This is a genomic window from Aureimonas sp. D3 (genome assembly GCF_001463805.1).
GTDB lineage: Bacteria > Pseudomonadota > Alphaproteobacteria > Rhizobiales > Rhizobiaceae > Aureimonas > Aureimonas ureilytica_A.
Genome location: NZ_BBWM01000069.1, coordinates 1 through 52,481, shown reverse-complemented (window position 1 = coordinate 52,481; position 52,481 = coordinate 1). Strand labels below are relative to the sequence as shown.

The 52,481-nt window shown below is 64.8% G+C and carries 47 protein-coding genes, 6 pseudogenes and 1 other annotated feature; of the genes and pseudogenes, 24 read left to right on the top strand and 29 right to left on the bottom strand.

Translation table 11 applies throughout. From position 1 onward, the window contains the following. A partial coding sequence (locus AUL36_RS24340; protein ID WP_192843882.1) for a hypothetical protein occupies nucleotides 1-1,938 on the top strand: 1,938 nt, incomplete at its 5' end. A 327-nt stretch (nucleotides 1,939-2,265) separates the two neighbouring features. On the opposite strand, the gene AUL36_RS21065 is transcribed toward AUL36_RS24340, so the two are convergent. Continuing rightward, the gene (locus AUL36_RS21065) at nucleotides 2,266-2,892 is read right to left on the bottom strand and encodes a recombinase family protein (RefSeq protein ID WP_062223955.1); all 627 of its coding nucleotides are present in this window, start codon (nucleotides 2,890-2,892) and stop codon (nucleotides 2,266-2,268) included. Between the two features lie 209 nt (nucleotides 2,893-3,101). Here AUL36_RS21065 and AUL36_RS21060 point away from each other — a divergent pair, with 209 nt between their 5' ends. Both AUL36_RS21060 and AUL36_RS21055 read left to right on the top strand, forming a co-directional pair. Beyond that, nucleotides 3,102-3,416 (top strand): AbrB/MazE/SpoVT family DNA-binding domain-containing protein, encoded by a 315-nt coding sequence (locus AUL36_RS21060; protein ID WP_082655991.1) that lies wholly within the window; start codon nucleotides 3,102-3,104, stop codon nucleotides 3,414-3,416. Continuing rightward, on the top strand, nucleotides 3,413-3,805 hold the full coding sequence (locus AUL36_RS21055) for a type II toxin-antitoxin system VapC family toxin (RefSeq protein WP_062223951.1): 393 nt from the start codon (nucleotides 3,413-3,415) through the stop codon (nucleotides 3,803-3,805). Before AUL36_RS21060 ends, AUL36_RS21055 begins: the two co-directional genes overlap by 4 nt. A 411-nt stretch (nucleotides 3,806-4,216) precedes the next feature. Here the strand turns inward: AUL36_RS21055 and AUL36_RS24010 are convergent. Further along, nucleotides 4,217-4,342 (bottom strand): annotated as a pseudogene (locus AUL36_RS24010) (IS3 family transposase); the annotation flags it as partial. A 1-nt stretch (nucleotide 4,343) separates the two neighbouring features. On the opposite strand from AUL36_RS24010, the pseudogene AUL36_RS21050 reads away from it, so the two are divergent. Then, a pseudogene (locus AUL36_RS21050) lies at nucleotides 4,344-4,511 on the top strand (IS3 family transposase); the annotation flags it as partial. Between the two features lie 232 nt (nucleotides 4,512-4,743). Here AUL36_RS21050 and AUL36_RS21045 read toward each other — a convergent pair. From AUL36_RS21045 to AUL36_RS24475, 3 genes are all read right to left on the bottom strand, one after another. Beyond that, nucleotides 4,744-5,508 carry a YfdX family protein gene (locus tag AUL36_RS21045; protein ID WP_062223949.1) on the bottom strand — a complete coding sequence of 255 codons (765 nt, stop codon included), beginning with the start codon at nucleotides 5,506-5,508 and terminating at the stop codon, nucleotides 4,744-4,746. A gap of 336 nt (nucleotides 5,509-5,844) precedes the next feature. Next, nucleotides 5,845-5,988 carry a DUF1127 domain-containing protein gene (locus AUL36_RS23490; protein WP_082655989.1) on the bottom strand — a complete coding sequence of 48 codons (144 nt, stop codon included), beginning with the start codon at nucleotides 5,986-5,988 and terminating at the stop codon, nucleotides 5,845-5,847. A 259-nt stretch (nucleotides 5,989-6,247) separates the two neighbouring features. Then, complete coding sequence (locus tag AUL36_RS24475) at nucleotides 6,248-6,481, bottom strand: hypothetical protein (protein ID WP_062223948.1); 234 nt, start codon at nucleotides 6,479-6,481, stop codon at nucleotides 6,248-6,250. Between the two features lie 345 nt (nucleotides 6,482-6,826). On the opposite strand from AUL36_RS24475, the gene AUL36_RS21035 reads away from it, so the two are divergent. The 6 genes and pseudogenes from AUL36_RS21035 to AUL36_RS24750 form a co-directional block, all read left to right on the top strand. After that, the gene (locus tag AUL36_RS21035) at nucleotides 6,827-7,738 is read left to right on the top strand and encodes an ABC transporter permease (protein ID WP_082655992.1); all 912 of its coding nucleotides are present in this window, start codon (nucleotides 6,827-6,829) and stop codon (nucleotides 7,736-7,738) included. An 83-nt stretch (nucleotides 7,739-7,821) separates the two neighbouring features. Then, the gene (locus AUL36_RS21030; RefSeq protein WP_062223944.1) at nucleotides 7,822-8,820 is read left to right on the top strand and encodes a substrate-binding domain-containing protein; all 999 of its coding nucleotides are present in this window, start codon (nucleotides 7,822-7,824) and stop codon (nucleotides 8,818-8,820) included. Between the two features lie 80 nt (nucleotides 8,821-8,900). After that, the gene (locus AUL36_RS21025) at nucleotides 8,901-10,472 is read left to right on the top strand and encodes a sugar ABC transporter ATP-binding protein (protein WP_062223942.1); all 1,572 of its coding nucleotides are present in this window, start codon (nucleotides 8,901-8,903) and stop codon (nucleotides 10,470-10,472) included. After that, nucleotides 10,469-11,494, top strand: a complete 1,026-nt coding sequence (locus AUL36_RS21020) for an ABC transporter permease (protein ID WP_058633956.1) — start codon at nucleotides 10,469-10,471, stop codon at nucleotides 11,492-11,494. Before AUL36_RS21025 ends, AUL36_RS21020 begins: the two co-directional genes overlap by 4 nt. A 42-nt stretch (nucleotides 11,495-11,536) precedes the next feature. After that, nucleotides 11,537-12,496, top strand: coding sequence for a carbohydrate kinase family protein (locus AUL36_RS21015; RefSeq protein ID WP_058633955.1), 960 nt, complete (start codon nucleotides 11,537-11,539; stop codon nucleotides 12,494-12,496). Nucleotides 12,497-12,614: 118 nt separating this feature from the next. After that, nucleotides 12,615-12,956 (top strand): annotated as a pseudogene (locus AUL36_RS24750) (IS481 family transposase); the annotation flags it as partial. Nucleotides 12,957-13,306: 350 nt separating this feature from the next. Here the strand turns inward: AUL36_RS24750 and AUL36_RS21010 are convergent. The 7 genes and pseudogenes from AUL36_RS21010 to AUL36_RS20975 all read right to left on the bottom strand — a co-directional run bounded on the left by AUL36_RS21010 (nucleotide 13,307) and on the right by AUL36_RS20975 (nucleotide 21,326). Further along, complete coding sequence (locus AUL36_RS21010; RefSeq protein WP_062223940.1) at nucleotides 13,307-14,653, bottom strand: glycoside hydrolase family 28 protein; 1,347 nt, start codon at nucleotides 14,651-14,653, stop codon at nucleotides 13,307-13,309. Nucleotides 14,654-14,799: 146 nt separating this feature from the next. Further along, nucleotides 14,800-15,237, bottom strand: a pseudogene (locus AUL36_RS21005) (DDE-type integrase/transposase/recombinase); the annotation flags it as partial. Between the two features lie 306 nt (nucleotides 15,238-15,543). Then, on the bottom strand, nucleotides 15,544-16,653 hold the full coding sequence (locus tag AUL36_RS20995) for a glycerol dehydrogenase (protein WP_062223934.1): 1,110 nt from the start codon (nucleotides 16,651-16,653) through the stop codon (nucleotides 15,544-15,546). A 23-nt stretch (nucleotides 16,654-16,676) separates the two neighbouring features. Beyond that, the gene (locus AUL36_RS20990; protein ID WP_058633951.1) at nucleotides 16,677-17,471 is read right to left on the bottom strand and encodes an SDR family NAD(P)-dependent oxidoreductase; all 795 of its coding nucleotides are present in this window, start codon (nucleotides 17,469-17,471) and stop codon (nucleotides 16,677-16,679) included. Between the two features lie 211 nt (nucleotides 17,472-17,682). Next, nucleotides 17,683-19,257 carry a GMC family oxidoreductase gene (locus tag AUL36_RS20985; protein WP_062223932.1) on the bottom strand — a complete coding sequence of 525 codons (1,575 nt, stop codon included), beginning with the start codon at nucleotides 19,255-19,257 and terminating at the stop codon, nucleotides 17,683-17,685. A 111-nt stretch (nucleotides 19,258-19,368) separates the two neighbouring features. Then, nucleotides 19,369-20,613: a UxaA family hydrolase gene (locus tag AUL36_RS20980; RefSeq protein WP_062223930.1), complete on the bottom strand. Its 1,245-nt coding sequence runs from the start codon at nucleotides 20,611-20,613 to the stop codon at nucleotides 19,369-19,371. After that, nucleotides 20,613-21,326, bottom strand: a complete 714-nt coding sequence (locus AUL36_RS20975; protein ID WP_058601972.1) for a GntR family transcriptional regulator — start codon at nucleotides 21,324-21,326, stop codon at nucleotides 20,613-20,615. The genes AUL36_RS20980 and AUL36_RS20975 overlap by 1 nt, the downstream gene beginning before the upstream one ends. A gap of 457 nt (nucleotides 21,327-21,783) precedes the next feature. Between AUL36_RS20975 and AUL36_RS20970 the strand changes: the two genes are divergently transcribed. The 7 genes from AUL36_RS20970 to AUL36_RS20940 all read left to right on the top strand — a co-directional run bounded on the left by AUL36_RS20970 (nucleotide 21,784) and on the right by AUL36_RS20940 (nucleotide 29,092). Then, nucleotides 21,784-22,896: an iron-containing alcohol dehydrogenase gene (locus AUL36_RS20970; protein WP_058601971.1), complete on the top strand. Its 1,113-nt coding sequence runs from the start codon at nucleotides 21,784-21,786 to the stop codon at nucleotides 22,894-22,896. 69 nt (nucleotides 22,897-22,965) lie between these two features. Beyond that, nucleotides 22,966-23,991, top strand: a complete 1,026-nt coding sequence (locus AUL36_RS20965; protein ID WP_058601970.1) for a sugar ABC transporter substrate-binding protein — start codon at nucleotides 22,966-22,968, stop codon at nucleotides 23,989-23,991. A gap of 94 nt (nucleotides 23,992-24,085) precedes the next feature. Continuing rightward, nucleotides 24,086-25,609 (top strand): sugar ABC transporter ATP-binding protein, encoded by a 1,524-nt coding sequence (locus tag AUL36_RS20960; RefSeq protein WP_062223928.1) that lies wholly within the window; start codon nucleotides 24,086-24,088, stop codon nucleotides 25,607-25,609. After that, complete coding sequence (locus AUL36_RS20955) at nucleotides 25,609-26,601, top strand: ABC transporter permease (RefSeq protein ID WP_058601968.1); 993 nt, start codon at nucleotides 25,609-25,611, stop codon at nucleotides 26,599-26,601. The genes AUL36_RS20960 and AUL36_RS20955 overlap by 1 nt, the downstream gene beginning before the upstream one ends. After that, entirely contained in the window at nucleotides 26,598-27,593 is a 996-nt protein-coding gene (locus tag AUL36_RS20950; RefSeq protein WP_058633945.1) for an ABC transporter permease, read from the top strand. The genes AUL36_RS20955 and AUL36_RS20950 overlap by 4 nt, the downstream gene beginning before the upstream one ends. 17 nt (nucleotides 27,594-27,610) lie before the next feature. Next, a complete protein-coding gene (locus AUL36_RS20945) occupies nucleotides 27,611-28,645 on the top strand; it encodes an aldo/keto reductase (protein WP_062223926.1) in 1,035 nt (344 codons plus the stop codon). 24 nt (nucleotides 28,646-28,669) lie between these two features. Then, entirely contained in the window at nucleotides 28,670-29,092 is a 423-nt protein-coding gene (locus AUL36_RS20940; RefSeq protein ID WP_058633943.1) for an RbsD/FucU family protein, read from the top strand. Nucleotides 29,093-29,177: 85 nt separating this feature from the next. Here the strand turns inward: AUL36_RS20940 and AUL36_RS24745 are convergent. Next, nucleotides 29,178-29,543: pseudogene (locus AUL36_RS24745) on the bottom strand (hypothetical protein); the annotation flags it as partial. Then, nucleotides 29,181-29,291 (bottom strand) — a sequence feature (AL1L pseudoknot). Its footprint overlaps the pseudogene before it by 111 nt. A 103-nt stretch (nucleotides 29,544-29,646) precedes the next feature. After that, the gene (locus AUL36_RS20935; RefSeq protein ID WP_062223924.1) at nucleotides 29,647-30,690 is read right to left on the bottom strand and encodes a LysR family transcriptional regulator; all 1,044 of its coding nucleotides are present in this window, start codon (nucleotides 30,688-30,690) and stop codon (nucleotides 29,647-29,649) included. An 89-nt stretch (nucleotides 30,691-30,779) separates the two neighbouring features. Here AUL36_RS20935 and AUL36_RS20930 point away from each other — a divergent pair, with 89 nt between their 5' ends. Together AUL36_RS20930 and AUL36_RS20925 are read left to right on the top strand one after the other, a co-directional pair. Next, nucleotides 30,780-31,418 (top strand): GNAT family N-acetyltransferase, encoded by a 639-nt coding sequence (locus AUL36_RS20930; RefSeq protein WP_082655987.1) that lies wholly within the window; start codon nucleotides 30,780-30,782, stop codon nucleotides 31,416-31,418. Nucleotides 31,419-31,708: 290 nt separating this feature from the next. After that, nucleotides 31,709-32,044: a hypothetical protein gene (locus tag AUL36_RS20925; protein WP_156418514.1), complete on the top strand. Its 336-nt coding sequence runs from the start codon at nucleotides 31,709-31,711 to the stop codon at nucleotides 32,042-32,044. Between the two features lie 26 nt (nucleotides 32,045-32,070). Here AUL36_RS20925 and AUL36_RS20920 read toward each other — a convergent pair whose 3' ends face one another. The 3 genes from AUL36_RS20920 to repA all read right to left on the bottom strand — a co-directional run bounded on the left by AUL36_RS20920 (nucleotide 32,071) and on the right by repA (nucleotide 35,156). Then, entirely contained in the window at nucleotides 32,071-32,439 is a 369-nt protein-coding gene (locus AUL36_RS20920; RefSeq protein WP_062223920.1) for a helix-turn-helix domain-containing protein, read from the bottom strand. Nucleotides 32,440-32,874: 435 nt separating this feature from the next. Further along, nucleotides 32,875-33,870 (bottom strand): plasmid partitioning protein RepB, encoded by a 996-nt coding sequence (gene repB, locus AUL36_RS20915; protein ID WP_062223918.1) that lies wholly within the window; start codon nucleotides 33,868-33,870, stop codon nucleotides 32,875-32,877. 77 nt (nucleotides 33,871-33,947) lie between these two features. Beyond that, nucleotides 33,948-35,156, bottom strand: a complete 1,209-nt coding sequence (repA, locus tag AUL36_RS20910; RefSeq protein WP_058598522.1) for a plasmid partitioning protein RepA — start codon at nucleotides 35,154-35,156, stop codon at nucleotides 33,948-33,950. A gap of 250 nt (nucleotides 35,157-35,406) precedes the next feature. Here repA and AUL36_RS24005 point away from each other — a divergent pair, with 250 nt between their 5' ends. After that, a complete protein-coding gene (locus AUL36_RS24005) occupies nucleotides 35,407-35,757 on the top strand; it encodes a hypothetical protein (RefSeq protein WP_156418513.1) in 351 nt (116 codons plus the stop codon). Between the two features lie 604 nt (nucleotides 35,758-36,361). Next, on the top strand, nucleotides 36,362-37,195 hold the full coding sequence (locus AUL36_RS20900; RefSeq protein WP_082655986.1) for a transporter substrate-binding domain-containing protein: 834 nt from the start codon (nucleotides 36,362-36,364) through the stop codon (nucleotides 37,193-37,195). Between the two features lie 131 nt (nucleotides 37,196-37,326). Here AUL36_RS20900 and AUL36_RS20895 read toward each other — a convergent pair whose 3' ends face one another. After that, entirely contained in the window at nucleotides 37,327-38,316 is a 990-nt protein-coding gene (locus AUL36_RS20895; RefSeq protein WP_062223914.1) for a C-terminal binding protein, read from the bottom strand. Further along, nucleotides 38,313-39,179: an isocitrate lyase/PEP mutase family protein gene (locus AUL36_RS20890; protein WP_062223912.1), complete on the bottom strand. Its 867-nt coding sequence runs from the start codon at nucleotides 39,177-39,179 to the stop codon at nucleotides 38,313-38,315. Before AUL36_RS20890 ends, AUL36_RS20895 begins: the two co-directional genes overlap by 4 nt. Before the next feature lie 325 nt (nucleotides 39,180-39,504). On the opposite strand from AUL36_RS20890, the gene AUL36_RS20885 reads away from it, so the two are divergent. After that, entirely contained in the window at nucleotides 39,505-40,206 is a 702-nt protein-coding gene (locus AUL36_RS20885) for a GntR family transcriptional regulator (RefSeq protein ID WP_210168879.1), read from the top strand. Between the two features lie 273 nt (nucleotides 40,207-40,479). Here AUL36_RS20885 and AUL36_RS20880 read toward each other — a convergent pair whose 3' ends face one another. From AUL36_RS20880 to AUL36_RS20855, 6 genes are all read right to left on the bottom strand, one after another. Beyond that, nucleotides 40,480-41,355, bottom strand: a complete 876-nt coding sequence (locus tag AUL36_RS20880; protein WP_062223908.1) for a ribokinase — start codon at nucleotides 41,353-41,355, stop codon at nucleotides 40,480-40,482. Next, nucleotides 41,352-42,221, bottom strand: a complete 870-nt coding sequence (locus AUL36_RS20875) for a MurR/RpiR family transcriptional regulator (RefSeq protein ID WP_058598529.1) — start codon at nucleotides 42,219-42,221, stop codon at nucleotides 41,352-41,354. Before AUL36_RS20875 ends, AUL36_RS20880 begins: the two co-directional genes overlap by 4 nt. Beyond that, nucleotides 42,218-43,192, bottom strand: coding sequence for an ABC transporter permease (locus AUL36_RS20870; RefSeq protein ID WP_058635030.1), 975 nt, complete (start codon nucleotides 43,190-43,192; stop codon nucleotides 42,218-42,220). The genes AUL36_RS20875 and AUL36_RS20870 overlap by 4 nt, the downstream gene beginning before the upstream one ends. Before the next feature lie 5 nt (nucleotides 43,193-43,197). After that, entirely contained in the window at nucleotides 43,198-44,733 is a 1,536-nt protein-coding gene (locus AUL36_RS20865) for a sugar ABC transporter ATP-binding protein (RefSeq protein WP_062223906.1), read from the bottom strand. A gap of 64 nt (nucleotides 44,734-44,797) precedes the next feature. After that, nucleotides 44,798-45,853, bottom strand: a complete 1,056-nt coding sequence (locus AUL36_RS20860) for a sugar ABC transporter substrate-binding protein (RefSeq protein ID WP_058598532.1) — start codon at nucleotides 45,851-45,853, stop codon at nucleotides 44,798-44,800. A gap of 64 nt (nucleotides 45,854-45,917) precedes the next feature. Continuing rightward, complete coding sequence (locus AUL36_RS20855; protein WP_058598533.1) at nucleotides 45,918-46,904, bottom strand: sugar phosphate isomerase/epimerase family protein; 987 nt, start codon at nucleotides 46,902-46,904, stop codon at nucleotides 45,918-45,920. A 768-nt stretch (nucleotides 46,905-47,672) separates the two neighbouring features. On the opposite strand from AUL36_RS20855, the gene katG reads away from it, so the two are divergent. Continuing rightward, nucleotides 47,673-49,994: a catalase/peroxidase HPI gene (gene katG, locus AUL36_RS20850; protein ID WP_062223903.1), complete on the top strand. Its 2,322-nt coding sequence runs from the start codon at nucleotides 47,673-47,675 to the stop codon at nucleotides 49,992-49,994. A gap of 258 nt (nucleotides 49,995-50,252) precedes the next feature. Here katG and AUL36_RS20845 read toward each other — a convergent pair whose 3' ends face one another. Beyond that, nucleotides 50,253-50,681, bottom strand: coding sequence for a plastocyanin/azurin family copper-binding protein (locus tag AUL36_RS20845; protein ID WP_062223901.1), 429 nt, complete (start codon nucleotides 50,679-50,681; stop codon nucleotides 50,253-50,255). 99 nt (nucleotides 50,682-50,780) lie between these two features. Between AUL36_RS20845 and AUL36_RS20840 the strand changes: the two genes are divergently transcribed. Next, nucleotides 50,781-51,344 (top strand): cytochrome b, encoded by a 564-nt coding sequence (locus AUL36_RS20840; protein ID WP_082655984.1) that lies wholly within the window; start codon nucleotides 50,781-50,783, stop codon nucleotides 51,342-51,344. Between the two features lie 272 nt (nucleotides 51,345-51,616). Here the strand turns inward: AUL36_RS20840 and AUL36_RS25030 are convergent. The 3 genes and pseudogenes from AUL36_RS25030 to AUL36_RS20825 all read right to left on the bottom strand — a co-directional run. Continuing rightward, nucleotides 51,617-51,801, bottom strand: a pseudogene (locus AUL36_RS25030) (hypothetical protein); the annotation flags it as partial. A gap of 14 nt (nucleotides 51,802-51,815) precedes the next feature. Beyond that, nucleotides 51,816-52,274, bottom strand: a complete 459-nt coding sequence (locus tag AUL36_RS20830) for a YeeE/YedE family protein (protein WP_062223894.1) — start codon at nucleotides 52,272-52,274, stop codon at nucleotides 51,816-51,818. A 3-nt stretch (nucleotides 52,275-52,277) separates the two neighbouring features. After that, the coding region (locus tag AUL36_RS20825) for a YeeE/YedE family protein (RefSeq protein ID WP_156418512.1) at nucleotides 52,278-52,481 on the bottom strand (204 nt) is incomplete at its 5' end.

Sequence of the window (52,481 nt, the reverse complement as noted above, 5' to 3'; positions counted from 1 at the left end):
TTAAAGCCGCTCGGCGACGTCCGCAACGTGCGGAAAATCGTGGAGGGGTGGGCGGACAACGAATTCGAAAAGGAACGGCTTGAGAAGATCGAGAGTGAGGACCGGCAGACTTTCCTCAAGATCGCCGAGGATATCGGCGTTGAAATGGAACAGGTCCGCGAGGCGGCGACGAAGCTTGATCTGCAGCTCGAACTCGACGACGGTCAGCTCGACATCCTCGCCACCGCCTTCATGCCCGCCGACGACGAACGCGAGTTCGCCATCGTCACCGACCGAAGCCGGCAGCTCGGTTCTATTCGTCGCGAGATCGACGCTGCAGGGCGCCAGCAGACGGGATCGCCCCGTCAGCATGGTGAAGCTGTAGATCCAGCTTCGGCCTACCAAGAGTGGGATGCCATAAACGGCGATCGGTACGCGGCGCTCCGTGCCCGCGTCGAGGCGGTGCTGCCGGACATCACAATTTCCAGCGACATGGCGGTCTTCGCTGAAGAGACACTGCGACATCTGACGACGAGAGGTCAGCAGGCGGCCCTCAGACGCACCAAAGCCCAGACGGACTCGTCGCGCCTCGCGAAGGCAAACGAGGAAGTCGAGGCCGGTCGATTGCGTGTCCGAGCGATTGACGCCGACATGGCCGGCATCCCTGCGGCAGCGGGTGGCCTCGCATCCATATTGTCTGAACTGACGGGCTTCATCGACGGCGAGACCTGCCCCGTGTGCGACCGCGACTATGCAGAGGTCGAACACGGAAGTCTGGTGGAACACGTCCATGGAAAGGTGCGCCAGCTTTCGTCCTCGGCACAGCGTCTGCTCGACCTCGGCCGTACGCGGACGGAGGCGCAGACGCTGGTCGATCGGCTTGACAGGGAGATCGCAGCGCTACAGCAGTCAGTCCTGGACGAGCGCTCACTTGCCGAGCTCGATCGTACGTCAGCCGCCATTGATACGGCGCGGCTCGAACTCGCGGACATGAGCGACATCCTAAAGCAAGGAGCCCAGCTCCGTGCCGCCGATGTCGCCGCGAAACGCGCGGTCACCCAGGCGCAATCGCAGAGCGTCGTCCTAACAGCCGCCCGGCAGACGCTGTCGGAGTTCGCTTCCAGCATCGGCACCGATCCAGTTGCGGACGGCGAAGACCCAGCCGCCGCCGGGGAACGGATCGATCAGCTACTGCAGACCCGATCGAGATGGCTAGATGATCGTCTCGCTGCCCGCCGGTCCGCACGAGAGGCGCTTTCCGCAATCAAGTCGCTGCACATTCGTCGGAACAGCCTCGCGGAGACCAGCGCGAAGAACGCGGCCGAGCTGATGAAGGTTGTTGGGGCTCAGAAGCGTGCGACCGCGATTCGGACACAGGGCAACAAGATCCGCGAGGCCGTCGATGCCATCCGCTCTGGCATCATCCGTCGTGAGTTCAACGATCGGCTGAACCGCCTCTGGCGCGACCTCTTCATGCGGCTGGCGCCAGGAGAGCCGTTTATTCCTGCCTTCCGGATCCCGGATGCGGGCACGCAGCGAATCCAGCCGCGGCTGGTAACCGACCACCGCGACGGAGGCGCTAATGGGGGCACGCCTGGGGCGATGCTCAGCGCAGGCAACCTCAATACGGCCGCGCTGACGCTCTTCTTGTCGCTCCACCTATCGGTGCCCAAGACGCTGCCGTGGCTTATCCTCGACGATCCTGTGCAGTCGATGGACGACGTGCACATCGCCCATCTCGCTGCTCTTCTCCGCACACTTTCGAAGGAGCACGGGCGCCAGATCATCGTCGCGGTGCATGATCGGCACCTTTTTGAGTATCTACGACTAGAGCTGAGCCCAGCATTCGCGACGGACAGCCTACTTACCCTAGAGCTCACGCGAGGGCCGCAACAGGACACTCGCTGCCTCTCCCGTCGCTTCGTCTACCAGGAAGAGACGTCCTTCCTAGCGGCCTAGGGATACGGACGTATTCTGCGGGGGTGTAGATTGGGCCTGAGCCGTTCCAGGTTTCGGAGGCTGATGGGTTTGTGTCGTACGCGGCAAGGGGGCGGCCTCGAGATGAGCCTAATCGGCAGCTTCCGCGTTGGAGCGCGCGATGTTGCTGAGGGGCTCGAGAAGACGGCAGTTCTTGAAGCAAGCCCCATTTGAGGGTGACGAACGGCAGTTCACTGTTGTGCTGAACGCCGCTACGTGAACGAATGTCGTCTTTCGGGTTTAGCTTCGGGGCGGTTGGGCGGCGGAAACGGGCGCAAAGCCGACATGCGGCCATCGCTTCCCCGAGCGCTAAGAAGGAGCTGCAACGTCCTCATCTTTTGCGGCGGGATTAGCTCGGCCCTTTCCCTCATCCCGCGCCCGCTGGATCGTCTGCCGGCTGACGCCATAGTCGCGTGAGAGCTTGGAGACCGACGCCCCCTCCCCCAGCTTCTCACGGACCACCTGCTTCTGGGCATCCGTCAAACTGCGCGGACGGCCCAGCACCTTGCCCTGTTCCCTGGCCCGGATCAGGCCCGCATGGGTGCGCTCGATCAGAAGATCGCGCTCGAACTCCGCCACCGCGTTGATGACGCTCATAGTCATACGGCCCGTCGAGCTGGTGAGGTCCACACCCCCCAGCGCCAGGCAATGAACCTTCACGCCCATCTCGGCCAACGTCTCGACCGTGGTGCGCACATCCATCGCGTTGCGGCCGAGACGATCCATCTTGGTGACGACGAGAACATCCCCTTCCTCCATCCGGTCCAGAAGACGCGTGAAGCCCTCGCGCTCCTTGGTGGCGACCGATCCGGAGACGGTTTCGGAGACGACGCGGCGGGCATGGACGTCGAAGCCGGCGACTTTGATCTCGCCGATCTGGTTTTCGGTGGTCTGCCCGTGGGTGGACACGCGGACATAGGCAAAAGTTCGGGACATCGAACCTCGAAAACGACCTTATACGTCGCGATCTTATAGGGCATGTCCGATACAACGGATAGCTGGTTTCTGATCAGGCTCTGCGGAGCCTGTCCTTAAACGATCATTTTTGAACACAAATCGACGGCGTATTCTACCTTATTTTATGTTTCTCACCCTTTGCAGCGATATCGTGCAATGGATAAAGTTAATCCCGTTATGGATCTAGGATGAGGCTTTCCGAAATGGACCATAGACACGTTGTTCCTGTTGCCGCAAACGGTCGCATGAATCTTCCATCTGCCATACGTGCGCGCTTGGAGTTGGAAGGAGGAGGAAAACTCGTCTTTATCGAAAAGGAGAATGGCGAGGTTGAGGTCACCACTCTGAGACGTTCCCTGAGGCGTGCTCAGGAACTCGTTCGCCAGTACATTCCAAATGGGGATGGGGTCGTAGACGAGTTCATAGCTGAGCGCCGCGCCGAAGCCGCTAAAGAGTTCGAGGATGGTCAGATGGCCAGCCAGCCGGAGCCCGAAAGCAAGTGAGTGCATCCGTTCTCGACACATCCGCCGTTCTTGCCTTTCTTCTGCAAGAGCCAGGTGGTGATGAGGTTGCAACGCTGCTCGAAGGTCGAGCCATCATTTCCGCGGTGAACGTGCAGGAGCTTTTGGTTAAACTTCTCGCGAAAGGCATGACCTCGCGGCACGCCAGATTAACGATCCAATCCCTCAATCTCGAATGCTATCCTCATTCCATGGAAGACGCCGAGGCCTCGGCCGAGTTAACCGAACATACCAGGGTGAAGGGATTGAGTTTGGGGGATCGGAGTTGTCTGGCTTTGGCTGGCAAGCTCGGTTTGCCAGCGGTCACGGCCGATCGCGTATGGTCGGAATTGGCCGGGACCGTTGCGGTGTCAGTTCGCGTTATTCGCTAGGTTCTGATTTCAAGTTTGAGCGTGTCGCCCCGCAGTCAGGAGTAATTGGCACCTCAATCTCTCGTTGCGAGGCGCCGGAGAAGGCACGCGGGGTTCTACCGAGAACCACGTCAGGGTAGCAGATCGTTCTGCCATGCCGTTACTTCACTCTCACAGGCTAGGTTCTGCGAGCATATGATCTCTGCAAGCCCCGGCATCCGCGTCGTCAGGTCTTCCGACAACCAAGGCCAGTGGAACGGTGGCGCACGTTCCCGTCGCGCTCAGGCTGGCCGCCGCGTCCGATACCGGAACCGGAGCCGTTGCCCATTCCATTGCCGACATGACCGTTGCCTTGACCAGACGCAGCCAGGCTCACGCTGGTAAGCGAAGTCAGAAAAAACTGGACTTGCCCTGAGAAAGTGGAGAGCGTTTTCAGTGTTGTACGGCCTGCCTCTCGAACTGAAGCGGGCTGATGACGTCGAGCGCGGAACGGCGCCGGACGGGGTTGTAGAAGCCGTCGATGGTGCGGCCGATGGCGGCGTTCGCCCGGGCGCGGTTCTTCAAGACCATCAAATCCGAGCTCGTTTTGCGAACCGTCTTCTATACCAGAGCCAAGGCCGAGCAGGCCATTGCCCACACTATCGACGGCTTCTACAACCCCGTCCGGCGCCATTCCGCGCTCGATGTCAGCAGATCCGCGCAGTTCGAAAGAACCGCGTCATGCTGAACACAGGCTTCTCCAATTAAAAGAGGAAAACCCACTTACGAGATGCTGCAGCCGTTGGGTGATATCCTCAACGGCCTTCTCGTATCTGTCGAGCCATCCGTCTTCGCCTCTCGAAAGGCACCTCTGCCGACGGAGAAAAACCGGCAAGGGCGTTGGGAGGGACGCCGAAAAGGATCGGACTCTTCGGCTCCTTTGCGAGAGCCGGGAGAAGCTCGGCTTCGCAAGGGGAAAGTTACTTGGTTGTCGTGGCCGTCGAAGAGGTGGTCTCCTTGGCATCAACTTTGCCCTGGTGAGCGGCCACCGGCATGGCGTTCACATCCACGACGTCGAAGCGCATCCGGTCTTCCGTCCGCTTGAGCACCGCATTCGCCTCGTAGAACTTGCCGCCATCGATCAGCTTGGCTGCCTCGCTGATATCGCTGGCTGTCTTGTCCAGCGGCAGCACGGCCATGGAGAAGCTGACATCCACGTCGGCCAGCTTCAGCGTTTCCAGCGCGCCCTTGCGGTCGCCCTTCTGGACGCTCTCGTTGGCCTTCTTGATCGCCGCGGCTTTTTCAGGGGTTGCCACGAAATCCTCGCCCAGCACGAGCTGGCCGTCGATCGGCAACCAGGCGACCGTCTGCGTCGCATCATCGGTTGCGGTCTTGGCTGCGCCCTTGGTCTTTTCGGCGATCCGGTTCAGCTTGGCGTCGAGCTTGTTCTCGGCCTTCCAGAACACCGCATCGTCGGTCTTGGCCTTCTCGATGGCCGTCTCGGCCTTGTCGATCAGGGTCTTGGCATCCTTGGGGTCAGCGTTGAAAATCGCCAAACGGGCTTCGTTCATGTCACGAAAGGCCAGGGCTCCATCCTTGGACAGCTTGCCGACATCCTTGTCCGCCGTCTTTTCCGCCGCGACAACACCGGCGGGCTCGGCCTTGGCGGCCTGGTCGGCGGCATAGGCGCCGCCAACGGCGGTACTGGCAAGTAGAAAGGCAGCGATGACCTGATACGCTTTCATGATGCTTCTCCTATTTTTGAATTGAACTCAATATTACTCCGTTGCGGCCAGATATTCCGCGGCCATCGAGTTCAGGAGAATAACAAATTGCCGAAAGGCAGGTTTCATTACCGTTGCATTAAATGATGTTCGAAGCAGTGATAGTTCGTCTGACAAAAATACGGTGGGTTGTACTACCTCTGCCCGCGCCGGGCTCTGTCGGCCCGCAACGAAAAACGCCCCTGCCGGGGGAGGACCGGCAAGGGCGTTTGAGAGAAGCCTAGGGGTGGGAGGAACCTCTCGGCCAGTCCGCTTCAGGTGGGGGAGGACCAGCTGAAGCGAAAGGGGGGGAAACTCTTAGCGGACCGCCTGACGGGCGATGGCCTGGATATCGCCGCGTGCGATGCCGAGGTCGGCGAGTTCGCGCTGCGAGAGACGGTTCAGCTCGGCGGCCGTGTTGCGGTACTGGCGCCAGGTGCTGAAGGAGCGAGCGAGGGACATGATGTCTTGCCTTTCGTGCCCGGCCTCTCATCGGTGGTGGCCGGCGTGTTCCTGTTCTTCCGATGGGCAGAAATTACGCCTCCCGCTCATTGGGCAGTAGCGCAAAGCTCGAAGAGGAGCTTTGCAACCCTTCGCTATCGAGTACCTGCACGTCCGACATGCGAGGGACGCACGGATCGCCCCCGTTTGGCACCATGGATGTCTTGGAACGGCCTTACTCAGGCGCAAGGCATTTGCCGTTTTCGCATCATTTCAGCGCTTATAAGAAGTTGGCGGCAGGACCCGCTTGCTTCTCGATCGCGTCCGGGCCGAGACGGCTCTGGCCGACAGATCGCGCGCGCCATGAACTGCGCTCGACGATCGCGGCCAGGAATGTCCAAGCAGTCGCCTCGTTGCCCGCTCTCGCAGGGTGGTGATGTTCGACGATGCTGTCATCAACCCGCCGCGCAACCGTATCGAACTTCGCCGCAATCGGCCTTTGGCTCCAACGCATTCGGGGTCCTGCGAAGACACGAAGCCGCCTCCCAGAAGGCGGGATCCCTGGAATCCTTTAGCGGCGAGACGAACATAAGTTCGGTTCGAGGGCGTCGAAACGCTCGACGCTTACTGGTTTCCAGCTTGACGGAAGCCATGCCTATCCTGCTGTCAGGATGAATTGACATTAGACATTTTTTTGTGACAGATGTCAAAAATTGGAACGTGAGGGAGACCGGTCCGTCAAGCGGATGGGTCACGTTTCGAGACAAGATCGTACGGGAGGTGCGATTTGCTTCGCAGTTTTGATCGCCAAGGCGTTTTTCTCGGCTTGCTCAACGTCGTCCTCTTGACGGCGGGCGCGATGATGGCCGGCGCTAATTTCATCGATAGCTACAATCTTCAATCGATGGCCGCGCAGGTCCCCGAACTCGGCCTCCTCGCCTTCGGCGTGATGCTGGCCATGACTTCGGGCAACGGCGGCATCGATCTCTCGGGCATCGCGCTGGCCAACCTGTCGGGCATTGGCGCTTTGATGCTGGCCAAGCTCTTCGTGTCCCCCGACGCCGCGCCCGAACTCTTCTCTTGGAGCTTTGCCGGGATTGCACTTCTCATCGGCCTTGTCGGGGGGCTGGCGAACGGACTGGTGATCGCCCATGGCCGCCTGACACCGCTGATCGCAACGCTCGGCACGCAGCTCCTGTTCACCGGCATCGCGGTGTTCCTGACCAACGGCTCCGCCTTGAGCCTCGGCTATATCCCGCCGCTCGACGACTTCGGCAACTCGCCGGTGCTGGGCATGCCGATCTGCTTCGCGCTGTTCCTCGTGGTCGCGGCGATCATCGGCTTCGTCCTGCGCTTCACGCCCTTCGGCGTGCGCCTGATGCTGCTCGGCAGCAACCCCAAGGCTGCGCGCTACGGCGGCATCGCCGAGCGTCGGATGATCGTTCTGACCTATACGGCGAGTGGCCTCCTGTCCTCGATTGCCGGCATCGTCATTGCCGCCCGCAATGCCTCGGTGAAGTGGGATTACGGCGGCTCCTACGTTCTGATCGCGATCCTGATCGCGGTGATGGGCGGGGTGAAGCCGGAGGGCGGCTACGGCAAGGTCGGCTGCGTGCTTCTGGCGGCAACGGCCCTGCAGATCCTGTCCAGCCTCTTCAACTTCATGGACATCTCGAACTTCTTTCGGGATCTCGCCTGGGGACTTCTGCTCCTCGCTCTTCTGGCCTTCGCCAGGTTCGACTTCGGCTATTGGCTCCAGCCGAGCCGCTGACACGCCGGAACAGCGCGCCATCCCTGCCGGGAGACGAGGCAGGAAAGGCGCGCCCGCACTTCATATCCAATGGGAGGATCCATATGACCATTCTATCCAAGCTCGCCGCCTGCACGGCGCTCGGCTTGACCCTCTGCGCCGGCGCGGCCACGGCCCAGGACAAGCCGACGATCGTCACCGTCGTGAAGGTGACGGGCGAGAACTGGTTCACCCGCATGAACCAGGGTGTCGACGCCTACGGCGCCGAGCATACGAACGTCGCGACAAGCCAGATCGGCCCGGCCAAGGCGGACGCCGCCCAGCAAGGCCGCATCATTGAGGATCTGGTTGCCAAGAACGTCTCGGCCATCGCCGTGGTGCCGATGGACCCGGCGGCGCTGGAAGGCGTGCTGCGCCGCGCCGGACAGCGTGGCATCAAGGTCATCACCCACGAGGGCGACAGCCTGGTCAACACCGCCGTCGATATCGAGGCCTTCGACAACGCGGCTTTCGGCCGACGCATCAACGAGAAGCTGGCGGCCTGCATGGGCCAGTCCGGCAAGTGGACGAGCTTCGTCGGCTCGCTCGGCAGCCTGACGCACAATCAATGGGTGGATGCAGGCGCCGAGAACGCCAAGAAGTATCCGGGCATGGAACTGGTCGCCGCCAAGAACGAGTCCTTCAACGACGCCAACAAGGCCTATGAGAAGGCCAAGGAGATCCTGCGCCGCTATCCCGACATCAAGGGTTTCCAGGGCTCGTCGGCGATCGACGTCATCGGCATCGGCCGCGCGGTGGAAGAGGCAGGCCTGCAGGACAAGACCTGCGTCTATGGCCTCGGCCTGCCCAAGGACACCGGCCCCTATCTCGAAACCGGCGCGGTGGACGAGATCTTCTTCTGGGATCCGAAGGATGCCGGCTACGTCATGAACGTCGTCGCCAACATGGTGCTCGACGGCAAGGAAGTCACCGACGGCATGGATCTGGGCGTTCCCGGCTATAACAAGGTGTCGGTGAAGAAGGGCCCCGGCAAGGGCGTCATCGTTCAGGGCGAGGCCTGGGTCGATGTCGATAAGGCCTCCTACAAGAACTACCCGTTCTAAGCCCCGGCGCGAACGCGTCTTTCGACCGCTCCGGGGTCTCGGCGGCCCCGGAGCAGCCCCGTTTCCATCAGGATGTCATCATGTCCGTCGTCTCCGCGCCGCGACCGGCCGACGCCGCCCCTCCGCTTCTGGAAATCCGGGGCGTGCGCAAATCCTTCGGTGGCGTCCACGCGCTGAAGGCAGTGGACCTCGTGATCGAGGCAGGCCGCGTCTACCATCTGATGGGCGAGAACGGCTGTGGCAAGTCAACGCTGATCAAGATCATCTCGGGCGCGCAGGCCGCCGACGAGGGCCAGATCCTCGTGGATGGCACACCGACCGGCGAGCGGGCGGGCGACATCGGCCCGATCGGCGCGCTGCGCGCCGGGATCGAGACGGTCTACCAGGACCTCTCCCTCCTTCCCAATCTCTCCGTTGCCGAGAACGTCGCCTTTACCGGGCAGCTCGTCGCCGCCGATGGCCATCTCGCCCGCCGGCTCGACATGGGGGCGCTGCGCGAGACGGCGCGGGCCGCGCTTGCCAAGGTGCAGCTGCCGACGGACCGCGACTTCCTCTCCCGGCGCACCGACACACTGCCGCTCGCCACCCGCCAGCTCGTCGCCATCGCGCGGGCGGTGGCCGCCGACGCGCGGCTCGTCATCATGGACGAGCCGACGACCTCGCTGACGCGCCAGGAGGTGGACAACCTCCTGCGCGTCGTCGAGCGGCTGCGCGCGGGCGGCGTCGCGGTTCTTTTCGTCACGCACAAGCTCGAGGAGTGCAAGGCGATCGGTGGGCGCGCCATCATCATGCGCGACGGGCGCAAGGTGGCCGAGCTCGATGTCGCCGAGCATTCCAAGGCCGAGTTCATGCACTGGATGACGGGCCGCGAGATCAGCGAGGCGCGCTATCGCACCGAGCCCAAACTCGGCGACACGCTCTTGGATGTCCAAGCCCTGGGGGGCGACGCCTTCCGCGACGTGTGCTTCTCGCTTCGGCGCGGCGAGATCCTCGGCTTCACGGGCCTTGCCGATTCCGGGCGCAACGAACTCGCCCTCGCGCTGGCCGGCGTCCGGCCCGCCCGCAGCGGGCATATCCGCCTCGGCGGCGCGGCGCTGGAGCTGCGCACGCCCGCGGGGGCCATCGAGGCCGGCATCGGCTACGTGCCGGAGGACCGGCTGACCGAGGGGCTCTTCCTCGAAAAATCCATCGAGGAGAACATCACCCTGCCGGTGCTGGACCGCCTGCGCGGCGCGCTCGGCATCATCAGCGGGCGGCGGGCGCGAAAGCTCGCCGAGACGACGGTGGCCGACCTCCAGGTCGCCACGCCCAACGTCGTCCTTCCCGTCCAGTCGCTATCGGGCGGCAACCAGCAGCGCGTCCTGATCGGACGCTGGCTGACCATCGAGCCGCGCCTCCTGATCCTGCACGGGCCGACCGTGGGCGTCGATGTCGGCTCGAAGGACACGATCTTCCGCATCATCCAGCGGCTCGCCGACGGCGGCATGGCCGTCATCATCATCAGCGACGACCTGCCCGAACTCCTTCAGAACTGTGACCGGATCGCGGTCATGCGCCAGGGCCGGGTCGTGGCCGAGCGGCCCGTCGAGGACTGGAGCGAGGACACGATCTACCGCTCGCTCGCATCCGCCGGAGAAGGACTCGACGCATGACCGAGATCGCATCGGCCCCGCCGGCACGGGGCGACGCCTGGCATTCCCGCGTCTTCGACCGCATGGTCCGCCGGCCCGAGCTTTTCACGCTTCTCCTCGTCATCCTCACCTCGGTCGCGGTGACGATCGCCAACCCGGACTTCCTCCAGGTCAACAACCTCTTCGACGTCCTGCGCGCTTCCGTGGTGCGCGGCCTCTTTGCGATGGGCGTTCTGGTCGTGCTCGCGGCAGGCGGGATCGACGTGTCCTTCACCGCGATCGCCGCGTTGATGATGTACGCGCTGACGATGCTGGCGACGAACCACGCGCCCGACATGCCGCTCGTGGTCTTCTTCCTCCTGGCGGCGGGCGGCGGCGCGCTGCTCGGCGCGGCCAACGGTGTCCTGGTCCACACGCTGAAGGCGCCCTCACTGATCGTGACGATCGGCACCCAGTACATTATCCGCAGCTTCCTCCTGACCTTCGTCGGGACGGCGCTGTTCATGAACATTCCGACGGCCATGGACGTCTTCGGCCGGGCCTCGCTCTACACCCACACCGCGCCGGGCGGCGGCATCTCCATCCTGCCGGCGAGCGTCCTCGTTCTCTTCGTTGCCGCTCTCGTCACGTGGTTCGTCTTGGAGCGCACGCTGATGGGCCGCGCGGTCTTCGCGGTTGGCGGCAATCCGGGGATCGCCGAGCGCCTGGGCATCAGTCTCTTCCGGGTGCGCGTCTTCGTCTTCGCCTATGCCGGGCTTCTGGCGGGGATTGCGGGCGTCGTCCACGTCGCCTCCAACCGGCTCGCCAACCCGTTCGACCTGGCGGGCATGGAGATTGACGTGATCGCCGCCGTGGTGCTGGGCGGCGCGCGCATCACCGGCGGCTCGGGTAGCGTCGTCGGCACGCTGCTCGGCGTCTTCCTCATCACGCTCGTCAGCAATGTCCTGATCTTCGTCGGCATCCCGAGCACGCTGCAGCTCGCCATCGTCGGCGGCTTCATCCTCCTTGCCGGCACGATCTTCGCGTTCAGCCAGCGCGGCTGACGCACGGTTCTCTCCTTCCTTCCCGTTCCCAAAGGCGCTTCCATGTCGCACGACGTCTCCGTGATCGGTCTCTACATCCTCGACGTCCTCGGCCGCCCGGTGGACGCCATTCCGCCCGGCGGGCAGGTCGCCTTCATCGACGAGATTCGCCTGACCGTCGCGGGAACGGCGGGCGGCACGGTGATCGATCTCGCCAAGCTGGGCCTGAACTGCCTTGCGGTGGGTGCGGTCGGCGACGACGAGAAGGCCGACTTCGTGCTCGCCACGCTCCGGCGCTTCGGCGTCGACACGAGCCAGATGCAGCAGCTTCAGGGCGTGCCGACCTCCGCGACGATCCTCAACATCCGCCGCGACGGCAGCCGCCCGGCCCTCCACGCGCGCGGCGCTTCGGACCATTTCGAGGTGGCCGACGCCGCGCTCGACGCCGTGCTCGCGCCAGCGATCATCCATCTCGGCGGCACCGGGCTCCTCGCCAAGCTCGACGGCGCGCCGAGCGCGCGGCTTCTGGCCGAAGCCAAGCGGCGCGGCCGCACCGTGACCTTCGATCTTCTGGGCGCCGGTCCGCAGACCCTATCGCTGATCGAGCCGCTCCTGCCCCATATCGACTATTTCATGCCCTCCATTGAGGAAGCGCGCGACATTTCGGGGGCTGCCGACGTGCCATCGGCCGCCGGCTTCTTTCTTGGGCGCGGCGTCAAGCATTGCGTCTTCACGCTTGGCGGCGACGGCGCCTGCTTCGTCGCGGCCTCCGGCGAGACCGTTCACCAGCCCGCCTATGCGATCGATGTCGTGGACACGACAGGCTGCGGCGACGCATTCGACGCCGGCTTCATCACCGCGCTCCACCACCGTATGGATGTCTCCACGGCGCTCGCCTTTGCCCAAGCCTCAGCCGCGCTGGTGGCGACGGGCCTCGGTTCCGACGCTGGCATCCGCTCGTTCGATGAGACGCTTGCCTTCATGAACGAGGCCCCGCGCCGGGCCCACGCCCCATCGGCATGAGAAAGACAAGCCGTTCATCAGGAGAAACATCGTTGCTGGCCCACTCCGCAGCTTGGCTAGGTGTTTGATCCCACGGTTTGATGGTCCGATCCATTTCGTTGGAATGGAAAGAGGCACTATGGGGCAGGTCCATCATGGGTGCGCCACGACCATGCACGCCGCCCGAGCAGCATCCGAGCGATCGCAAGCTTCGTTCGCGACACTGAGCCGTGAGCCGGGGATCAGCCCGAAGCGGTCGCGAAGTGGCGGAAACGGGCAACCGTTGAGGATCTGAAGGCCTCATTCGACGACACTGACCGAGGGGAAGGAGGCAATGGTCGTGGCGTTCCGACGCCACACGTTGCTGCTGCTCGACGACAGCCTTTACGCCCTGCAACGGTCGCTCCCGCATCTGACGCGCTCCGCGCTGCATCGGTGCCTGCAACGATATGGCATCTCCCGCCTGCTGGCATCGGGAGGGACAGGCCAAACTGGCAGCGCTTCAAGCGCTCTCCGATCCCTTGCAAGGCGGACGATGCGCAGCATCGTTGAGAGGGAGCTTCTTCCGCATCGATATTGCCGAGGTGCGGAACCCTATCCATCAGAGGCCGGGACTGAACACATAGGACTCTTGAGCCGATCATGCCCCTCGCACGACAGCCAAGCGCAACAGATCGAGCCGCCTCGCTGATTCCGATCCCCTCAGGGAAGGGCCTGACCGGGGCGACCTCCAAGAGAGGCATGACAGCCAAGGGATCACCCATCAGCCGAGGCGAGACATCCGCTCAGGAGCGCTTGACCTCGACACCGCGAATGGAGAAGCCGGTCTGATCAATGCGCTTTGGTATGATCCGTTGGAAACGGCACCCAAGACGCGTCGCAGTTTCGGCTTGGCCCGCGAGCGGGGGATAGATCATAGCCTGCGGGGATCGGTGACACCCCACCGGGGCCTGCCGACAATTGCGCGTTGTCGATATTCCATGTTGCATCGGACGCGAAGTGCACGCCATTCAGCGTCACATGCAGCGGATGAGCGCCGTCATAGCCGCGCAGGATCAGCGCCCCATCCGTGCCGCTCACATCGTGCAACAGGATGTCGCGATAGACCGGGATATGTTGACCTCCAACACCGGGATCGTAGCGCGTATCGAAATCGATCGGCTTTCGGTTCCCGCGCAAGCACACGCCATCGTAGCGCACGCGGGTGACCAACCCGCCCCGGCTGGCGTCGCTCTTGATCCTCAACCCCGACGTCGTGCCGTCCAGCGTCACATCGCGGACGAGGATGTCGCTGACGCCTTCGTTGACCTCACTCCCAATCGACAGGCCGTGTCCCCAGTAGAAATGATCGTTCAGGATCGAGACGAAGCGGGTCGCGCCCTTGCCGGCCTTGATCGCGATATTGTCGTCTCCCGTGCGAATGAAGCTATGGGCGATGGTGACATCCTGCGACGCGCCGGGATCGATCCCGTCGGTGTTGCGTGCGTCGGCAGGGGTGTCGATCCTGACACCCCAGAAGGTCGCGCCCTCGACCTTGTTGAGCGCGACATGGAAATTGGCGGCGTTGCGCAACGTTACCCTGTAGAAGGTCACGTTGCGGGTTTGCTCCAGTTCGATCAGGCGAGGATTGTTCTGATGGCCCCCTTCGTTCTGCGCTCGGCGGGCGAGCTGCCACCAGGTTTCGCGATGGCCGGCCATGACCGCGCCGCCTTGGCCATCGATCGTGCCGTCTCCCACGATGCCGCCGCCCTGCGTATGGGAGAAGGACAGAAAGGGCGCGCAGCCATCCCCCTTGGTGGCGATGGTGCCGCAGGTGCCCTGTCCTCGGTCATAGGCCAGTGGGTCCGTCGTCGCTGCCAGCACGACACCGCGATCGATCCAGAGCGTGACGCCCGATGCCATGTGCAGGGGCCGGCTGACGAACCGTCCGTCGCTTGCTGCTGCAACGAGGCGGACGGCCGCACCCGGCTCGCAACGATCGATAGCCGCTTGTATCCGCCCTGTGTCATCCGCATCGCCTTTGGACGCCAGGGTCGCGCAGACTTGCGTCGGCAGCGACGGCTCGCGCACGTCGCGGCGATCCTGCGCCTGGACGTTCCAGGCGAAAAGGGCGGCCACGATCAACAGACCTCCGCGCAGGAGAGCGTTGTATTCTGACAGGGAAGCGAAACGCGGCATCACGGGATCTTCAGTCCGAGAGAGTAAACCGCAACCAGAGCGAGAGGCTCGGTGGCGGACAGCCAGCTTGATTGCAACGATCCCGTTCTATTCAATTTTCAGGCGATGAAGACCCGAAACAGCCGTCCGATCTACCGAGCCTCCGATCAGCCTATGAGGTTGTCGACCATCGAACGGAACTGGGCCTTGCGAAACATTCGCATCCCTTCGAACCCATGAAGGGAATTGTGGACCGTCTTTGGCGACTTGAACCCACGCACCGGGCGGATGCGCTGCTTCAGCTTCCCGTGATCGCAATCCAGCCTGTTGTTCAGGAACGTCACCTGCCGATGCTGGCAGGTCGGCGGCAGGCGATGTTCCTTGCGCAGCGAGCCAAGCGCCTCGTTGCAGGCTCGGCTTTTGTCGGTCGACACGACGGACGGGCAATGATGCGGCGAGCGGTTCGAGGCCGTGCTCAGGAACTGTTTGGCGGCCGTCGTCGTACGGGTTTGCGAGCGGTAGACGTTCAGTGTCTCGCCACCCTCGCCAATCACCCGACACAGACACATCCATTCGCCGCGAACCTTCATAGAGGTCTCGTCGACATACCATGTCTTGGTTTACAGCGGCTTGCACCGCTGGACACGAGGGCCCAGCTCGGGCGCGTGGTGCTGCACCCATCTGTAGATCGTCGTATGGTCCACCGGGAGAGGACGCTCGGGCATCCTCTCCTCGAGGTCGCGGCAGCTTCGGGCGTAGCGGCAGTACCAGCGCAGGCGAAGAATGATGATGTCAGGCGCGAAGTGACGGCCGCTGAACGCTGCGCTCATCAGTCAAGCCACGCTTTGGCTCATCTCTCAGCCTCAGCTCGCATCAACGGCCGCTGCTTTGCAACAAAGCCGCCGCCACGGTTAAGGCGCGGGGGCGGGTCGGCTGGCCAGCAGACTGGCCGTCGCAATCGCGTCGGCGATCGCCCGGACCGAGAGCTTGGCGGGAACCGAGTGGATGACGTTGGTCGGCAGCATCGCCGCCTCGCCGACACGCGTGAGATCGGCAGCGCTGACGGTCTCCAAGCCGAGATCGGCGAGCGTCGTGGGCAGGCCCAGATCGCGGCAGAAGGACAGGGCTTCCGCGAATTCGGCGGGCGGACGGTTCTCCAGGACGAGAAGGCAGAGGACGCCGAAGGCGACCTTCTCGCCATGCAGGAAATGGTGCGTCGGCTCCAGCACGGTCAGGGCGTCGTGGATGCCGTGTGCGCCCGAGACGCCGCAATTCTCGAAGCCGAGACCCGACAGGAGCGTGTTCGCCTCGATGATGTTCTCGACCGCCGGGGTAAGCCGCCCGTCCTTGGCCGCCGCATAGGCCGCCCGCCCATCACGCATCAGCACCTCGTGGCAGGCGCGGGCGATCTGATAGCCGCCGACCGTGGAGGCGTAGCCGTCGCCGATATAGTTGTTGGAGCGCGACTCGATGTTGGAGCGCGCCTCGTAGAAGGTGGAGAGCGCGTCGCCCATGCCGGCTGCCAGGAAGCGAGCCGGCGCCTTGACGATGAGGTCGCTGTCCACCAGCACCACGTCCGGATTGCGCCCACAGCGCACGACGCGGTCGTAGACGCCGTCGGGCGAGTAGACGACGCCGAGCGAACTCGTCGGCGAGTCCGTCGAGGCGATGGTGGGAACGGTGACGATGCGCGCCCCGATGCCGAAGGCCGTGATCTTGGCCGTGTCCAGCGCCTTGCCGCCGCCGATGCCGACGACGGAAGCGGCACTGGCTGCGCGCCCCGCCGCCACGCAGCGCTCGATCTCGGCGTCGGAGGATTCGCCGCCGAAGCGCACGAAGTCCGCCGCTACCCCCGACGCTGCAAGGGCGCTTTCCAGATCCGGGCGCAGCCTGTCCCAGAAGAAGCCGTCGATCACCACCAGCGCCTTATCACCGAGTGGGGCGAGGTAGCGCCCCAGATCGGCCGTCACGCCCGGGCCCTGGACGTAGCGAAGGGGGCCGCCGTATCCGCGTTGAGTCATGGTCCTGTGGTCCTGAAAAAGGGTCAGCGCAGCGTCAGGCCGCCGTCGACCGTATGGATTTCGCCGGTGGTGAAGGACGAGGCGTCGCTGGCGAGATAGACCACCGAGCCGGCAAGCTCGTCCACGGTGCCGATACGGTTCTGGACGGCGCTTTTGGCCCAGTGGTTGTTCACCACGTCCGGGTTCTCGCGCAGCACCTCCTCGGTGAGTTCGGTCAGGATGTAGCCGGGCGCCAAGGCGTTGACGCGGATGTTGTGCTCGGCCCATTCGGTGGCGAGGCATTTGGTCAGCATGTGAACCGCGGCCTTGGAGACGTTGTAGGCCGAGTGCTTGAACGGCCAGTTCACGATGCGCCCGGACATCGAGCCGATATTGATGATCGAGCCGGACTTCTGGCGGATCATCAGGCGGCCGATCGCCTGGCTGACCAGGAACACGCCGTCGAGATTGACCGCCATCGTCGCCCGCCAGTCCGACAGGGCATAGGTCTCGGCGTCGCCGGGATAGATCGTGCCGGCATTGTTGACGAGAATGTCCACGCGCCCCCAGCGCGCCTCGACGGCGGCGGCCAGCCGTTCGACGTCGTCCGGGTTGGAGACGTCGGCCTGGATGGCGAAACTGTCGCCCCCTCCGGCGTTCAGCTCCCGGGCCAGGTCCTCGGCCTGGGCGAGCGTCGAGCGCACGACGATCGCGACGTCGGCGCCGTGCGCCGCCAGCGCCTGTGCCAGCGCCCGGCCGATGCCGCGCGAACCGCCCGTCACGATGGCCTTGCGACCGGTAAGATCGAACATGCGCGCATAGTCACGCTTGGCCGTCATGGTGTTTTCCCTCCCTCTTGATGGTTGATGAGCCCATGCGAAACGTCCGCCGGTCCGGCCGGGCGGGTCGTCTCGCCGCCCCTTCGTGGCCGGTCCTCGCCGATGCGCCCTCGCATCGCTCGAAGCCGGCGTCGCGGGAAACGGCAAGATGCTCGTCGGTCCCCGCGTCTGGAGCTGTCCGGATGGGCGTCGGATTTTCGTATGTGTCGGATCAGGCAGGCACGGTCTCGACCGCGCGCACCGGCGGCATGGGCAGCGCGATGGTCTCGCCGAGCTCCTTCAGGATCTGCTCGGACGTGCGCAGCGCCTGCGCGACGATGGTCAGCGACGGATTGAAGCCCGTCGAGGACGGCAGGAAGGAGGCGTCCACCACATAGAGATTCTCGACGTCCCAGACCTTGCAGTTGGTGTCGAGGACGGAGGTCGCGGGATCGGTGCCGAAGCGCGCGGTGCCGCACTGATGCATCGAGACCTTGATGTCCATCTTCTGCGTGACGATCAGGGGATAGCCGAGCGAGCGCATGATCTTCGACCAGACCTTCACCAGCTCGCCATGCGCCTTCAGATTGTTGGCGGTGTAGGCGAGGCGGATCTTGCCGTCCGGGTCGAGGCTGACGCGATTGTTGGGATCGGGCAGGTCCTCCGACATCAGCCACCAGTCCACGGAGCGTTCGGCAAACAGCGCCATCATGCTTTCCGGCGCCCATTTGACGCTCGCGGTCAGCATGCCGGCCTGCAGCTTGCCGAGGCCCTGCACGTTGCCGAGCGGATAGGGCCGCTCGGAATTGGCGAGGTAGAAGTCGTTGATCGCCATCGACTTCTGGAAGACGACGCGGTTCTTCTTGAACGGCGAGATCGCCATCATCGCCGTGTTGTTGTGGGCCATGTAGTTGCGGCCGAGCTGGTCGGACGTGTTGTTGCCGAGCCCGTTCGGGTGCTTGTCGTTGCGCGAGCGCAGGAGCAGGGCCGAGGAGTTGATGGCGCCGGCTGCCGAGACGAAGACCTTGGCCGAGACCGTCCGGCGCTCACCCTGGTAATCGAACTCGACCGCCGTGACCTTGCCGCCCGAGGGGTCGGTGACGAGGCGATGGACGAAGGCCTCGGTGATGAGCGTCACGCCGCCCTTGGCGAGCGCCGGATTGACGAGGCGCATCTCGGCGTCGCCCTTGGCGCCAATCTTGCAGGCGAAACCGTCGCAGGTCCGGCAGCGGGCGCAGGCGCCGCCGTCGTGATAGTCGATGGCGATCGGCAGCGGAAAGGGCCGCAGCCCCTTCTGCCGCAGCTTGGTCTCGAACCAGGCGATCTCGGGCTCGTGACCGATCGCGGGATAGGGCATGGGGCCCGAGCGCGGCGGCTCGATCGGGTCGAGCCCGGCCTCGCCATGCGTGCCCATGAGCCGCTCGGCGCGGGCGTAATAGGGCTCGAACGTGTCGTAGGAAACGGGCCAGGCGGGGGCGATACCGGCTTCGTGCTGCAGGTCCTCGAAATCCTCCTTGCGGAAGCGGACGGTGGCCGCGCCGAAGAATTTCGAGTTGCCGCCGACATAATAGTAGGTGCTGGGGTTGAAGAGAGCGCCGTCCTTGTCGCGCCACTCCTCCTTGGTCGCGTATTTCTTCTTGTGGAAGACGGCGTCGACGCTCCAGTTGTCCTTCTCGCGCGGCAGACGCGGGCCTCGCTCGATCATCAGGATCTCGCGGCCGGGCGCGGCCAGGGCATTGGCCAGCGCGCCGCCGCCGACGCCCGCGCCGATGATCACGACGTCGTAGCTGGTCTTCAATTCGGTCATCGTCTTGTCCTCCCAAGGGGCGCGGCGGCTCGTCTTGTCCCGCCGCCATCGCACCGTCGGTTGTTGTTCTCGAAAAGGCGGTTCCCCCGACGGGAACACTCCCACGCTGGCCTACATCACCGCGCCGACCTGCCAGGGCGCGAAGTCGTTGTCGCCGAAATCGCCGAGCTCGCTGCGGGTCGGCTTGCCGGAGGCGGCGGCAAGCAGCGCCCGGAAGATGCGAGTCCCGGCCTGTTCCACGGTCTCCAGCCCGGAGGCGACCGTTCCGCCATCGAGATCGAGATCCTCGTTCATACGCTCGAACAAGGGCGTGCTGGTGGCGAGCCGCAGCACCGGCACCGGCTTGCAGCTCGAGGCGCCGCCGCGTCCGGTCGCCAGAACGGCCAGGGTGCAGCCGCCCGCGATCTGGCCCGTCAGCGCCACCGGCGCGTAGCGGGGCGTGTCCATCACGACCAAACCGCGGGCCGCGATCGGCTCGCCATAGTCGTAGACCGCCTCCAAGCGGGACGCGCCGGCCTTGGCGAGCGCGGAAGGCCGCGCCCGATCCGATGTCAAGACAGCCGAAGCGGTCCCGCCTTCAAGGGCAGCCCGGTCCGGCAAATCGGCGCGCGCGCTCATGCCGCGCCAGTCTTCGATCCGCGCGGCGAGCCGTTCGGCCACGGCGGGCGAGGCGGCGCGACCAGCGAGCAAGGGGGCGGCGTCGAGAAGATCGGGCGTCTGCGCCAGCACGGCCGTGCCACCCTGGCGCAGGAGCAGATCGACCGCGTGGCCGAGCGCGGCCTCGGCGGCCGGGTCGTCGGAGGCTTCGGCCGACAAGGCGAGCGTCAGGTGCCCGGCCGGTTGGGGCGTGCGCCGCGCGGCGTCGACCTCGGGCAGCATGGCCTCGATCGCCTCGATACCGGCGGCGATGGTCGCCCGCGTGCCGCCGCTTCCCTGAATGGTCAGAGTGCGCAGGAGCGGGCCTTCGCTCAGCCCGTGCTTGCGCAGGAGAAGCGGGATCTGGTTGGTCTCGCAGCCAAGGCCGATCATCAGGACGGCCCCGACATTGGGATGGGCGGCATAACCCGCCAGAACCCGGGTCAGATAGTCGTAGCCCGCCGTGTGCAGGTTGACCGCGCAGCCGCCGCCATGCGTCATCGCCACGATGCCGTCCACATGGGGAAAGCGCTCGAGCCGCCCCGCCGGCGAGGCGAAATGCGCCGCCACGCCCCGCGATACGGTGGCCGAGCAGTTCACCGAAGAGACGATGGCGATGAAATTGCGCGTGCCGACGCGCCCGTCCGCGCGGCTGTAGCCGAGGAAGCTGGCGCTCTCGACGTCGGCAAGGCGCGGGGCGCCGGCGGGCACATCCAGCATCAGACGTCCTTCCGTTTGAAATAACGGCCTTCCTCGTACATCGCGCTCATCACCGCGAAGGAGGATTCCAGGTGGATCTTCATGGCAAGTTCGGCCTGGTCGGCGTTGCGCCGGGCGAGCGCCCGCACGATCGAGGCGTGCTGCTCGGTGACCTCCGCCAGATGCCCCGGCACGGGCGCGGAGAGCTGGCGCATCCGGTCGAGATGCGCCTTCACCATGTTGATGAACTTCCAGATGCGTGGATAGTGACTGATGCCGGCGATGGCCGAATGGAAGGCGTCGTCCACCTCGATATATTCGTGCAGCGCCTCGCGCGCCAGGATGTCGCGCATGTCGGCGATCAGCGCGTCGAGCCGCGCCACGTCGGCATCGGTGACGAAGCGCACGGCGCGGCGGATGCTCTCGATCTCCAGCGCGCGGCGGATCACGAAACCTTCCTCCGCCACGTCGAAGGAAATCTTCGAGACATAGGTTCCCGAATGGGGGAACACGTCCACCAGATCCTCTTCCGCCAGCCGTTTCAAGGCCTCCCGCACCGGGGTGCGCGACACGCCGTATTGCAGGCAGAGCTCCTTTTCCGAGATCACCGATCCCGGAACCATGTGCAGGCGCACGATGGAGTGCCGCAGCAACTCATATATCTGTTCGGCCTTTTGGGTCGGTCTTTCAACCGCCACGCGCGCCAAAGCCTCGGCGCCGATCCCGGCATTCATGGGCTCTTCCGTGGTGTAGGAGAGGGAGTTGACTTCGCTTCATCAGTCTGGCTTCAATAACTCATATATCGGTTGACGACGCAAGGCGCAATCCGATAGAGACGAAATGCCGGCGCCGGGAGGCCGCCGAAGTCGGAACAGGAGGCCGGAGGCCATCTTCGTTCCGAAGGAGGATTCTAGACGTCAGACGAGACATCCGGCGGCCCGATCTGGGTCCGCCGAACGACGCCGCTTGGCCGACGGGCGGTGCCGTGACGCATTTCGGCAAAACCTGGTCGCGGCATGGCGAGGCTTCGCCATGCGTGCCGACGCCTGCCTTCGACCCAAAGCATCTCCCGGCGGAGCGGATAGGCTCCGTCGTTGGAGGATGCAGTGAAAACAGAGACTTGTAGCCTGTCCGGAGAAGCCGAATTCGCCGGACAGGCACGACGTCCCCCGTCTTGGAAGCGCGCCCCCGATGGCTCTCATCACCTACCTGACCCGTATCGAGTTCGACGAAGGCGCTATCGCGCGGCTGCCGGCGCTTCTGGAAGGCCTGGGCGTGCGGCGCCCCTTGATCGTGACGGATCGCGGCCTCGTCGCCACGGGTCTCGTCGAGCGCGTGCTGACGCTCTTCGACGCTGCGCCGACCGTCTTCCCCGACACGCCCGCCAACCCGACCGAGGAAGCGGTGGAAGCGGCCTTCGCGCTCTATGGTCGGGAAGGCTGTGACGGGATCGTGGGGCTTGGCGGCGGCTCCTCGATCGACCTGGCCAAGGCCGTGCGGCTCCTGTCCGGCCACGCGGGGCCGCTTGCACAATACACCGCCGTCGAGGGTGGCGCGGCGAAGATCCACGGGCGCATCTGCCCGCTGATCGCGGTGCCCACCACGTCCGGCACGGGCTCGGAGGTCGGGCGCGCATCCGTCATCATCACGGCTGAAGGGCGCAAGCTCGGCATCGTCAGCCCGCATATGCTGCCGAGCGTGGCGCTGTGCGATCCCGAACTCACCTACGGCCTGCCGCCCAAGCTGACGGCGGCCACCGGCATGGACGCCCTGTCGCACTGCCTGGAAACCTACATGGCCCCCTCCGTGAACCCGCCGGCGGACGCCATCGCCCTCGATGGGCTGAAGCGGGGCTTTGGCGCGATCCGCCGCGCGGTCCGCGACGGCGCTGACCGCCAGGCCCGCTGGGAGATGATGATGTGCGCGCTGGAGGGCGCCATGGCCTTCCAGAAAGGGCTCGGCGCCGTCCACGCGCTGACCCATCCGCTGGGCGCCGTGCGCGAGCTGAACCTGCATCACGGCACGCTCAACGCCGTGCTCACACCGGCTGTGCTGCGCTTCAACCGACCGGCGATCGGCGGCAAATGGGACGTCCTGGCGGACATTCTGGGCGGCGCGCCGGACGAGGTGATGGCCGATCTCTCGCGCGACATCGGCCTGCCGTCGGGCTTGGACGAGATGGGCGTGACCGAGGCCATGATGGAGCGCGTGTCGGGCGAGGCGCTGAAGGACCATTGCCACGGCACCAATCCGCGCGTGCCGACGCGCGAGGAATACCGCGAGCTTTTGAACCAGTCGCGCTGACCGGGAGATCGACGCGACCGCCGGCCAGGACGGACCGGCGCCACTCAACATTCAAAGGGAGGACACGACATGACCGAATTTCACGACAACAGCCCCGAAGCCGCCGGCCTTCGCCTGTCACGCCGAGGCTTTCTGAGCGGCGCCGCCGCGCTGACGGTCGCCGCCGCGCTGGCCCGGCCGAACTTCGCCTTCGCGCAGGATGCGCAATTCTGCGCTTCGCTGGGCTGGACGGTCTGGGAATCGGGCCGCCACATCGTCGCCGGCTACGAGGACGCGGTGAAGAAGCTCGGCGGCACGCTGACGATCGCCGACGCCAATTACGACGTGAAGAAGCAGGCCGACCAGATCGCCGCCTTCGTCGCCTCCAAGCCCGCCGCGATCTTCATCACGCCCGCCGACGCCGCCGCCATCGCGCCCGCCGTGCAGGCCGCCGTCGCCTCCGGCATTCCGATCTTCTGCGGTGACAGCTACGTGCCGAACACGACGGTGACCTCCACCGCCATGTCCAACAATTTCGGTCTCGGCGCCTATGGCGCGCAGTACATCGTCGATCGCCTGAAGGGGAAGGGCAAGGTCGCGCTCGTGTCCCTGCCCTCCAACGAATCCTGGGACCAGCGCACGCTGGGCGCCAAGTCCGTCTTCCTGCGCAATCCCGACATCCAGGTCGTCTCCGAGATCGCCTTCGCGCTCGGCGGCACCACCACGCCGCGCCAGGTCGTGGACAACATCCTCACCGCCAATCCCGACCTCAACGCCATCTGGTGCGCCTGGGACGGCGCGGCCTCGGAAGGCACGCTCGCCATCAAGGCGTCCGGCCGCGACGTGTTCATCACCGGCATCGACGGCGGCCAGCAGTCCTTCGAATACATCCAGGCCGGTTCGCCCTTCGCGCTGACGCTCGCCCAGAGCTTCTACGAGATGGCCTATATGAACGCCTTCTACGCCCACGAGGTGATCGCCGGGCGCAAGGCGCCACGCTTCGTCATCACGCCGTCCTACGCGGTGACGCAGGAAAGCCTCGCCAATATCGAAATCCCCGACACCTACGATCAGCCGGGCGAAGCCGCGAAGATCGGCTGGAACCGGGCGCTCTGACCCTAGGCTTCCGATGGCTCCGACAAGGGGCGGCTCCGGCAGGGGGCGGCGTTGCGCGCCCCTTGCCTTCATCCCGGCAGCGCGAGGACAAGGCATGGCGACGATTCTGGATATGCGGGGCATCCGCAAGCGCTTCGGGCCGGTGCAGGCGCTGGGCGGGGTCGACTTCTCGCTGGAGCGCGGCGAGATCCACGCGCTGCTCGGCATCAACGGCGCCGGCAAGTCGACGCTGATCAAGATTCTGTCGGGCGTCTACACCAAGGACGAAGGCGCGATCGAGATCGACGGGCAGGCGGTCGAACTCGGCAGCCCCCGCGCGGCGATCGAGGCGGGCATCGCCACCGTCCAGCAGCACCCCGAACTCGTGCCGGACTGCACGGGCGTGGAGAACATCTTTCTGGGGCACGAGGGACACGCGCCCGGCCTGTTCCGGCGCATGAACCGGCGCGCCATGCGCCAAAGCGCCCAGACGCTCCTGGAGCGCTTCCCCATCGAGATCGACCTCGACGCGCCGGTCGGCGAGATGCCAGCGGTGGACCGCGAGATCGTCGCCATTCTCCATGCGTTGCGCCACGACCATATCAAGGTCCTGATTCTGGACGAGCCGACCTCGACCCTGACCGAGCGCGAAAAAGCCTCGCTCTTCCAGCTCATGCGCACGCTTCAAGCCGCCGGCATCGCCATCATCTATATCACGCACCGGTTGGAAGAGGTCTTCGAGATCGCCGACCGCTTCACCGTCTTCCGGGGCGGGCGCAATGTGGCGACCTTCACTTCGCGCGAGGCGCGCGAGCGCAACATTTCCATTCCCGAGCTGATGCTGGACGAGGCGGCGGGCGATCTCTACCCGGTCTGTGACGGGATCGGAAACGGGGACGTGATCTTGTCAGCCGAAGGGCTCGGATGCGGCGCGGCCTTCTCGGGCGTCGATCTCGAATTGCGGCGCGGCGAAATCCTTGGTGTCTTCGGCCTTGTCGGCTCGGGCGTGGACGAATTGAGCAAGGTCCTGTTCGGCGCCCTGCGCCCGGACGCGGGCGAGCTCAAGGTGAAGGGGCGGACCCGCCGCTTTCGCGGCCCGCACGACGCGCTGGAGGCCGGCATCTTCCTCGTGCCGGGCGACCGGCGCACCGAAGGGCTGACCATGACCAAGGACGTCACCTTCAACACCACGGTCGCCCATCTCGGACGCGCCTCCTGGCTCGGCGGCCTGTTGAAACTGTCCGGCAACCGACGCGACACAGAGAAACTGGCGCGCGACGTCGGCCTGCAGCCTTTCGAACTCGACCGGCCCGTCAGCGCCTTTTCGGGCGGCAATCAGCAGAAGATCGTGATCGCCAAGGGGCTTTATCGCAACGCCGACATCTACATCTTCGCAGAGCCGACGATCGGCGTCGACATCGGCGCGCGCGCCAAGCTCTACGCTCTGATGCGCGATCTCTCGCGCCGGGCGGGCGTCATCGTCATGTCCTCCGACTGCGATGAGGTCCACGGCCTCGCCGACCGCGTGCTCGCCCTCTACAAGGGCCGCCCCGTTCATCTCGGGGGAGGTCATCCCGGCGGCGTCAGGCCCTCGCGCGATCAACTTCTCAGCGCCGGAATCATGGGAGCGCGTGCCTGATGACCAAGAGAACCCACCCCCTGGTACCGAGAATCGTCGCCTTCCTCGTGCTTCTCATGCTCGTGGCCGGTATCTTTCAGATGCTGACGCCAGCCTATCTTTCGTCCGAGAACATCCACGCCCTGCTGCGCCACATGGCGGTGCAGGGGCTGGCGGCGCTCGGCCTCACCTTCGTCATCGTGGTGCGCCAGTTCGACCTGTCCTTTCCCGGCGTCGCCTCGCTCGGCGCCATGACGCTCGGCTGGCTGATCGCGGGGCGATACGGCGTCGGCCTTGGCGTTCTGGGCGCGCTGGCGGTCGGGCTCGCCTGCGGCCTCGTCAACGGCATCGCCGTTGCCTGGATGCGCCTGCCCGACATCGTGGCGACCATCGCCACCGGAGGGCTCGCGGTGGGCCTGTCCTACTTCTATTCCAACGGCACCTCGATCTCGAAGAACTTCTTCATGTCGGGCATTCTCGACCTGAACGACGCTAAATATCTGGGCATCGACGCGCCGGTCGCCATCCTGCTGGCCGCCGCCCTTCTCGCCGGGATCGTGCTGCACTTCTCCCGCTTCGGCCGCGCCTTCTACGCCACGGGCGAGAACCGCACCTCGGCGGTGTTTTCCGGCATCCGTGTCCGGCTCTATGTCTGCGCCGCCTTCGCCATCTGCGGCGCGCTGTCATGCCTTGCCATCACCCTTCTCGTCGCCTCTTCCGGCGCGGCCAATGTCACGGCGGGCAACCAACTCCTGATGCCGGCCTATGCCGCCGTCTATCTCGGCGCGGCCCTGTTCGGGGCGGCCTCGGTGCCCGCCACGGTCGCCGGCACGCTGCTCATGTCGGCCATGCTGAACGGGTTCACGCTGCTCGCCGTGCCCTATTTCTACTCGGACGCCATCGTCTCGATCGTCCTGATTTCCGCCATCGCCCTTTTCGATCCCCGGATCGAGGAAGCGTTCCGCCGTTTCCGCGACAGCGGCAAACCCGCCCTTCGCGAGGCCCGTTCATGAGCGCCGTTCTGACCCCGACCTCGCGCGCCGGCGCTCCCGCCGGTTTCGATATCAACCGCTTCCTCGTGCGCTTCGGTCTCTTCTTCCTGCTCGCCGCCCTGGTGATCGTCTTCACCTGGCTGCGCCCGAGCTTTGCCAGCGCGGGCAACATCAACGACATGCTGCGTTCGGCCTCGATCTCCGCCATCATGTTTCTGGGTCTCACCTGGATCATCGCGGCGGGCGAGATCGACGTCAGCTTCATGTCGGTCGCCGCACTCTCCACCATGATCGTCGCCGGGCTCGTCTCGGCGGGCGCGGGCTGGCCGCTGGCGTCGCTCGTGGCGCTTCTCGCGGGGCTTCTGGTGGGGCTCCTGAACGGCCTGCTTGTCGCCCTGATGGGCCTGCCGGCGCTCGTCATCACCATCGCGACAGGCGGCCTCGCCGGTTCGATCGCCGCCGCGATCGGCAAGGGAACCTCGATCCCGATGGCCACGACGGGTTTTGCAGGCGCGCTGGTGGATGCCAATCTCGGCCTCGTTCCGGTTCTGGCGGTTCTCGTCGCCCTTCTCTACGCGGGGGCCTGGATGCTTCAGGATCGCACGACCTTCGGCCACTACATCTACGCCATGGAGCAGAACCGCCACGCGGTGGTGGAGGCCGGTATTCCGGCTGGCAAGCTCCTGTTTCTTCTCTACGTCGTCTCGGCGGTTCTGTCCTCGGTCGCGGGCGTGCTTCTGGCCGCCGATCTGTCCTCGGGTCAGCCCTATATCGGCTCGTCCTATTTCATCGACGGGCTGACGGCGGTTCTGCTCGGCGGCATGGCGCTGAAGATGGGCAAGCCGAACATGGTGGGTACCTTGACCGGCGTCCTGCTGCTCGCCGTCCTTCTGAGCGGCGCGGCGCTTCTGGGCTGGACCGACTCGCAGCGTCAGATCGTCCGCGCCGCGCTTCTCATCGCCGGCGTCGCGCTGGTGGTGTGGACCCGCCGCAAGAACCGTGTGCGTATCTAGTGCGTGATGTGAAAGGCATGACCATGAAGGCTTCCACCAAGCGGCCCCTCAAACGCGCCGGGATCGAACTCACCGCACTCGGCATGGGATCGGCGCCGCTCGGCGGGCTCTATGCGCCCGTACCCTTGTCGGACGCGCGCGCCGCGCTGCAGGCGGCCTGGGACGCCGGCATCCGGCATTTCGACACCGCGCCCATGTATGGCCTCGGCCGCTCCGAACACCTGACCGGCGAGCTCCTGCGCGAGGAAGAGCCTTCCAGCTTCGCGATCTCCACGAAGGTCGGGCGCCTCATGAGCTTCGAGCGGCCCGGCCGCCAGCTGCCTCCCGAGCCGCCGAAGAACGAGTTCGATTCCGGCTGGAACAACGGCCTCTCGTTTCGCGAGGTCTTCGACTATTCCTACGACGCCATCCTTCGCTCCTACGACGACTCGCGCCAGCGCACCGGCCTGTCGAAGCTCGACATCCTCTTCGTCCACGATATCGGCCGCGTCACGCACGGCGCGCTGCACGATCATCACTGGGGGGCGCTCACCAAGGGCGGGGGCTTCCGCGCTTTGGAAGAGCTGCGAGCGGCCAAGCTCATCGCTGGTTTCGGGCTCGGCGTGAACGAGACGCAAGCGATTCTCGACGCGATGGAGGAGACCGATCTCGACGTCTGCCTGCTCGCTGGCCGCTACACGCTGCTGGACGGATCAGCCACGGGGGCGCTTCTGCCCAAGGCCGCCGCACGCGACGTGGCGCTGGTGGTGGGCGGTGTCTTCAATTCCGGCATTCTCGCCTCCGCCTCGGGGCGCAAGAAGTTCAACTATGTCGACGCCCCAGCCGAGATCGTCGAGAAGGCCGAAGCCCTGCGGGCCGCCTGCGAGCCCTTCGGCGTGCCGCTTCCCGCCGCCGCGATCCAGTTCCCGATGCGCCATCCCGCCACCGCCAACGTGGTCATCGGCGCCAAGAGCGCCGCCCAGGTGAACCAGAACGTCGCCTGGTTCGAGCAACCGATCCCGGACGCGCTCTGGCTCAGCCTCGAAGAAAAAGGCCTCATCCCCGCGCTCTGACGGGGGCCTCGCAAGGACAGACCCATGTTGAAATCCATCCACCCTCTTCTCAACGGCCAACTCCTCGCCATCCTGGACGACATGGGCCATGGCAACGAGATCGTCATCGCCGACGCCAATTTCGGCGCCGCCCATGTTGCGCAACGCCTGATCGACCTCCCGGGAACGACCGCGACCGATCTTGTGGATGCGATCCTCTCCGTCTTCCCGCTGGACGATTTCGTCGACTCGCCCATGGCGGTGATGACGGCACCGCCCGAGACGCGGCCGATGTACGACGCTTTCCAGGCCAGCGCCGACAGGGCGGAGGGGCGCAAGGTCACCGTGTCCGAGATCGAACCGGCCGCGTTCGTGGAGCGCACGCGCGCAGCTTATGCCGTGATAGCCAGCGGCGAGCGCCGGCTCTACGGCAATGTCCTCCTGCGCAAGGGCGTTCTGCGTCCCTGAGTATCGCCGTTCAGCCCGGCATCGCGCTTCGTCCGTACCGGAAGCCGGGATGGGTCGGCCAGACGGGCGACATGCGCCTGGCGGGCGACGAGGCGATCGGCAGAACCCGGCAGATCGGCTCAACCCCGGAGACACCGCGATGATCGCCGATGAGCGCGATCATCGCTTGAACGGGCGGTCGAACTTCCCCTGCCCGGCCGCCGAATGCTTGTCATTGGGCGATTGGGGGGCAAAATACGCCGATGCCTTGCGCAGGATCTGGTTGGCCTGTCGGACTTCCCGGTTCTCTTTACTCAGTTCGGCAACGTGGGGGAGCCGGGCAACCGACCTTCGTCGCGATCGGCTGGCAGGCGGTTCACCGACAGGAATGGTCCGCCTCGTGGTCCAAAACCAGCCGCACCGGCCGGTCGTAAACCTCAGGCGAAAACCTGTTCGTCGTTCGGCTCGTCATAGCGTCACCCTATCCGGGAGTTGAAGCCTTCAGCAAACCCGGTGCGGCTCACGCGCATCCCAAATGGATGTTCGCAACAGAGGCCCCTAGCCCGAGACCTCGCTCACGTCGCCCCTTCGTCCGTGATGCAAGGTCTATCCGCCCAGGAAGCCATCGGTGTGAACCCGGAAAAGTAGCTGGCCAATCTTGGCGAGACTGTGAGGAAGGAAGCGATCTCGTCCGGCGACATGAAGTGCTCGCCGAACCATGGATAGGCTTGGGCGTCGAAACAACCGTTCAGCCATTCGACCACCGCTCGATGACGTGCGGTCTTCACCATTTCCGGGTGAACGGCGAGCCAGAGGTCGACCGGAATCCGCAATCCGAGATCGATAGGAACGAGATCGCCACCGATGGCGGCGGCGTAGTTTGGCAGCATTCCGATCCCCGCGCCTTTTGCGATCGCCCAGTAATGAGCGCTCGCAAAGTTCGTGCGCAGGGCCACGAGGCGTTCCGCTATTTCCGGCGTATAGATTTGATCCAGCCCGTAGCCGGCGAACTGATCCATCTCCTGCTCGATGATCCGATGGCTCGCAAGATCCTCCAAGCTCGTCGGCAGACCATGGCGCTCGGCATAGGCTCGTCCTGCGAACAGGGTCATGTGAACCCGTCCGATCCGGCGCTTCACCACGTCGAAATCCGATGGCTCGACGGTCTGGATCGAGATGTCGGCTTCGAGCCTCAAGACATCCACCGCCTGAAGCGCGCATTGCAGCGTCACCTGAATGTCTCGCCCAGGCCCGGCGAGGAAATCCACGAGTTGTGGCACGAGCCAGAATGTCCCGATGCCCTCCGTGACGGCCAGGCGCACCGGACCTTTCATCGTATCGGCGGCGGAATGGGCGACACGCATCATATCCACCATCGAGCGTTCCACCTGCCTGGCGGCGCTGACGACGCGCCTGCCCTCCACGGTCAGCTTCGCTCCGTCGACATGACGGTGGAACAGTAAGAAGCCGAACTGATCCTCGAGCCGGTCCACCGCGCTGCGCAGCTTGTTGACGCTCCGCCCAAGGTCCTGCGCGGCTTGGCGGAAGCTCTGGCGATCGGCAACGGCCAGGATGACCTTCACCGCGTCCCAGTCCAGGTTGTGGAGATGGTGTTCCATCTGGCGAACGCCCCGTCGCAAACTTTGCTGCATCGGCGCTGCCGATCGTTACGTAACGATCCTCTCCACAATCCAGCGGAGAGAACAAGATGAGTTCTGCGCCCTCCCCCACCCAGCCTACCGCCGCGATGCAAGTTCCCCCCGATCGTAAGCCCCGCCGCTACGAGAAGGGTCTCGACGCCAATGGCACGGGCCTCGTGGTGGTGCATAGCATGGATGATTTCGTGAAGATGGCCGTCGTGCGCGCCGCCGTCTATATGGGCGAGAAGGCCTTCGCCTACGACCAGCAGTTCGACGGCAACGACTTTGCCGCAACGCATCTGCTTGCGAGCGTCCGGGGGGAGCCTGCCGGCTGCATCCGTATCCGCTTCTTCGGTGATTTCGCCAAAATGGAGCGCTTGGCGGTGCGCCGAGAGTTTCGCAAGTCTCGCCTCGCTTTCGAACTGGTTCGCGCCGCCGTCGATCTTTGCCGGGCCAAGGGCTATCGCAAGCTCTATGGCCATGCCAGCGAAGAGTATCTCAGCTTCTGGCTGCATTTCGGCTTCAAGGTCCGCGACAATGGTGCGCCCTTCGAATTGGCAAGCTGGCCGCTCGTCGAGATGATCGAAGATATCGAGCCCTTCGACGATGCCGTGAGGCTCGGTGACGATCCGATCCGCACCATTCGCCCTGAAGGATCGTGGAATCAGCCCTGCGCGCTTGAGCGCGCCAGCACCTTGGCGAGCTGAGCCATGAACGCAGAAGAAGAGCGCGGGCTGACCGAGTTGGCCCGGCATCTGACGCGAGGCCGGGAGTTGGCAAGCAGTATGACCCTGCCTTTCGTCACTCGGCTTCTCGATTTGTCGCTTTTGGAATTGGCGATGGTCTGGCACGGAAAAGAGAGAGGAACCAGTTCGTCCGGCAAAGGGTCGGGCTCGCTCGAAGACCTGCTTCAGCTCAAGCTTCGTGTTTCGCTCCTGGAACGAGACGCGAGCCCGCCATGCCGAAGGTAAAATCGGCCCGCTTCGACCCACTCCGCTTGAAGACGACACAAGGGGCCGATCTGGAAATACCCCTCGCAGAGCCGACCGAGCAGCAATTGCTGGCAGCTTATCTCGCAGACTTGTTGCTCGACACGCAACGATGTTCCGAACAGGCGGGCTCCTTGCTGGAACTCGCGGTCACCACCCTCGACCCTCTCAGAAAGGGACGAAGGCCAAACCCTGTCGTGCAGGTCGGGTCAGGTCCGTCCCCTGTTCTTGCTCTCACCTTCGCCTTGCAGGACCTGATGCCGGGGACGGGTCCGCATTTCTGGGTGACGATGGCCGTTCAAATCCTGAATGGCGAGCGGATCGATACGATCGGTACGAGCTGAACCAAGGCCTGAATCCGCTCGCGGACTCAGGCCTTCCTGGCCAAAGCCTCGACAAGATCCGCCAGGGACCGCCGAAGATGGGGATCGAGAGACCCGATCTTCCGCGCGATCATGATGCATTGGTGATCGGGCATCGGAAAGCTGGTCTCCGACAGGCTTTCCTCTTCGAGGAAGAAATCTCCGATCCGAACATTCAGCGCGTTCGCGATCCGAGCGAGTGTGGAGGCGGAAACGCGGTTCGCCCCGCTCTCGTACTTCTGAACCTGTTGGTAGGTGACTCCGATCTGGGACGCCAGCATGTCCAGCGACATCCCCCTCTCCTTGCGGATCAAACGGATCTGCATGCCGACCCGAACGTCAACGTTATCCGGTTGCTCCTTCGGCGCACCTACCATCGAAGAATCCCGTGTTCCGACCGCAAGCAGCTATAAGCCGACGAGCACGACCGCTCAAGGCGGCCTTGTCGCACGGCGGCGATATCCCACGCGGGGTGAAACTCAAGAGCAAGTGTCATCGCCCACAAAAGACGGGACAGGGTCCGGCAGATGACGGGGCATGTGCATGGTCGAGGGGACCATCTTGCTGCCAACTCGCGTTCGTATCGGGCCTCGCGCAGGGGCGGGGCCGCGAACCTGACCCAGCGGCGCAGCACGAGACGCCCCCCGCCGCGTTGTGCCGCCGACGGGCCGTCCCCCTTCATGGCATCCGGGTCGATGAAAGCCTTCGGAACGAAGACCCGTATCGACCATCCGCCCCAACTGAGATCTGCCCTTTGCCGGGCGGGGAACAAGGCGAGTTCTTGCCGACGCTTGAGCCGGTCACGCCGATCGTCAGCTTGCGGGCGTGTCATACGTCTTGCGGAAATCCTCGTAGAGACGATCGAGGTTTTCAGAGATGTACTCCCCGAAGGCCGATGCCTCCTTGGCTTTGATAGCCATCGTGAAAGCGCGGCCCGAATCCTTCGTGCCGACCTTCACGGCGCTTCCCGCAAGCGTCCAGGTTTTGCTCTTCAACCTCGCAGAAGCCGGATGCCGGACTCTCGCCTTGGTGGCTTGCTCCAGAAGAACGTTGAAGCGCTGATCAGGTGGCGTGTCAGACAGCGTCCCGGATCCTAGAAACTCCATCACGGACGCCACCTTTCTAGGGTTCTGCAACGCCTTCTTCATCGCCTCCCATCGGTCGCGTCCAACCCCCTTGGCGGCACCCACAGCTTCCAGCACGGCTTCGGGTACACTTTCCGCGATGCCCAACATTCGCGACAAGAGCGTATCATCGATCGTCAGCGCCTTTTTCACGTCGTCTTTTCCGATACCGGCTCGGAGAAGCTTACGGGCGAAAAGAGCCTTCTCGACGAAACTGAGGTCGGCCCGTGCAGAGTTCTCCTGCCCTTGGGCGATGACGTGGGCGATATCCTCCAAGGGTTTGACGATCGCTCGAACCGAAATCCCCAGAGCTCTCGCAACTTTCGCGCGCCGATGCCCATAGACGATGACATACCTTTGCGGCTCGACCGGATGAGGGCGGACTAGAATTGGCGAGTGCTGACCGCTCTCGCGAATGGCTCCCAGCAAGGCCTGAAAGTCTTCCTCGTCGTCACCGATCCGATCGGCATAAGGTGAGGCATCCAGTGCGTGAGGATCCAGATCGACGATGACGCTCCCTTCCATGACGAGCATGGAGTCTTCAGCCATTTCATCCAGGGTCTGCATCATGGACCGTGTGGCGCCACGCCGAGCATACTGCGCACGCGCTTCGGAAGTGGCGCGCGCTTCCCCCTCGTCCGATCGATCTCCGATCAAACTCCCGAGCAAGTTCTTTCTAGCCATTCAAGCGACCCGAATTCGTACGAAACATCTGTTTTATTTCGCCTTTTTGCCGATTTGCACGGCTGTCAATTTTGGGGTCATTTGCGTCCCCAAGCCTTGTGGATCAAGTCGGCGATTTCCCCATTCACCGAATTCAGCGACTCGATGGCGCGGTCGTAGGTCGTGCGCGTGAACTGACCTCTTTCGACCTCGTAGAGAGTTTGCTTGGTAATCCCCGCGTCGGATATGGCCGTCGACTTCAGCATGGGAGCCGACAGAAGGAAGCGGCCGAACATGGCCTGCATGAATCCCACCATCTGTGCTTGGGGTCCGTCTGTCGGTTCATACCGGGTGACGAGATAACGAAACCAGTTCAACTGAATTCGGGCACCTGCCCCTTTGATGGAGTGCAGAATGCCCCCGAGCATCAGGAGGAACTGGCTCATCGACATGATATCCAGCATCTGAGGATGGACGGTGATCAGGACGGACGTCGAAGCGGCGAGCGCCGTCAGTGTCAGATACCCGAGCTGTGGCGGGCAATCGATCACCACCACATCGTATCGTGCATCGACCTCTTTCAGCGCCTGGCTGATGCGGGTGAAAAAGAGACGACCCTCCTTACTGCTCTTGTTGGAAGCTGCGATCGGTGTTTCGTACTCGTATTCCTGCAACTCCAAATTCGCAGGAATGATATCCAATCCTGGAAAGTTGGTGGGCTTGATGACATCGGCGATGGAACACCGATCCTCATCATACCGAATGGCATCGAATAAGGAGGGGTTCTTATCCAACTCCGGCTGAATGCCATGCAGTGCCGTCAGTGAGGCCTGCGGATCGAGATCGATAGCAAGGACGCGATGGCCCGTTAAAGCGAGATACTGCGCCAGATGCGCGGCGGTCGTGGTCTTTCCACTGCCACCCTTGAAGTTGACCACCGAGATGACTTGCAACGCATCTCCGTCGCGTCGGTGGGGCACGTAGCGTTTGAGATCACCTCGTCCATGCTTGTCGAGAAAGGATCGAAGCTCGAGCATTTGCTCGGCTGAGTACGACCGACGCCCAGACGGCGAGACCAGAGGCTTTGGCCCCTTTCCATCAAGATGCAGCTTCTTGATGTGGTTCTGCGTCACGCCGAGAAAATCTGCGACCTCCGCCATAGAGTAGAGCCTCAAGCCTTTTTCGGCATTGGGCGGATACTGCTCCATCCGCAACAGGTTGAGTTTGTCCGAGATCAGTTCCCCTTGCCGAAGGATTTCCTCGTCGAAATCACGCATCATCGCGATCGAAGGGGGTACAGATTGCATGGCGATCTCTTCTAAATAACGCTTTCTGCGCCAAATTCGACGGAGAAGCGCTATTGGTATGGATATATCCAACGGTGTGCAAGGTGACACGTACCTCGTCTTTCAACGACGTTTCGTCCCAGCTGATAAATCAAGCATGTTTCCCGAGGTAATCTCAGTGGCTTGGCTGCTTGGAGCGTCCAGGAGCAGGCCTCATTGATCAGAGCCAGAAGATGACGGTTGCGGCGATGCAGATGGCTGAGAAGAAGGTGTGGGCGCATCAACCGTAGCGGGTCGCGCCGCGCCGCCAGATCGCCATCATCAAGGTATCGGCGACGAGTTGGGCCGTCATGGCGCTGTTCATGATCGGCAGACCACCTGCGTAGAGAAGAGGTCGATGATGGCCGTGGTGTCGAGCCGACCTTTGGCGGTCCGGATGCAAGTGACGTCGGCGTTCCACATCTGGTTTAACCTGTCGGCGGTGAACTGGCGATCCAGCACATTGTCCGAAATCACTGAGCGCACGCCGTTATCCTGGGGCATGATCGCGGCGCTTCGGTCGTGCCGTCAGTCCATCCAGCCGCTCGATCCGATGCAGACCGAAGGGAAGGGCTCCAGCTAAATGATCGTGCCAGACCCGGCGCGTGGCATAGCTCCCATTGCGGGAAAGGAAGCTCTCCCGAATCCTGGCATCGAAGGCTCCATCGCTGCGGTCGCCAGCACCGATGGCACGAACGCCGCTGCGCCAAACACCGAGCGCTTCGCAGATCCAAAAGAGCCCCAGATCCCTCGGTGCTTCGCAACGAACCCGACCATCACATCGACTTCCTGGCAAAGTCGGCGACGGCTGTTTGAGAATGTCGCGCTCTCGCACCAACCCCACCGCCTCAAGCTTGAACCCGCGGCTGAACTTGCGTCGATGCCTTCACACTCTCCAGTTCCAGAAACACCGTCTCGGTGTCCATGAAACCGGTAGGAGGCCGCGCAGACGCCCACAAAGCAGGGCTCTTGGTGGGCAAAGCTTGACAGTCATCATGTATACAGTACGCTAGTTGTCGTCGTGGTGGCTCGTTCAAAGATCGAGATGCCCTGAAAACCGAGTTCGCACCCATGCGCCCGACACGGAGTGCGGCGGTGTCGGATCAAGCTTTCACCGACCGTGGATGTCCCGCATGGCGCAAGCCCATGCCGACCTCGCGTTTTCAAGTCGCTTCGGGAGGATGCGAATGGCAATTCGAGTTAAAGAGACCCTGTTCGGACGCGTCCTGTCGGTCGCCGTCGTGGCAGCGGCGCTGATGAGCGGCGTTCAGGCGCACGCCGCGTCGCTCAAGGAGGCCCTCGAGCAGAAGCAGGTGGTGATCGGCATTCAAGGCGACAATCCGCCTTGGGGCTTCATCGACTCCACCGGGCAGCAGCAGGGCTTCGACGCCGACGTGGCGAAGGCCTTCGTCAAATCCCTGGGTGTCGAGGCGAAATTCGTGCCGCTGGCGATCGCCAACCGCATTCCGGCTTTGACCACGGGCAAGGTCGACGTTCTCTTTTCGACGCTGGTAATGAATGCCGAGCGGGCGAAGGCGATCCAGTATTCCGTCCCCTATGCCGGCAACGACAATGCGCTGGTCGCGCCGAAGGATCGCCCGATCAAGTCGATGGACGATCTGGCCGGGCTAAAGGTCGGGGTGCCGCGCTCGTCGGTGGTGGACACCGCGACCACGAAAATGGCGCCCGCCGGAACCCAGATCCTTCGCTTCGACGACGACGCCGCCAACATCCAGGCGCTCCTGTCGGGCCAGGTCGATGCGGTCGGCGGCAACCAGTTCTATGTCGGCCGCCTGGACAACGCCCGTCCCGGTGCCTTCGAGGAGAAACTGAAGCTTCAGGTCTTTTTCAACGGTGCCGGTTCGCGTCTCGGCGAGAAGGACTGGAACGGTGCCTTGAACACCTTCCTCAAAGGGTTCATCTCAACTCCGGAATATGCGGCAATCTACCAGAAGTGGCTGCACCGGGACGCTCCGAAATTCCCGGACGCAATCGAGGGCGTGCCCTTCGAGGCTCCTTGAACGCTCGGCCATGGCGGTATCCGCCATGGCCATCCTTCGGTTGAAAGAAAGAAGATTCGGCCCGCAAACAACCCGTCGTCACCCCCTATGGGTCTCGTGACGGCGGGTGGTTTGCGGGCCTTGTGGTACCGTCAGGACGCCTTGGCCCGAGCGATGTCGAGCACCTTTGGGTTCGCCAGATAAGTAGGGTGCCGGCCCTGAAAAACGTCCACCACGTTCTGCGCCGTTTTGGAGCGGATCTCGACCTCGGAATCCTCGGAGTACCAGGCAGCGTGCGGCGTCAGGATGACGTTGGGCATCGCTACGAGGGCATGGTCGGCCCCGATCGGCTCGAATTCGAAGACGTCGAGACCCGCGCCCGCGATCCCGCCCGCAGACAGCGCTTCGATCAGCGCGGCCTCGTCGATCACCGGGCCGCGCGCCGTATTGACGAGAAGGGCCGTCGGCTTCATCGCCGCCAGCTCGGCGCGCCCGATCGCATGGTGAGTCTCCGGGGTCAGCGGCACATGAACCGAGAGAATGTCGGCTTCGCGAAGCAGCGTCGCCTTGTCCACCATCTCGACCCCGGCGGTCCGCGCCTTTTCGGCGTCGGCATAGGGGTCGCAGGCGATGATGCGCAGACCGAAGCCGGACATCTTCCGGGCCACGCGCTGCGGGATCGCGCCAAAGCTGAGGAGGCCGAGCGTGCGGCCGCGCAGGCGATAGAGCGGTTTCACGACCGTATAGTCCCAGCGCCCCGACCGAATGGCCGCGTCGTGCAGGCGAAGGCCGCGAGCGAGGCCCATGATCATCGCGATGGCGTGGTCGGATACTTCTTCCAGCGATCCGTCGGGCACGTTGCCGATGAAGATCCCCCGCCGCGTGGCGGCCTCCACGTCGATCGTGTTGAGCCCGATCCCGTAGCGGGAGATGACACGGCAGCGCTCCAGGGCATCGACGACGCGTCCGGTGATCTGGGCATACTGGTTGATGACGGCGTCGGCATCCCGGCAGGCTTCGATCAGCTCGGCCTCGCTGCGACACTGGCGCGGCGTAAGTTCGAAACCGGCCGCCTCGACCACCGCGATTTCCGGTGCGAGATCGGAGAACTCGTAATCCGTGACGACGATCTTGGGCTTCATTTGGCAACTCCGTATCGGTCGTCGAGGCCGCTATGGAACGGCAGGTCGACGATGTCGGTGAACTCGGCGTAGCTGTGCTGGCGTCCGACATGGGCGGGCGTGCCGTCCAGCTTCAGGCGGTCGAGCGCGTCCGCCACGGCGCGGGTGGCCGAGAAGAGCGTCGTGACGGCGTAAAGCACGACGGAGAAGCCCATTTCCTGAAGATCGGTGGCCTTGAGCGCGACCGTCTCGTTTCCGTCCACGATAGAGACGACCTTCGGACCCTTCACCGCCTTGGCGACCGCCTCGACCTCGGCAATCTTCTTGATGCCGTCCACGAAGACGAGGTCGACGCCGGCGTTCTGGTAGGCATGGGCGCGGCGGATCGCCTCCTCGGGGCCGAAGGCGCCGATCGCGTCTGTGCGGCCGATGATGACGAGATCGCCCGCGCCGCGTGCTTCGATCGCGCAACGCAGCCGCGCCGCGCTTTCCTCGACGCTCATGAGCCGGATACCGGCCTGCTGCCCGCAGCGCTTGGGGGCGACCTGATCCTCCAGATGGATCGCGGCGACACCGGCCTGCATGTATTCGAGAACGGTGCGATGGATGTTGGACGGGCCGCCATAGCCCGTGTCGGCATCGGCGATCACCGGGATCGAGGTCACGCGCACCATGTTGCGGGCATGTTCGGTCATCTCGGTCTGGGTGAGAAGCCCGATGTCAGGTGTGCCCAGCCGGCTCGCCGTGGCGCCGAAGCCGGTCATGTAGACCGCCGGAAAGCCCGCTCTCTCGACGAGGCGAGCCGTGATGCTGTCCGGGGCACCGGGCGCGGCGACGATCCGGCCGGATTCCAGGAGTTTGCGAAGATGTGCGGCTTGCGACATGGCGCCCTTAGCTCGTTTCAAACTTGAGGTGAACCGACGCCCTCGGCCCGAAGCCGTGATGGCGCCACGTTTCGAGGTGCGGCCCGTGCCGGATGTCGTTCGGCTCCATCCGCGGAGCTCCCCTTTTCGATGGCAGCACTGAGCGCTGCGGACCATTCACATTAGTGTACGGTATACATCATTGTGTGTCAGGCAAAGGCTGCCACGTCAACGGCGCATCGGCATGACGCGTTGATCGCCCGGCACCGTGGTGGTAGCGGTCGCCGTGTTCTGCATACATGGGAACGTTCGGCATCGCGTGGCTCCGGGCAGGTGGGCTCCTCTTTTGAAATCCTTGAAGATCAAGCAGCCGAAACTGCTCGCCCAGCTCGTGGTGGAGCGTGTGCGCCAAGCCATCATCGACGGAGATTTCGCCTTGGGCGAACAGATCTCGGAGGAGCGCCTCGCCGAGAGCCTCGGTGTCAGCCGCACGCCGGTTCGCGACGCGATGATCCGGCTGCAGCTCCAGGGGCTGGTATCCATTCAGCCCAAGCGCGGCACCTTCGTCTTCGACCCCGTTCCGCAGGACGTCATCGACGTTTGCCGGTTTCGGAAGATGCTGGAGATGGGGGCGATCCGTCTGGCGCTCGGACACGCGCGCAGCGCTCTGGTCAAGGACCTTCAGATGATCGTCACCCGGATGAAGGATGCGCTCGCCGATGGCGACGTCGTCGCCTATGGCCGCCTCGATTCAAGCCTTCATCAATGCTTCGTCAACCACTCGGGCAATCCCTATATCCGAGACGCCTATGATCTCGTTTCCGGCCAGATCGCGGCCCTGCGCACGACCCTGACCTCGCCGGCCCACGATCTGCGCCGGATCTCCTTCGGCGAGCACGAGCGGTTCCTGGCCATGGCGACCGACAACCAGCCGGATGCCTTCTGCGAGCTCCTGGGCGCGCATATCGACCGTACGGAGGATGTCTTCGCCGCGACGTTGAAGGGACGCCGGGAGGCGAGGGAAGGCGGGCGAGCAGGCAGCGCCTAACAAATCGGCCTGCTGCGGAGGGGGTGGCACCGAGCGTGCCGAAAAGCCCGATGGGTATCGACGGGCCGCTTGTAGGGAATGGACGAAACGTCGGAGCGGGTTGAGCCCAGCAACCGAACTCTCGACCCTCCAGCGCCCGGATTTCATCAGCGCACCGCGAGCCATCGGTCGGCTCCCTTAATCCGTCATCACCCTAAGCGCCTCGACCACACACCGTGAACCGCAGCCGGTGCTGCCGCTCACGGCCGCGTGAGCAGCGATGGTCCGCGACCATCATGACCGGGCGGAAACGTGCCGGGCTGCCGCTTCGTTGGCTGTAGAAAGACTTTCGGCGAAGGATGCGCCGGCGGCGAGAGAGCGGACGAGGGCGCCGACAAAGGCGTCTCCGGCTCCGTGCGTGCTCACGAGACGCACGGGTAGGGCTTCGAGCGCAACGGGCGCATCGCCGGACCGAACGCCCGCGACACCTGCCCCTCCGGCCGTGACGACCACGCCGGGAAAGCGTGTCGCAAGCTCCTGAGCCGCGGCGGTCGCAGACGCCAGGTCGGTGACGGGGCGTCCGCAAAGCTCCTCGGCCTCGATCGCGTTGACGATCAGCACGTCCACCAGCGCGGCAAGCTCGCCTGGGAGTGCCCGGAAAGGGGCCGCGTTGAGGCAGACGATCGCTCCCGCTTCGCGCGCGGCTTGGGCGGCGGCAAGATTGACGGCATCCGGCACCTCGTTCTGGAGGATCAGGGCCTTGGCGTCTTTCCAGAGATCTGCCTTCGAGAGCGAAGCGGTGTCGATCTTCAGATTGGCGCCCGACACGATCACCGCGCCGTAATCGCCTTCGGAATCCGAGATGGCAACGCTCATGCCCGAGCCGATACCGGGCAGGGTGGCGACACGTGTGGCGTCGACGTCCGAGTTACCCAGAGCGGCCAGAAGGAAGCGGCCGAATTCGTCGTCGCCCACGGCACCCGCCATGCGGACTTCGGCGCCCGCCTTGGACGCGCTCGCAGCCTGGTTGCCGCCCTTGCCGCCGAACTTCGGCGCCCAGGCGTGGCCGGTCACCGTCTCGCCCTTGCGCGGCCTGTCCGGCGCGTCGACCATGATGTCGTAGTGCAAGCTGCCGACGACCACGATCACGGGTTTGGCGGGAGTGCTCATGTGTTTCGTCGCTTGGTTTTGACGGCCCCCATTGTGGCCGCGAGGTTGCGTTCCGCCGCCTTGAGGTCGCGCTGGGCGACAGCTGCGAAGACGGCGTCGAGAATGATGAGCTGGGCGACGCGAGCGGCCGCGTTCTCGCCCAGAAGCGGCGAGCCCTGCGCCGTCGAGCAGAGGACGACGTCGGCGATCTCGGCGATCGGCGATGTCGCGTAGTTGGTGAGCGCGATCGTGCGCGCCCCGCGCTTGCGGGCCAGTTCCAGCGGTTCGAGGACCGCCGTGGTCTGGCCGGAATGCGAAAAGGCGATGGCGACATCGCCTTCCGTCAGGAGCGCCGCCGACATCAGCATCATATGCGCGTCGTCGAAGACACTGGTGCGCACGCCGATGCGCAGGAACTTGTGGGCCACGTCGCGGGCGATCTGGGCGGAGCCACCGATCCCGTAGAGGTCGCGCTGCCGGGCGGCGAAGATGAGATCGGCGGCACGCTCGAAGGCTTCGGGGTCGAGGATGGAGAGCGTTTCCTCCAGCGCATGGATGGAGGTGCGAAAGACCTTCTGCGCGATCTGGGCTCCGCTGTCGTCGGGCGAGAGTTCCTGATGCAGATCGGCGGTGGGCAGGCGATTATAGTCGGCAATGCCGGCCCGAAAGTCCTTGAAGCCGGAGAAGCCGAGCTTCTTGGCGATCTTCACCAGCATCGCCTCCGAGACGCCCGCATCCTCGGCCACGCTCTTGAGGGCGGTGGTCTCGTCGAAGTCCCGGCGGCCGAGGATCATCTCGACTACCCGGCCTTCGAGCGGCGTCAGTTGCGGCATCATCATGCGGATCCGGGGACCGATGGTCCTCGGATCGCTGAAACTCATATTCATCCCCGTCCCCTGGTCGCGCGGTCGATCAGCATGGCGACGAGGATGATAAGGCCGGTGGCGAGGAGTTGATAGAACGCCTGGACATTGAGAAGCGTCAGCCCGTTGCGCAAGCTCCCCAGGATGATGGCGCCGAGGATGGTGCCGACCACCGAGCCCTTGCCGCCCATCAACGAGGCACCGCCGATCGCGGCCGCCGCGATCGCGTCGAGTTCCCAGAGATTGCCGAGCGTCGGGTCGGCTGCGCCGAGGCGTCCGACGAGGATCAGGCCGGCGATGGAGGCAAGGCCACCGGAGATGACATAGGCCGCGATCTTGGTCATCGCGACCGGCACGCCGGCGATGTGCGAGGCCTCTTCGTTGCCACCGACCGCCAGGAAATACTCGCCGAGCGGAGTCTTGTTGAGGACGACCCAGACGATCAGCGCCAGGATGGCGACGAGAACCACGGGGGTCGGGACGCCCAGGATATCGCCGTTGAAGAGCGCCCGGAACGCCGGCGGAATGCCGAAGATCGGATTGCCGCCCGTATAGATCAGGGCCGAGGCCCGGTAGAGCGAGAGCGTGCCGAGCGTGACGATGAAGGGCTGGAGCCCGCCATAGGCGACGAGCGCCCCGTTCACCGCGCCCGCCGCCATGCCGAACAGGATCGCGGCGGGAATGGCGATGACGATCGGAGCGCCGCCGACCATCAGGGCGGCGGCGGCGACGGCCGCGATGGCGGCGGTCGGGCCGACCGACAGGTCGATGCCGCCCGAGATGATCACGAGCGTCATGCCGAGCGCCACGCAGGCATTGATCGAGGACTGCTGAAGGATGTTGAGGATATTGCGTTCGGTCAGGAAATTGGGGCTGAGCGCGGCAAAGACGCCGACGATGACGAGAAGTCCGATGAGGGTGCCCGCGTCGCGCAGGCCGAAGCCGAGCTTGAGGCCGCGCTTGGGGGCGGCGGGAAGGCTGTCGGTGGAGGTCATGAGCGTCACTGCCCCGAACGGGAGGAATGGGAGGAGGAGCGGGCCGACTGCGGCACGGCGAGGGCGACGATCGCCTCCTCGCTGATCGCGTCCCGCGCCAGGATGCCGGCAACCGCGCCTTCGCGCATGACCAGAACACGGTCGGAAACGCGCAGGATTTCGGGCAGCTCGGAGGAGACGACGATCACCGATCGTCCTTCGGCGGCGAGGCGCTCGATCAAGGCGTAGATCTCGGCCTTGGCGCCCACGTCGATGCCGCGTGTCGGCTCGTCGAAGAGAAGGATGCGGGCGCCCGCGGCGATCCAGCGACCGATGATGGCCTTCTGCTGGTTGCCGCCGGAGAACTGGCCGATGGGCCGCTCGACGTCGAGCGGGCGCAGGTTCATGTCCTGCATCAGCTTGAGACTCTCGGCATGGAGGGCTCGGCGGCGCACGAAGCCGGCGCGCGAGAAGCGTCTCATCGAGGAGAGCGCGATGTTCGAGCGGATCGAGCGGCGCGCGACGATGCCGTCGCGCTTGCGCTCCTCGGGCAGGAGACCGAGCCCGGCCCGGATGGCCGTGCGTGGATTACCGAGCGCCAGAGAGCGACCTTCGACACGGATCGATCCCGCGTCCGGCCGATCGACCCCCGCGACGAGGCGCAGGAGTTCGGTGCGCCCGGCGCCGACCAGACCCGAAATGCCCAGCACCTCTCCACGCTTGAGCTGGAAGCTCGCGCCCTTCACCGCCCCGCCGCGCGACAGGTTTTCCACGTCGAGCACCACGTCGTCGGTCGCAAAGCCCTTGTGCTCGGCATGGGCCAGCTCGCGCCCGACCATGCGTGAGACGACGTCCGCTTCCGTGGTCTCGGCCATGGCGACATCCGCCACCTTGCGTCCGTCGCGCAGGATCGTCGCCGTGTCGCAGACGCGGAACACCTCGTCCATCTTGTGACTGACATAGATGATCGAGACGCCGCTCGCCGAGAGGTCTCGGATCAGAATGGCCAGACGGTCGAACTCGGCCGGGGTCAGGCTCGATGTCGGCTCGTCCATGGCGATGATCTTGGCATCCTCCATCAGCGCACGCGCGATCTCGACGATCTGGCGCTGGGCGACCTTGAGGGTGCGGATGGGCGCGGCCGGGTCGATCGAGGCATCGAGGGGCGCGAGGGCTTGCCTCGCAGCGCGCTCCTGCGCCCGGCGGTCGACAAGAAAGCCGCCGGCCATGCGCAGGGGGCGGCCGAGAAACATGTTCTGAGCGACGGAGAGCTCGGGAACGTGCTGGAGTTCCTGGTGGATCATCGCGATCCCGGCGCGCCGGGCGACGAGCGGCCCGTGACCGGTCACGCGAACACCGTCGACGGAGATCGTCCCGCCCGTCGGATCCATCACGCCGGACAGGATGCGCAGGAGCGTCGACTTGCCCGCGCCGTTCTCGCCGAGCAGCCCGTGCACCGAGCCGCGCCGGACGCTCATCGACACGCCGTCCAGCGCGCGCAATGTTCCGAAACTCTTGCTGATATCCGTCAGGGTCAGGCGTTCAGCTGATAATGTGGTCATGGCGCTCCCTCCCGGAGACGTCGTGAGGGGTCGGGGCCGCGATGGCGCGGCCCCGATCGGGCGATCAGTTGGCGGACTGCTTCATCAGCACAGCGCGCAGGGCATCGCCCTTCACCGCGAACGTGTCGATATTGTCCTTGGTGATCAGCGCCTGCGGGGTGGAGACGACGCGCGGCAGGTCCTGCTTGCCGACGAGGCGCAGGGCGACTTCCATCGCGACTTCGCCGGTCAGGACGGGGAAGGAATCCACCGTGCCGGTGAGATCGCCGGCCTTGATCGAGGCATAGGCGTCGGAGATGCCGTCCGTGCCGAAGACCACGACCTTGTCCTTGAGGCCGGCGGCCTTCACGGCCTCGACCACGCCGAGCGCCATGCCGTCATTGTTGGCGTAGATGCCGATGAGGTCGGGGTTCTGCTGGAGGATCGTGGAGGCCGCGTCATAGGCGACCTGGCGGTCCCAGTTGCCGGGAACGCTGGCGACCACAGTGAACTTGCCGTCCTTGGCGATGGTCTCCGAGAAGCCCTTGGTGCGCTGGCCGGCGGCGAAGACGCCCGCCTGACCTTCGATCACCGCGACCTTGCCGCCCTGCGGGCGGTTCTTCAGGAACCACTGGGCCACCCGCACGCCGTTGTCGCGCTGCACGTTGCCGACATAGTGCCGGGCGCCCGGGATCACGGCGTCGTTGACGTTCACGACCGGGATGTTCTGCGCCTCGGCGCTTTCCAGCGCGGGCTGAAGGTTGTTGTCGGTCTGCGGCGAGAGGAGAAGCGCGGAGAAGCCCTGGCTGATCAAGTTCTCGGCGATGGAAAGCTGGCCGAGCTGGTCGCCTTCGCTCTGGGCGGCCTGATAGACGACCTCAACGCCCGCCTTCTTGGCATAGTCCTGATAGCCCTCGCCCAGCGAGCGCCAGTATTCGTTGGTGAGCGTCTTGGACACGCCGCCGACGCGCGTGCCAGAGGGGGCTGCGGGCACCGCGCCGAACTTGGCGTCGAGCTGCGACCACTCGATGCGGTTGGTCTCGGTGTCGGAGTTGAGGGGGGCGAGCGTCTGCGCGAAGGCGGTGGTGCCGAGGAGCGACAGGGCGCAGCCGGCCACGAGGGCCTTCAGTGAAATGGTCATCGGTTGGTTCCTCCCGTTGGAAACTGGCCGGGCAGGTCTCGCGGCCCGGCGCGCGGTTCGTCCGTCAGGCCGAGGCGATCAGTGCCGCGTTGACGATGCTCTGGCTGGCGACGCCGTCCTGACGGCTCTGCGCCTCGCCCAGCCGGTTGTCGGCGTCGAGGCGGTCGGCAACGGACAGAAGCCGGTGCACGGTCTCGATATTGGTTTCGCACTCCGCCACCGGGTCGAGGCCTGAGGCGTCGGGGAAGGTGTCGAAGTAGAGCGCGCCCTCATAGCCGTCGCGGCGGATCTGGCGCAGCAGTTCCAGCGTCGAGCGCAGGTGAACCGCGCCCACCATCAGCCCGTCGTCGCGCTTGGCGTAGCCGTCGTTGAGATGGACGCCGAGGAGCTTGGAGCGGCGATGGATGAGGTGCGCGGCATAGGCGGGCTGCTCGCCGGCATAAAGCGCATGGGCGAAATCGAGCGTGACGCCGAGGTTGGGCGCACCGACATCCTGGATCGCGAGCAGCGTCGTCGCGCAGTCGCGCAGCAAAGCGTGAGCGCGGGGCTCGTCCGGCTTGTACTCGATGGAAATCTGACAGGCCGGGTCGTGCTCGGCGACCTCGCGAATGCCGTCGATCTCGAGATCCCAGGCCTCGGCATAGTCGAGCTGGAAATTGTAGTCGAACCCGTCCTGGCCGAGCCAGAGCGTCATCAGGTCGGCACCCATGGCGCGCGCGGCATCGACGCCGCGCTTCGTCATGTCGATGGCTTCGCGCCTCACGGATTTATCAGGATTTGTGAAGGCGCCGAGCTTGAAGGCGGGGTTGGTGTAGTAGCGCATCGCCAGACCGTTGACCGACAGGCCAAGATCGTTGATGCGGCGGCCGACCGTCGCGGCGTCATCGGTCACATGGTCGGGGAAGTTCAGGTCGACATCCGTCAAACCCTTCGCAGTTGCAGCACGTTCAGCCATCTGCATGAAGGTCGGCTTGCCCGAAAGGTCCGGCCAGAAGAGGTGAGGCGCGGAGCCGAAGGAATTGAGGCGGGTGGCGAATCGGGAAAGGGTCATAAGAGCTCCGCTGGATTGGCGCCACTTTACGAATTCATAAAAATTCGTCAAGTGATCTGTCTACTTGTGCGCCAGAAGATGCGGTTGGCGTCGGCAGCACGGGCATGGTCTCCGTTGCCGATAGCGACCCGGAAGGCCAGCCTTGCCGCAGGGCGCGCATTGGAGCCGGGCAGGGGGCGATATGGGGAGAGGCGTTGGCCGGGCCTGCCGTCGCTACGCTCGCGACGATTGGTCCCATCAGTTCGAAGCGGTCCGGAAGGGCTGATCCGAGGCCCGCACCCAGTTCGAGGCGAAGATCGCAGAGGTGTTGTCCATCGCCGCTATGCGCGATCCGAGGTCCGGAAAGTGCATGTCGCGAAGCGAGAGCTGTTCAGCTGCGTGGTCCGCATGCTGTCCAGCCGACACCAGGTCTTAGATCGCGGATGCCAAACTGGAGCGGTCGGCAGTGCCCTCGCAGAAGACGAGGATCGGGTCGGGCGCGTCGCACATCACGCCCGCAATCTCCCGTCATGTCAGACATCGTCGGGACGGCACCTGCCTGGATATCCGCAACGAGCAGCGCACCCACCACCCCAGCCGAACTCTACCGGGGCGTGTCCGTCTCTATACCGTTCGGCAATTCGGATTGCTGTCCGCCGCGTCCGCTCCATTTGTATGCCCACCTAAAGACGTCGGTTTGCAGAGATTGGCACGTGGTCGCGACGGGTACCGTCCTGCGACCTCGACAACCTCTCGAGCGCGGCGCTGGCAGACGGAGCGGTTGCGGCCATGGACAACCTATCGAACGACAAGACCAACACCGAGACCCACAGGATGGAGGGCAAGTGCCCGTTCGGCGGCGACCGGATCGGCGGAGCCCAGGGCAGCCCGCCAACGCTGGAGGCCTGGTACCCACACCGCCTGCGCGTCGAGGTGCTTCATCAGAACGGTCTCGCCGCCGATCCTCTCGGCCCAGACTTCGACTACGCGGCCGAATTCAACAAGATCGACCTCGCCGAGCTGAAGCGGGACATCAAGGCCTTTCTGACCACTTCCGTCGCGTGGTGGCCCTCGGATTACGGCAATTACGGCCCGCAGATGGTCCGCATGGCCTGGCACGCGGCGGGCACCTACCGCATCGCCGACGGGCGCGGCGGCGCGGGAACGGGGATGCAGCGCTTCGCGCCGATCTCGTCCTGGTGGGACAACGGCAACACCGACAAGTCGCGCCGCCTCCTGCAGCCGATCAAGCACAAGTACGGCAACGCCCTGTCTTGGGCCGATCTGATGGTGCTGACCGGCAATTGCGCGCTGGAGATCATGGGTCTTCCGACCTACGGCTTCGGCGGTGGGCGCCTCGACGCCTGGGAGGCCGACAACGCGACCTACTGGGGACCCGAAGTCCTCGACATGGAAAAGACCGACGACGTTTCGAAGATGACCGCGCGCGACAAGCGCTGGCGCGGCCAGAACGGCGACCCCGACTACGACCTCGAGAACCCGCTCGCCGCCTCCCATCAGGCGCTGATCTACGTCAATCCGGAGGGCTCCAACGGCGACGGCGACCCGATGGGCTCGGCACGCGACATTCGCATCACCTTCACCCGCATGGCGATGAACGACGAGGAGACGGTGGCCCTCATTGCCGGCGGTCACGCCTTCGGCAAGAGCCACGGTATGACACCCACGGGCGAGATCGGCCCCCCGCCAGAGATGGCGCCCATGGAGGCGATGGGCCTCGGCTGGCACAACCCGCGCGGGACCGGCCATGGCAAGGACACCATGACCAACGGCATCGAGGGCTCCTGGACCCCCGATCCGACGCGCTGGGACAACAGCTATCTGGAGAATCTCTTCCGCTTCGAATGGAAGCAGACGAAGAGCCCCGCCGGCTCGATCCAGTGGACGCCGGAAGACCCTGACGCGCCGAAGACCCCCGACGCCCACGTGGCGGGGCAGATGAACCCGCTGATGATGATGACCACCGATATCGCGTTGAAGGTGGATCCCGAGTACCGCAAGGTCTGCGAGAAGTTCCTCGCCGATTTCGATGCTTTCACGCAGGCCTTCTCCAAGGCCTGGTACAAGCTGACCCACCGCGACATGGGCCCCCGGCACCGATATCTCGGCCCCGAGGTGACGATCGAGGACGGGCTCCTGTGGCAGGACCCGCTGCCCGAGCGCGACTACGATCTCGTCGGCGAGGCCGAGATCGCCGATCTGAAGGCACGCATCCGCGACACCGGGCTTTCCGTCTCCGACCTTGCCTTCACGGCCTTCTCCGCCGCCTCCACCTATCGCGACAGCGACAAACGCGGGGGCGCGAACGGCGGCCGTCTGGCGCTTGAGCCTCAGAGGAGCTGGGCCGTCAACCGCCGCACCCTGCCGGTGGTCGAGGCGCTGCGCGGCGTCATGGCGGCGTTCAACGAGGAGCGCGGCGACGGCAAGCGCGTGTCGCTGGCCGACCTCATCGTGCTCGGTGGCTGCGTCGCCGTCGAACGGGCTGCGGGCGAAGCGGGCGGCGAGCTCCGCGTGCCGTTCACGCCGGGCCGCGTCGACACCACGCAGGATCTCACCGATATCGAGATGTTCACCTGGCTGAAGCCGGTGGCGGACGGCTTCCGCAACTATGTCGATGAGGGCTTCGGCGAGATCGCGAGGGGCGTCTCGCCGGAGGAGATGTTCCTCGACAAGGCCAATCTGATGAAGCTGACGGCGCCCGAATGGACGGTCCTGACGGCAGGCCTGCGCGCGCTCGGCGCCAACCACGACGGTTCGCAGACGGGCATCTTCACGGACCGTATCGGCACGCTCTCGACCGACTTCCTGCAAAACCTCCTGAGCACGGAGCTCGAGTGGCACAAGCTCGACGATGCGGCCATGACATTCGCGCTGGTTGACCGCGAAACGGGTGAGCAGCGTTTCACGGCCTCACGCAACGACCTCGTGTTCGGGTCCAATGCCCAACTCCGTTCGATCTGCGATGCCTATGCGGGCCGCGACGGGGAGGAGCGTTTCCGGCACGATTTCGTGCGCGTCTGGGACAAGGTCATGATGCTCGATCGCTACGATGTGAAGGGCCACCGCCGCCACGCACCGATGGCCGCCTGATGACGCGGGGGCAGCAGGCGCACGCTAGCTGCCCCTTCGCCCGAATGGCGCCTGGATGCTCGCGGTGGCCTGCACGCCACGCCTGACCGGAACACCGGCGCTGCAGGCGTCGGGGCCTCAAGCGTCCAGTGACAGAAGGCCGGGACCCGCCAAGGTCCCGGCCTTCTTTCGCTCCTGCCCCGGGGGGCATACGGAAAGGCAGATGGGCCGCCGTCCCGAGGAAAGGGTTGGCGTTCTCCCCGAGGCGGCGAGCCGCGGTCAGCCCTTGACGGTGAACATGGCGACCATGCCGGCTGCGACGTGACCCTTGATGTTGCAGATCAGCTCGTAGGAACCGGGCTTCAGCTTGACCGTGAGCTTGCCGGACTGGCCTGCCTTGAGGTCGGACACCTCGCCCATGCTCATCAGCGACTTCTCGTCGACGCGGTTCTTGGCGGGATCGACCTTCAGAGTTTCGCCTGGCTTGTCGAGCTTGATCACGACCATCTCGTGCGGTGTGTTGGCCGCGACGTTGGCGACCTGGAACGTCACCTCGCCCGCCGGCACCTCGGTCTTGTCGAGCTTGATCGCCATCTGGCCACCACGCTCGCCCAAGAGTTGCACTGAGACCGTCTCGGCGGCGAAGGCTGAGACGGGACCGAGCAAGGCGAGGACGGCGGCAGTTGTAGCAAGCTTCGCAAAATTCATTTTCGTACTCCGATTTTGAAGGCTCGGTGTATTTGCGCCGATCTTCGTAGGGAGAGTATTGTAGGAGTGGATATTGATTGACAACTCGGGGAACTATACGTGTCTGTAACTTATCGCAGCGATCGTTCCAGCGCCGGACGGCCGCGTCCGCTCCCTCTCCCCACGCGTCTGCTGCATTGGCTGACGGCCGGTCTTCTCGTCGTTATGTTCGGGCTAGCCTGGACCTTCGATGCGCTGGGTCCCAGCGACACCAGCGCGTCACTCGTCGCCCTGCACCAATCCTTCGGCCTCCTGATCCTGCTCGTTGTCGCCGCGCGCATCGTCTGGCGCCTGACCCACCCGATCGAGCCGTTGCCCGGCGACACGCCGCGTTGGGAGATGCGTCTGGCGACGCTGGTGCAGGCCGCGCTCTATACGCTCCTCGTCGCCATGCCTGTTGTCGGCTGGTACGCCTCGGCGCTGTCGGGCGATACGATCCGCTTCTTCGGGCTAGCGCTGCCCGATCTCGTGGCCATGAACGAGGATCGGAGCGACCAGCTCTTCGAGCTTCACGGAGCGATCGGCTGGGCGATCCTTACGCTCACCGCCTTGCACATCGCCGGCGCCCTGAATCACCAGTTCATCCGGCGCGACGGCCTCCTGAACCGCATGCGGATCTGGTGATGAACGAGGTGGAGCCGAGCGTGAGCCGCATCGCTCGGGAACGCCCGGCAGAGACATCCTATACGCTTTCGTATAACCGCAACCCGTTCGTTGCTCGCCGGCTCGTGGTTGTCTCTCGTCCAGCAAGACAACCTTATGCGCACGACGCTCCCGACAGCCTCCCTTTTTCTGGGCGCCCTGTCCGGCACAGCCCTTTCCGCGCTCGCCCAGGTGCAGGCGCAACCCGCGACCCCGGCGATCGCGAAGATGGTGGCGCAGCGCCACTTCACTCAGCCAGCTTTTGTATGGAGCACGAGGTTGCCGAGCGCGCTGGTGGCGACGGCTACCGCGCTGGTTCCGATCGCCACATGGGCGAGGTGATGCCGACGATGTAGACGAGGGGCGGGACCGCGAGTGTCGAGCCGCCGCCGAACAGACCAAGGACGAGGCCGCCCGAACTCGTCGAGGCCGTTAGCATGACGGGAGCGGCGGTTAGGCATCCGCCTCCTGTGCTGCCCTGACCGACGGGGTCGCGTTGCCGCGATCCAGCGTCAGGCGGAACAGGAGCATCCCGACGACCATCGCCGCGACGAAGACGAGCGCAGGTGTCGGGACCAGTCCGATCGCGGCGAGCGCGGGACCGGGACACAGGCCGACGAGTCCCCAGCCGAGGCCGAAGATCGCGGCGCCGGACAGAAGCCGGGTGTCGATGTCGCGGCGCGTCGGGATCTCGAAGCGCGGGGCGGCCAGCGGTCGTCCCATGCGCCGGGCAAGAGCGAAGGCGGGTGCGGAAACGAGGATCGCGCCGCCCATCACGAAGGCCAAGCTCGGGTCCCAGGTCCCGAACACATCGAGGAAGCCGAGGACCTTCTCCGGGACGACCATCTGCGAGACGACAAGCCCGACGCCGAAGACGAGGCCGGACAGGAGGGCGAGAAAAATGCGGGCCATGGGTCAGGCTCCGAGGACGTGGCGGACGATGAAGACGGTGGCGGCAGCGCTCGCCATGAACGTCAGCGTCGCGGCGATCGAGCGGCCCGACCCGCGACCGATACCGCAGACGCCGTGACCGCTGGTGCAGCCCGAGCCGAGGCGGGTGCCGAAGCCGACGAGGAGGCCGGCGAGCGCGACGACGGGAAGCGTCTTCCCCACCTGCAC

Excerpts from the sequence above, each read along its gene's own strand:
- AUL36_RS21065 (WP_062223955.1), bottom strand. The coding sequence starts at position 2,892 with ATGTCCCGAACTTTTGCCTATGTCCGCGTGTCCACCCACGGGCAGACC.
- AUL36_RS21060 (WP_082655991.1), top strand. The coding sequence starts at position 3,102 with ATGAGGCTTTCCGAAATGGACCATAGACACGTTGTTCCTGTTGCCGCA.
- AUL36_RS21045 (WP_062223949.1), bottom strand. The coding sequence starts at position 5,508 with ATGAAAGCGTATCAGGTCATCGCTGCCTTTCTACTTGCCAGTACCGCC.
- AUL36_RS23490 (WP_082655989.1), bottom strand. The coding sequence starts at position 5,988 with ATGTCCCTCGCTCGCTCCTTCAGCACCTGGCGCCAGTACCGCAACACG.
- AUL36_RS24475 (WP_062223948.1), bottom strand. The coding sequence starts at position 6,481 with ATGCGTTGGAGCCAAAGGCCGATTGCGGCGAAGTTCGATACGGTTGCG.
- AUL36_RS21035 (WP_082655992.1), top strand. The coding sequence starts at position 6,827 with ATGATGGCCGGCGCTAATTTCATCGATAGCTACAATCTTCAATCGATG.
- AUL36_RS21030 (WP_062223944.1), top strand. The coding sequence starts at position 7,822 with ATGACCATTCTATCCAAGCTCGCCGCCTGCACGGCGCTCGGCTTGACC.
- AUL36_RS21025 (WP_062223942.1), top strand. The coding sequence starts at position 8,901 with ATGTCCGTCGTCTCCGCGCCGCGACCGGCCGACGCCGCCCCTCCGCTT.
- AUL36_RS21020 (WP_058633956.1), top strand. The coding sequence starts at position 10,469 with ATGACCGAGATCGCATCGGCCCCGCCGGCACGGGGCGACGCCTGGCAT.
- AUL36_RS21015 (WP_058633955.1), top strand. The coding sequence starts at position 11,537 with ATGTCGCACGACGTCTCCGTGATCGGTCTCTACATCCTCGACGTCCTC.
- AUL36_RS21010 (WP_062223940.1), bottom strand. The coding sequence starts at position 14,653 with ATGCCGCGTTTCGCTTCCCTGTCAGAATACAACGCTCTCCTGCGCGGA.
- AUL36_RS20995 (WP_062223934.1), bottom strand. The coding sequence starts at position 16,653 with ATGACTCAACGCGGATACGGCGGCCCCCTTCGCTACGTCCAGGGCCCG.
- AUL36_RS20990 (WP_058633951.1), bottom strand. The coding sequence starts at position 17,471 with ATGACGGCCAAGCGTGACTATGCGCGCATGTTCGATCTTACCGGTCGC.
- AUL36_RS20985 (WP_062223932.1), bottom strand. The coding sequence starts at position 19,257 with ATGACCGAATTGAAGACCAGCTACGACGTCGTGATCATCGGCGCGGGC.
- AUL36_RS20980 (WP_062223930.1), bottom strand. The coding sequence starts at position 20,613 with ATGCTGGATGTGCCCGCCGGCGCCCCGCGCCTTGCCGACGTCGAGAGC.
- AUL36_RS20975 (WP_058601972.1), bottom strand. The coding sequence starts at position 21,326 with ATGAATGCCGGGATCGGCGCCGAGGCTTTGGCGCGCGTGGCGGTTGAA.
- AUL36_RS20970 (WP_058601971.1), top strand. The coding sequence starts at position 21,784 with ATGGCTCTCATCACCTACCTGACCCGTATCGAGTTCGACGAAGGCGCT.
- AUL36_RS20965 (WP_058601970.1), top strand. The coding sequence starts at position 22,966 with ATGACCGAATTTCACGACAACAGCCCCGAAGCCGCCGGCCTTCGCCTG.
- AUL36_RS20960 (WP_062223928.1), top strand. The coding sequence starts at position 24,086 with ATGGCGACGATTCTGGATATGCGGGGCATCCGCAAGCGCTTCGGGCCG.
- AUL36_RS20955 (WP_058601968.1), top strand. The coding sequence starts at position 25,609 with ATGACCAAGAGAACCCACCCCCTGGTACCGAGAATCGTCGCCTTCCTC.
- AUL36_RS20950 (WP_058633945.1), top strand. The coding sequence starts at position 26,598 with ATGAGCGCCGTTCTGACCCCGACCTCGCGCGCCGGCGCTCCCGCCGGT.
- AUL36_RS20945 (WP_062223926.1), top strand. The coding sequence starts at position 27,611 with ATGACCATGAAGGCTTCCACCAAGCGGCCCCTCAAACGCGCCGGGATC.
- AUL36_RS20940 (WP_058633943.1), top strand. The coding sequence starts at position 28,670 with ATGTTGAAATCCATCCACCCTCTTCTCAACGGCCAACTCCTCGCCATC.
- AUL36_RS20935 (WP_062223924.1), bottom strand. The coding sequence starts at position 30,690 with ATGGAACACCATCTCCACAACCTGGACTGGGACGCGGTGAAGGTCATC.
- AUL36_RS20930 (WP_082655987.1), top strand. The coding sequence starts at position 30,780 with ATGAGTTCTGCGCCCTCCCCCACCCAGCCTACCGCCGCGATGCAAGTT.
- AUL36_RS20920 (WP_062223920.1), bottom strand. The coding sequence starts at position 32,439 with ATGGTAGGTGCGCCGAAGGAGCAACCGGATAACGTTGACGTTCGGGTC.
- repB (WP_062223918.1), bottom strand. The coding sequence starts at position 33,870 with ATGGCTAGAAAGAACTTGCTCGGGAGTTTGATCGGAGATCGATCGGAC.
- repA (WP_058598522.1), bottom strand. The coding sequence starts at position 35,156 with ATGCAATCTGTACCCCCTTCGATCGCGATGATGCGTGATTTCGACGAG.
- AUL36_RS20900 (WP_082655986.1), top strand. The coding sequence starts at position 36,362 with ATGGCAATTCGAGTTAAAGAGACCCTGTTCGGACGCGTCCTGTCGGTC.
- AUL36_RS20895 (WP_062223914.1), bottom strand. The coding sequence starts at position 38,316 with ATGAAGCCCAAGATCGTCGTCACGGATTACGAGTTCTCCGATCTCGCA.
- AUL36_RS20890 (WP_062223912.1), bottom strand. The coding sequence starts at position 39,179 with ATGTCGCAAGCCGCACATCTTCGCAAACTCCTGGAATCCGGCCGGATC.
- AUL36_RS20880 (WP_062223908.1), bottom strand. The coding sequence starts at position 41,355 with ATGAGCACTCCCGCCAAACCCGTGATCGTGGTCGTCGGCAGCTTGCAC.
- AUL36_RS20875 (WP_058598529.1), bottom strand. The coding sequence starts at position 42,221 with ATGAATATGAGTTTCAGCGATCCGAGGACCATCGGTCCCCGGATCCGC.
- AUL36_RS20870 (WP_058635030.1), bottom strand. The coding sequence starts at position 43,192 with ATGACCTCCACCGACAGCCTTCCCGCCGCCCCCAAGCGCGGCCTCAAG.
- AUL36_RS20865 (WP_062223906.1), bottom strand. The coding sequence starts at position 44,733 with ATGACCACATTATCAGCTGAACGCCTGACCCTGACGGATATCAGCAAG.
- AUL36_RS20860 (WP_058598532.1), bottom strand. The coding sequence starts at position 45,853 with ATGACCATTTCACTGAAGGCCCTCGTGGCCGGCTGCGCCCTGTCGCTC.
- AUL36_RS20855 (WP_058598533.1), bottom strand. The coding sequence starts at position 46,904 with ATGACCCTTTCCCGATTCGCCACCCGCCTCAATTCCTTCGGCTCCGCG.
- katG (WP_062223903.1), top strand. The coding sequence starts at position 47,673 with ATGGACAACCTATCGAACGACAAGACCAACACCGAGACCCACAGGATG.
- AUL36_RS20845 (WP_062223901.1), bottom strand. The coding sequence starts at position 50,681 with ATGAATTTTGCGAAGCTTGCTACAACTGCCGCCGTCCTCGCCTTGCTC.
- AUL36_RS20830 (WP_062223894.1), bottom strand. The coding sequence starts at position 52,274 with ATGGCCCGCATTTTTCTCGCCCTCCTGTCCGGCCTCGTCTTCGGCGTC.